The sequence below is a fragment of the Kutzneria sp. NPDC051319 genome, from assembly GCF_040682195.1.
In the GTDB taxonomy this organism is placed as follows: Bacteria; Actinomycetota; Actinomycetes; order Mycobacteriales; family Pseudonocardiaceae; genus Kutzneria.
Window position 1 is genome coordinate 169,666 of the sequence record NZ_JBFBAM010000006.1, and the last position, 57,671, is coordinate 227,336.

The following is a 57,671-nucleotide window of genomic DNA, read 5'->3' on the forward strand; positions in this document are numbered from 1 at the left end:
TCGCGGTGCACGACCTCCTCGGGCCGCCGCTGCAACGACAGCAGCGTGCCCGTGTGCATGTAGCGCTCGTAGTCGTTGCCGCCGTCGCCGTCGAGGATCTGCTCCGAGTAGTCCCGCAGGACCTGGTCGTTGTTCATCGGGCACCCACCCGCTCGACCGGTTCCGCGCTGACCCGGAAGCCTTTCGCCGTCGCCTCCAGGGCTTCGGCCACCTCGGCGCTCGACCGGCCACGGAAGCGGAACCGGCCGCCCACGTGCTCGTAGTAGGCATCGGCCTCAGGCAGGATCTCGCCGACGCCGAGCAGCGCCTCCGCGTACGGCCCGGGCTGGCCGCCGACCATCGATGTCACCTCGGTGATCCGGCACGGGCGAGCCGCGGGCGCCGGGATCAGCAGCCAGCCGCCGACCTCGACAACACGTGTTGTCGGGGGTAGCTGGGGCTCAAGGCCCAGCTGGAGGTCGAAGGCGGCGCGCATGAGGTCGTAACCGTGCAGGTCACGCCAGATGAACGGGATCTCCGAGCCGCCGGCCCGGGCCCCGACCTCCAGGAAGGTGCAGGTCTCGCCGTCGAAGAACACTTCGAGGTGCAGGGGCGTAGGCCGGTCGGTGAGGGCACGGAGGAAGTCGGTGGCGGCGGCGCGAACCGCGCCGATCACCACAGGGTCGTCCACCTCGACCGAGCCGAGGAAGGAGCCCTCGCGGAAGCCCAGGCAGGTGTTGACGTAGCGAGAAACCCGCAGGCAGGCCAGATCCGTGCCGGTGAACACGCCGTCCACGTGGTGGATCGGGTGCGGATTGAACGCCTGCACCAACATCGGCTCGTCGGTGAGCTCGAACGAGGCCAGCGCCGCCGGACCGTCCAGCACCACGACGCCGGCGCTGGAGCTGCCGATGCGGGGCTTGATCACGACCGGCCAGCCATGGATGTCGGCGAAGTCGAGCACCGACTCCGGCCCGGTCACCGTGGCGAACGCGGGGATGGGCAGCCCGGCGGCCGCGATGGCCTGGCCCATCAGGAACTTGTCGCGGAACCTCAGCAGATCGGCCGGCCGGTGTCCCGGCACGCCCCACTCCTCGCGCAGCTGGGCGCCGACGAGCAGGTCGTCCTCCTTCAATGCCACGATGCGGTGCGGCGGGCCGTACTTCGAAACGAGTTCGGCCAATGCCGCGCGGGCCTGCGGCAAATCGTCGGTGGCGTCGACGAGTGCGATGTCGGTCGCGGCCGGCGGCACCGAACTGAGGCCGATCTCGGTGCTGACGTAGGTGACCCGATGCGTCGAATGGTCGAGATAGCGGTGGTAGTCGGCGTAGTGCTCACGCCACCGGTTGATGACGACGACGTGCGGGCGCGCGTCATCGCCCCCCGTTGCTCTGGTCATGTCAGGATCCGTTCAGGAAGTTCTGGTTGTGAAGACGCAGGTCCCGCGGGTGCCGCTATTCGAATACGACACCACGGCCCCGTCGGCGGGCTTGAGCGCCCGCACGAATCCGCCGGCATAACCGGCGGGGTCGACAAAAATCCCCCAGTTCGCCACCCATTCCTCGATGGCATTGGTCTCGGCGTTCAGCACCGGCTCGGTCCTCGGCCGGACCCGGCGCTGCACCACGTGGTCGCCGGTCCGGCGCTCGGCCAGGGCCCGCTGCCACTGCTCGTCGGTGACGGAATGCCCGACCACGGTGCCGACGCCGCCGTAGCCGACGCCCGGCTTGAGTACGAGGTTGCGGCGCTCGTCCCGGCAGTGCTGGACCAGTTCGTCCTGGTCAGCGGCGGTGCCGAGCAGTCGCGTCCATGGCACGACCCGGTCGACGACGGCGTGCTCGTCGGGCGTGAAGGTGGCGCGGACGTCCGGGTCGTGCAGCATCGCCAGGCTGCCCTTGCTCGCGTGCACCCCTGCCCCCAATGACGTGAACAACACGGTCTTGGGGGCGGCGATCAGGAGGTCCAGCTTTTCCTGGCCGGCCGGGTCGTCGACGAGCTCGCCGGCGACGAAGTAGCGCAGCACGACGTCGAGCGGCCGGCCCCGCAGCGTGATGTGGCCGTTCCGCTCGCCGAGCTCGTCGATCTCACCCAGCAACAGGTCGATTCCCTGATCCCGCAACGCTTCCCGCAGCGCGGTGAACACGTGGGCGTGGGCGGCGAGACCGTTGGTGCTCTCGATCAGCGCGACCACCGGCTTGTCGACGAGGGCGGCGGCGCGCAAAGCTGTGGCGACACGGGGAATCGTGTCGACGTGGCCGAGTTCGTGCCGCCGGGCGAAGTCGGCGAACTCGGGCCGGGCCAGGAAGGCGCGGTTGAGCTGCGCGGTGTCGAGGCCGCCGAGTTCGCTGCCGATGTTGAGTTCCAGCAGCTTGAACGAGGTGCCGTCGTGGTAGGCGTCGGCCCGGGCGTACAGCGGTGGCGCGCCGGTGGCGCCGCGGCACATCAGCTCGGCCAGCCGGTCGTCCATGCCCAGCGCGGCGCAGTAGCGGCGGAGATCGCCGTCGAACAGCCGGCCGGGCAGCGAAACCAGAATGTCGAAGACGGCGGCGAGATCGGCGGCGAAATCGCCGATCTCCCGTTCGGGAACAAACAGCGGGCGATCGAGCTGGACCGTGCCGTAAGAAGCGGCATAAGCCTCGGGAAGGCGGAGCTCACGCGCGGTTTCGCGGAGCGGCTTCGACGCCGAGGATTCGGCTAGGTAATGTTTGGTGACGGCGTTCGGCACTGTTGGTGACCCCCTGCTGGTGAATGGTGAATGCGGAGGGTGAGCAATTGCTGTTTCGCTCACGGTGTGAAGTCTACGTTGACGAGGATTGGCGTTTGTCGGCCGACTTGACGGAGTCCAGCCAGCCTTCTTCGACCCGCGTCACGTCCTGTCCACACCCAAGTCCTGGGCGTGGTCGACCGCTACCACCAGCTGGGCTGGTACTGGACTGTCGCGTACCCGTATGTGCGGCTGCACCAGCCGTCGTCCTTCTACGACGTGGGATCGACGGAGCTGGGCAGCGGCCGGATCGACGACGTCGGCTGGAACAAGGGCCTGTGCGAGCTGGCCTCCGCCGGTGAGCTTTCCGGACCCGGTACGTCGACTGCACGGCCGACCGCCTGGCCGAACCCCTTGCTGCGCTCGTCGGCGGGGCCGGGCATCATCGACTGGCTGGTGCCGACCCGGCTGATGCCTCCGTTCAGCGACCCGGCCGCCGTCCAGACCCAGCTGATGCCCCGTTCAGCGACCTGGCCGCCGTCCAGACCCTGCTGGAGCGGTCCCGCCGCTGGCCCGGGTGGAGATCGGGTGGCCCGCGTCCCGCCACCAAGGCTGCCGATGGGGCGGACTCAGTGGCCGTACACGAGATCGTTGCCGATGTCCTCCAGGCTGCGGCCCTTGGTCTCCGGCATCAGTTTGGACACGAACAGGAAGGCCAGTCCGGTCATCACCGCGAAGAACAGGAAGTTCAGCCCGGCCCCGAACGTCGCCAGCAGCGACGGGAAGGCCAGCGCCACCACCAGGTTGAACAGCCAGTTGAACACCACGCACAGGCCGACCGCGCCGGCGCGGACCCTGAGCGGGAACAACTCCGGCAGCGCCACCCACTGCACCGGGCCCCATGAGATGGAGAACGACGCGATGTAGCCGACGATGCCGACCAACGTCAGCGTCAGCAGCAGCGGACCGGTGCTGAGGCCGGACAGGTTGACCACGGCCAACAGGATCATCGCCACGCACATGCCCAGGGCGCCCCACAGCAGCAGCGGCCGCCGGCCGGCCACGTCGATCAGCCGCATCGCGGGCAGCGTCATGAGCATGTTCACCGCGCCGATGCCGACATTGGCCAGAATCGCCCCGGACGCCCCGAAACCGACGTTGGTCAGCAGGGTCGGCGCGTAGTAGATGATCGTGTTGATGCCGACGAAGTTCTGGAAGAACACCAGCAGCATGCCGACGACGAAGATCGGCCGCAGCCGGCCGGTGGTCAGCATGCGCAGCCGCAGAGGTTCGGTCTGCTCGGCTTCCCTGCGCACGCTTTCCTTGATCTCACTGAGTTCCGCCGCCGCGGCCTCCTTGTCGCCCCGCAGGGACAACAGGACCTTCTCGGCGTCGTCGCTGTCCTTGTGGTGCACCGCCAGCCAGCGTGGACTCTCCGGCTGGGTGTAGATGCCGAACATCAGCAGCACGGCCGGAATCACACCGAGGCCGATCATCCAGCGCCAGTCGCCGCCGGACGAAAACGCGAAGTCGACGATGTAGGCCAACAGAATGCCCACGGTCACCAGCAGCTGCATCAGCGAGGTGAGCTTTCCCCGCACCTCCTTGGGCGCCAGCTCCGACAGATACATCGGCACCACAACGGAAGCGACACCGACGCCGACACCCATGACGAAGCGAAAGCCCACCAGGAACGTGGCGTTCCCGGACAGCGCCGCGCCCAGCGTGCCCAGCACGAACACAGCGCCGCTGCCCAGGATCATTCTGCGTCGGCCCCACGAGTCGGCCAGCCGGCCCGCCAGCCCCGCGCCCAGCATGGAGCCGGCCAGCAGGCCGGACACGACAAGGCCCTGGTCGAGCGGGCTCAGCGGGATGTCCTTGTCGATGTACAGCAAGGCGCCGGAGATCACGCCGGTGTCATAGCCCCACAGAATGCCGCCCAGCGCGCCGAAAAACCAGATTCCGTAGTTCCGCGCTGCGGTACGCCGTGGCGTCGGTGCCGTGGCAGAGGTCATCATCACACCATAGGGCCGCCGCACAAGTGAGGCATCTTCAGGAGAACGGCATTCGGGCAGGCCCATTTCCGGCAACAGAGTGAACATCGGTAGGTAAGTGCAGAGCCGTTCTCCTGTCATCGCCCCGAAACGGGCACAGGTCGGTCACGCGAGAGCGGGCATTCGGGCGCGCGACCCAAAGCGGCGCGCGCCCGAACGGTCACTGGGCCGTCAACTGGAACGACTGCGCCGGCCCACCGCTGCACGTCCACTGCTGGAGCAGGGCGCCGTCCGTTGTGGACTGATCCCGCACGTCCAGGCACTTGTTGCTGTTCCGTGCGACGAACCGGTAGCTCCCGCCGCCCTGGTCCACCGCCTGCCACTGCTGGTTGGAGCCGCCGACATAACTCCACAGCTGCACCTGAGCGCCGTCAGCGGTCGCCGAGGACCCGCCGGACACATCCCAGCTCAGGTTGGTCGCATTGCGGTTGACGACCTGGTAGTAACCGTCGCCGGTGGACCGGAACTGCCACTGCTGGTTGGTGGCCGCGGTGCAGGTCCACTGCTGCAGCGCGGTGCCGTTGGCCGTGCCGCGGTTGGCGTCGTCCAGGCACTTGCTGCTGTTCTGGTTGGTCACCGAGTACCACTTGGACGAGTCGATCGGGCCGGTGGGCGGCGGGGTGGTGCCACCGGAGCCGTTCCAGGTGAAGGTGGCCATCGAGCCGGCGGGCATGCTGTAGCCGAACGACTGGCCGCCGTAGGAGACCTGGAAGTTCTGCGTGCCGCCGGAGTTCACCGCGACCAGCGCGATCGAGCCGTCCGGGTTGCGGAAGGCCACGTTCTCGATGCCGCCCTGGTTCTGCGCGGTGGAGTTGATCCGCACCGCCCCGGGCTTGACGAACTTGGCCAGGTGGCCCAGCACGTAGTAGTCGGCGTTGTAGGTGACGGTGCCGCCGTTGACCGTGACCAGGCCCATGCAGTTGCCGCAGGAGCCGATGACCGGACCGTGGTTGTTGTCCAGCGCCATGTTCCACAGGCTGACGCTGCGGGCCCAGTTGCGGGTGGCGCCGACGGCCAGGTTGCGGCCCTGCCACAGCAGCGAGTCGGCGAAGGTGTTGCCCGACTCGGTGCCGGAGCACTCCGTGAAGAAGATGTCCTTGTTCGGGTACTGGTTGTGCACGCCGGTCTGCGCGCTGGGGTCGCCGCCGTAGCAGTGCCAGGCCGAGCCGACGGTGTTGTTGCCGGTCTGGGACAGCACCTGCGTCGCGTAGCCGGGGTTGTCCCAGTTGTGGTCCCAGGCCAGGATCTTCGTGCCCAGCCCGGCCGCGGACAGCTTGGGCGCCAGCGTGTTGATGATCCGGCTCTGCTGGGCGGCGTCCATCAGCATGCCCGGGTAGCCGCCGGGCTGGTTCTGCGGCTCGTTCTGCACGGCCAGGTACTGCACCGGAACGCCGGCCGACTGGTAGGCCTGCACCGACTTGACCAGGTAGTCGGCGAAGGTGCTCTCGTAGTTGGTGGACAGCGAGCCGCCGACCAGGTTGTTGTTGGTCTTCATCCACCCCGGCGCGCTCCACGGCACGACCATCACCGAGGTCGCCGGGTTGAGCTGCCTGGCCTGCGTGACCAGCGGCAGGATGTAGGACTGGTCATGGCTGACCGAGAACCGCGACAGGCCGGGATCGGCCGAGCCGTCGTCGTAGCTGTAGAAGTTGCGCGAGAAGTCGCTCGCGCCAAGGGGCTGGCGCAGCCAGTCCAGGCCGGCGCCGCTGGTCGGGCTGAACAGCGCGGTCATGATGCTGTTGCGGGCCGGGGAGTTGTAGATGTTCCAGGCCGCGGAGTCGGTCAGCGAGGCCCCGAAGCCGACCATGGACTGGTAGGTGGTGTTCGGGTCGACGGTGATCACTGCACCGCTGCCCGGCGTCCCGAACGGCACGGATGCCTTCTGGGTCAACAGGTTTGACCGGTCGGGCGTGGTCAGCCACACGTTGGCCGAGGTTGCCGCGAACGCCGACGGCGCCTGGGCCACCGCGTAGACGGCCCCCGAGGCCACCAGGGCCGCGGCGGCGCAGGTCGCCAGCACTCTGCGGCGGGATTCGGTGGAGGTCATGCAGGGACACCCTCCTCGTGAAACAAATGTAACATATCTGTAACAGGGTTTAGGAAGTGCAGCACTGGTTGTTGGAGATGTCAAGAAAGACTGGTGCGCAACGAAACAATGCGTCGGGCAATGGCGTAACAAATGAAACAACGAGGCATTTCGGGTCCGGGTCGCGGTCCCTCGACTCGGCCGGACGGCCCAGACGCACGGCGGTCGGGCCGGGCCGGTGCCATACTCGGTGATCATGGGTATACGCGGCAGGAACCACGTCACGGTCGGTGGTCGTAGCGAGGGTCCGGTGCTGATGTTCGCGCACGGCTTCGGCTGCGACCAGAACATGTGGCGGCTGGTGACGCCGGACTTCGCCGAGGACCACCGCATCGTTCTGTTCGACTACGTCGGCGCCGGCCGCTCGGACCTCGGCGCCTGGCGACCCGAGCGGTACGCCACCCTCGGCGGCTACGCCGACGACGTCCTGGAGATCTGCGACGAGCTCGACCTGCGCGACGTGGTGTTCGTGGGGCACTCGGTCAGCGCGATGATCGGCGTGCTGGCGGCGGCCCGCGAACCGTCCCGCTTCGCCGCGCTGGCGATGGTCGGCCCCTCGCCGCGCTATATCGACGACGACGGCTACACCGGCGGGTTCAGCGCGGCCGACATCGACGAGCTGCTCGATTCGTTGGACAGCAACTATCTGGGCTGGTCGGCGGCGATGGCGCCGGCGATCATGGGCAACCCGGACCGCCCAGCGCTCGGCGAGGAGCTCACCAACAGCTTCTGCCGCACCGACCCGGCCATCGCCCGACACTTCGCCCACGTCACGTTCACCGGCGACAACCGGTCCGACCTGGCCGGCGTGACCGTGCCGACGCTGATCATGCAGTGCCGCGAGGACCTGATCGCCCCGCTGGCCGTCGGCGAGTACGTGCACCGGGCCATTCCGGGCAGCGAGATGGTCGTGCTGGAGGCCACCGGGCACTGCCCGCACCTGAGCGCGCCGGAGCAGACGGCCAAGGCGCTACGCGCTTTTCTCGAGACGCTGCCCGCGAGCCGCGCATGATGAGCCCCACCCACGACGAATCCGTCGGTGGCCCAACAGAGGACGACAACCGCCCGTCATTCTCCGCGCTCCTGGAGGACGACGCGGCCGACCTGTACGACAACGCCCCCTGTGGCTACCTGTCCACGTTGCTGGACGGGGAGATCGCCAAGATCAATGCGACGCTGCTGGACTGGCTGGGCTACGCTCGCGAGGATCTGGTGGGCCGCAAGCGTTTCACCGACCTGCTCACCGTCGGCGGCCGGCTCTACCACGAGACCCACTTCGCGCCGCTGCTGCGCATGCAGGGGCAGGCGCGGGAGATCGCGCTGGAACTGGTGGCCGCCGACGGCCGGCGGTTGCCCGTCCTGGTCAACTCCACGGTCAAGACCGGCGCGGACGGGGCGCCGCTGCTGATCCGCAGCACGGTCTTCGACGCCCGCCAACGCCGTGCCTACGAGCGGGAGCTGCTGCGGGCCCGCGAGGCCGCCGAGCAGGAATGCGCCCGGTGGCAGCGGCTGAGCGAAACGCTCCAGCGGACCCTGCTGCCGCCGATTCTGCCGGCAGTGCCGGGGCTGGAGGTCGCGGCGCACTACCACGCCGCGTCGTACGAGCACATCGGCGGCGATTTCTACGACCTGTTTCCCTTGGCGGGCAACCGATGGGCGTTCTTCCTCGGTGACGTCTGCGGCAAGGGGCCCGAGGCCGCCGTCGTCACGTCGCTGACGCGGTACACCCTGCGGGCGGCCGCCGTCTACGACCCCGATCCCGTCGCCGTGCTGTCCAACCTCAACAGCGTTGTGCTGCAACAGGGCCACGCCGCCGATGCCCGGTACTGCACGGTCGTGTTCGGGCTGCTCGTGCCGGACGGCGACGGCTTCACGCTGACCGTCGCCAGCGGCGGCCACCCGCCGGCCCTGGTGGCGCGGGCCGACGGGCGGATCGAGATGCTGCACACGCCAGGCGGTCAGCTGATCGGCATCCTGCCCGATGCGACCATTGCCGTCGCGTCAACGCGTCTGGCCCCAGGGGAGTCCGTGCTGCTGTACACCGACGGCCTCACCGAGGCTCGTGATTTCGACGGAGCCCAGTTGGGCGATGAGCATCTTGCCCAGCTGGCCGACGGCTTCGTCGGCCGTGGCGCCGTCGAGATCGTGTCGTCCCTGGCGACGATGCTCGACGGCCTCGGCGACCGGCTCACCGACGACACCGCCCTGTTGGCGCTGACCGTCCGGGCCGAGTCGTGAGCGGATTGGCCATCACCACGCGCTCCAGCCCGCGCAGGCACATTCTCAGCCTGCACGGCGATCTGGACATGGCCACCGCGCTCGAGTTGCGCGAGGCGTGCCAGGGTCTGACCTTCACGGCGGGCCAGGAGTTGGTGCTGGACCTGTCCGACCTCGGGTTCTGCGACTCCAGCGGCGTTTCGGCATTCGTCGTGAGCAGCCGATTGGTCGAGTCCTTCGGCGCCACGTTCGCCATCGCCGCGCCGCCCATGCAGCTCACCAGGGTGTTCGCGATGATCGGTCTGAGCGATTTCTTCACCCTGTACGACTCGGTCGACGGCTTGTAGAAACACGAAAGCCGTCGGCGTGGACAGCGCGTGTCCTCGGCTGGTTGACTCGGGATTCCGTGCGGCGGAGGGGGACCCGGTGATCGGTAGGGTGTTGTGCGCGTTAGGCCTGGCGGCGATGCTCACCTCGCCGGTGTCGGCCCGTCCGATGTCCATTGTGGATAACGGTCCGGTCGGTTGGGACGTCTACCGCCACATGGATGCCCTGGGGCTGCCGCAGGACGGGGCGCGCAGCCGTCAGTTCTCCAGCTTCGACCGGACCGGCGGCAATGACGACGGGTTCAACGGCACCTACTCCTGCCTGCGCACGACGGCCGACGGCTGCGTGATCGCGGAGCGTTCCGGGGCCGGTGAGCTGTCGTCGATCTGGTTCACGCGCGACTACGGCGTGGTGGCCAAGACCGGCCGGATCAAGGTGGAGCTCGACGGGAAGACCGTGCTCAACGCCCCGCTTCAGGACGTGGTGGACGGCAAAGTGGGGGCGCCGTTCGTGTGGCCGCTGGTCGGCAACGGCGACGACACCGCGGGCGGTTCCGTGATCAAGGTGCCGATGCCGTACCGGCAGTCGATGCGCGTGACCACCGAACAGAATCCGCTCTTCTACCACGTGGACTACCGCACGTTCGCCGATCCCGCCGGTGTGAGCACGTTCGATCCCGGCGACCGGGCGCAGGACGTGATCGACAAGCTGCGGGCGTTCGGATTGCGCGATCCCAAGGGATCCGCGGCCGGCGCGAGCACCGTGACGGCGTCGGCCGATGCCCTTCCCGGCGGGACGACGACCTTGGCCCAGCTCACCGGCCCGGGCCGAATCACGCAGCTGCGCCTGCGGTTGCCGCAGTTGGCGCGCAGTCCGCGGGTCGGCGACGACGGCCGTGCCTTCGGCGCCGGCGGGCACAGTGCCTTTGCGGTGGCGATCGACCCCGCCAACTCGGGTGTGCGGTTGACCCGCCGCTACGACCCGGGGATCGGCAGTCAGCGCGCCAATCTCGTGGTCGACGGGCAGTCGGTGGGGCAGTGGTCCAACGGGGCCGCGGTGCCCGGTGGGATGTGGGCCGAGCAGGCGATCGAGCTGCCGGCGGCGTTGACGGCGGGGAAGTCGTTGCTGCACGTGGAGAACGATTTCGTGTCGTCCTCCGTGGACGTCAACGAGTTCCGGTACGACGTGCACAGCGAGGTCGGCGCCGACTGGAACCGCACGGACGTGGTCGACCTCGGTCCCGGTCATCCCGGCGAGGAACAGGCCCACGGCTACCAGATCACCGCGCCGACCTGGCAGGGCAGCCGGGTGTTCCGCTACGGCGTGCCCGCCGGTCAGGTCGACGCCACGAACTCCGTGCTGTCCAACGCCCGGCTGCGCATCGCCTTCGACGGTCGGACCACTGTGGACGCTCCGTTGGGCGAGTTCTTCGGCTCCGGGCTCGGGGAGTTCGACACCCGCACCCTGATGTCCTCGATCGACGCCACTCCCGGCGGCTGGTTGACCGCGTGGTGGCCGATGCCGTTCTCCAGCACCGCGACCGTGCAGCTCGTCAACGGCAGTGGTGCGGCGATCGCCGGCGCCACGGCGGAGGTCACCTCCGCACCGGGCGGCAGTGCCCAGGATCCCTTTCACGCCACCCACATCGCCTCGACCACGGTCGACGGGACGGACTTTCCGTTCATGGACGTGCGTGGCCACGGCGTGTTCTACGGCGTCACCCACACCATGCGAGGGCTGATCCCGACCGGCAACCAGCGGGCCTACCTCGAAGGCGACGAGCGGGCCTACGTGGACGGCTCGGCCAGTCCGGCCTGGCACGGCACGGGCACCGAGGACTTCTACGAGTCCGGCTGGTACTTCCGCGACGGTACCACCTACGCGATGCCGCTGGTCGGCAACCCCGCCTACCAGACCGCCGGCGACGGCTGCCAGTACGACTGCACGGGCACATATCGTCTGTTGCTGCCCGATTCCGTGCCCTTCGACACCGGTCTGAGGTTCGGTATCGAGCACGGGCCGGCCAACGACGCCGCGGCGGCCTACAGCTCCACCGCCTACTGGTACGGCGACGGCAATGCCACCGCGACACAGTCCGATGTGGTCGATCCGGCTGACGCCGGAAGCCGTGCCGCGCATGGATATCAGGCCGTCGGCGAAACCCGGGCATCGCTGACCTCCACCTTCGAGGGCAGCGCCCAGCCGGTGACCGGGACCGTCACGGCGGCGACCGGTCCGATCAGCTTCACCGCGCATGCCTCCGGGGCATTTCGCCTGGTGCGCACCGGTGACCAGGCATCGGGGTACCAGAGCGCCACCGTGTTCGTGAACGGCCGGCTGATCGGCGCCTGGGTGGAACCCTTGGCCAACAAGAGTTCCCGTTGGCTGACCGACTCCTTCGAGGTGCCGGGATCGTACCCGTCGACCGTGACGATCCGGCTGGAGCCGACCGCCGGTGCGTGGTCGGCGTCGAAGTACCAAGTGGTGGCTGCTCCGATCGGCTGACAGTCGATTCATCCTTCCGGACGATCGACGCTGCGGCCGAACGACCTCTATACCTGGATGGCGAGTTCCGGCCGCACCGGGAGGAGAGCCCGCCTTGTCCGGATCGACGATTCTGCTGGCGCTCAACGACATCTCGCCGGGGTCGGTGACGGCCGACCAGCTGGCGCGGATCTGCGAGCACCTGGCCGGCGACGGGCACGGCGTGATCCGTGCCGGCACCGACGAGGACGCGCTGGCCCTCGTGCAGAGCCGGGCCGACCTGACCGCCGCCCTGGTGAGCTGGGACCTCCAGGACGCCGACGGCGTCCTGGAACGGCCGGCCGAGGCGGTGCTGACCGTGCTGATGGCCCGCTTCACCCGGTTGCCGGTGTTCCTGGTGACCACGGCGGCGTCGGTGGACGACCTGCCGCTGTGGGTGTCCGAGGCGGTCTGCGGCTACGTGTGGCTGCTGGAGGACACGCCCGGCTTCATCGCCGGGCGGGTCGGCGTCGCCGCGCGGCGGTACCGGGATGACCTGCTGCCGCCGTTCTTCCGTGAGCTTCGGCGTTTCGACGACACCCACGAGTACTCCTGGCACACTCCCGCGCACGCCGGGGGAGTGGCGTTCCTGAAGTCGCCGGTGGGGCGGACGTTGTTCGACTACTACGGGGAGCGGCTGTTCCGCACCGATCTGTCGATCTCCGTGGCCGAACTGGGTTCCCTGTTCGAGCACACCGGTCCGATCGGGGACGCCGAGCGCAACGCCGCCCGGATCTTCGGCGCCGACCTGACGTATTTCGTGCTGCATGGGGATTCCACCGCCGACCGCATCGCGCTGCACGCCAGCATCGCCGCCGACGAGCTCGTGCTCGTGGACCGCAACTGCCACAAGGCGATCTACCACGGCCTGACCCTCACCGGCGGCCGTCCCGCCTACCTTGTGCCCACCCGCAACGGCTACGGGTTGATGGGCCCGATCCCGCCCGCGGCCCTGAATCGCTCCGCCGTCGCGGACCTGTTGCAGGACAATCCGCTTGCGGCCGGGGCGGCGGATCCGTCGGCCGTGTACGCCGTGATCACCAACTCCACCTACGACGGCCTGTGCTACGACGCTGTTCGGCTTTCCGCGCTGTTGGGCGAAAGTGTGCCTCGGCTGCACCTCGACGAGGCGTGGTTCGCCTACGCCCGCTTCCATCCGCTCTATGCCCGTCGATACGGCATGTCCGTGGACGCTTCCACCGTTCCCGACGCCGTCCGGCCGACCGTGTTGACCACCCAGTCCACGCACAAACTGCTCGCGGCGATGTCGCAGAGCGCCATGCTGCACGTGAAGAACTCGCCCCGGTCGCCGGTGGACCACCGGCAGTTCAACGAGACGTTCATGATGCACGCCACCACGTCGCCGATGTATCCCATGATCGCCGGGCTCGACGTCGCCGCCGCCATGATGGACGGCGCCGGCGGCCAGTGGCTGTCCGACGAGGCCGTCACCGAGGCCATCCGCTTCCGTCAGGCCGTCGCCCGCATCGGCCGCCGCATCGCCGTCGCCGGCGACCGGCCCCCGTGGTTCTTCGGCACCTGGCAGCCACCGGAAGTGAGTGATCCTCGCAGCGGTCAGTGTTACGACTTCGCCGACGCCCCGGTGGACCTGCTGCGGACCGAGCCTTCGTGCTGGACCCTCGACCCCGGCGCCTCGTGGCACGGGTTCCCGGGGCTGGAGGAGGGTTACTGCCTGCTCGATCCGATCAAGGTCAGCGTCACCTGTCCCGGCACCGACGCCAGGGGCACGGCCGGCGACACCGGCATCCCGGCCAAGATCCTCACCGCCTACCTGGAGACGCGGCGCATCGTCGTCGAGAAGACCGACGCCTACACGTGTCTGATCCTGTTCTCGATGGGCATCACCAAGGGCAAGTGGGGCACTCTGCTCGACGGTCTGCTGGACTTCAAGTCTCTGTACGACACCGGAACCGCGCTTGCCGACGTCCTTCCCGCCCTGGTCAAGGAGTTCCCGTCGCGTTATGGCCGGCTCACCCTCCGTCAGCTCTGCGACGAGATGCATGCCCAGCTCCGCTCCAGTTCGCTGATTCCGTTGCTGGACGAGGCTTTCACCCATCCTCCTCGACCCGTTCTCACGCCCGCCCAGACCTACCAGCGTCTTCTCCGTGGTGGCACGGAGCTTGTCCGCCTGGCCGAGCTCGCCGACCGCACCGTGGCCACCCAGGTCGTCACCACTCCGCCCGGCATTCCCGTCCTCATGCCCGGCGAGAACGCCGGTCACGAGGACGAGCCCACCCTGCGCTACCTGCGCGCCCTGGAGTCCTTCGACCGCCGCTTCCCCGGCTTTCCCAGCGAAACCCATGGCGTGCACCGCGGTTCCGCCGGCGACTACTGGATCACCTGCCTGCGCCAGTAGCATCGAGCGGCTGACCGACGTGGTTCATCATCTCGGCCGGGCACGTGGCGCCGGCGGCCGGCAGTGTGCCGTCGGTGAGGTAGCGGATGACGTAGCCGTTGAGACAAGTGTTGCCGTGTAGGAAATAGGCGGCGTGGCCGTCGCCGTGCCAGATGGCCCGGGCCCCGGGAAGCTGCGTGGTGACGTGGGCGGCGCCGAGGTTGGGGGCGTTGCTGTCGAGCTCGCCGATCGCGACGAGCGCCGGTGCCATTCCGGTGGCCTTGAGCGGTGCCGGTGGATAGGACGGTGCGAGGGAGAGGCCGACGCAGCGGCCCAGTTCGAGGCGGCCCTCCGCCCAGCCGATGTGCGGGGCCACCGTCTTGAGCCGCTGCTCGATCGGGAGGAACTGGTGGTAGCTGGGCACGTCGGGCATGTAGTCGTGGCACAGCGTCTCGTCGAGCAGGTAGCCCTGGGGCTCCGGCGGCAGGGGAGCGATGGTGGTCAGGAAGTCGCCCGGGTCGCCGGCTTTGGCCTTGGCCAGTGTCTGGGCGAGCTTGGGCCAGGTCGGTGGCGTGAGCAGGCTGTTGAGCATGCCGACGTCGAGTTGGCCCACCGGCAGCGGTGCCTTGGCCACCAGGTCGTCCCAGATCCGCACGGCGTCCTGACCGTGGAGGGCACAGGAGGTGCGGGCGTCGCACCAGTCGCGGAACCGGAACAGCTGCTGTTCCTGGGTCACGGCGCGATCGCGCAGCCAGTCCTCCAGCTGGGGCTGCGTGTGGTCGGGAACGCCGTCGAGGAACATGCTCTGGACGTGATCCGGGAACAGGTCGGCGTAGGCCTGACCGTAGGTGGCGCCGTAGGAGTTGCCGATATAGCGCAGCTTCGGCTCGCCCAGGGCCGTTCGCAGGGCCTCGATGTCGTGCGCGGTCTGCCATGACGTGAGACCGTCGAACAGGGGGCCGGCGGCCTGTCGGCAACTGGCGTCGTAGGCGGCGTTGGCTCGTGCGTGCGCGTCCCAGTCGGCCTGGCCCGTTGCCTTGACGAGGTCGAAGGCCGACGGCTCGGGGCGTGGGCACGGCACGAGGGTGTGGTTGTCGGTCTGTCCGACGCCGCGTGAGTCGATGACCACGACGTCGAAGTGCTGGGTGAGGTCGTCGTACACCGGTGGCAGCGGGGTCGTGTGAACGGTCGAGGTGCTGCTTCCGCTGCCCCAGTTGACGATCAGGGAGCCAAGGCGATGGGTCGGATCCTTGGCCGGGACCTCCGCCAGGTTGATCAGCGTCGCCGGCCCGCCGGGACGCCGCCAGTCGACCGGCACAGTCATGGTGGCGCAGCGAACCCCGGCGCCACAGTCCCGCCAGTCCACAGCGGACTGATCGGCGCTCGCCACGCCACAACCGGCCAGCAGGAACCCGGCGGCCACCGTGGTGGCGATTCGTAGTCGTGCTCGGTTCAGGTTCATGGGGCGATTGTGTTGTCGGTGAATGGCCCTTGTCGTCCTGCTCGGGTGGGTCATCCTCGGGAAGGACGTGCCCTCCGCGTTCTGTCGATATGGTCGGGTTGTGTCTGAGCTCAGAGTGCCGCTGGCCGGGCGGCTGCGCCGTCAGCACTGGCTGGCCCTCGATGCGGTGTTCGCCATGGCGCTGGCGGCTTTCGTCGTGCCGGCGTCGCCGCGGATCGAGCTGTTCGGCCTGCCGGAGCCGGTCGGGTTCGTGATCACACTGGCGGCGACAACGCCTGTTGCCGTGCGGCGGCTCTGGCCTGCGGCCGTGTACTGGGTGGTTCTGGCGGCCTGCGCGGCGCTGGTGCTGTTGCCGGTCATCACCGCCCCGTTCGTCGCGGTCGCGGCGGCCGGCTACACGGTTGCCACGAGGCTTTCGCGCCGTGCGGCGGTGATCGCGCTGCTGGTGGCGGTGGCGGTGCTGCTGGCCGGGGTGTTCGGTCCGCTCGGCGGACAGGCCGTGACCGCGGCGGCGATGGTGATCACGGCATGGGGGTTGGGGATCGCCATTCGGGAGCATCGGATTTACGTTGCCGCGCAACGTGAGCACGAGATCCAGGCGGCGACTGCCCGCGAACGCCTGCGTATTGCCCGGGAACTGCACGACGTGGTGGCCAACGGCATGAGCCTGATCACGCTCCAGGCCGGTGTCGCCGGATATGTGCTGGACAGCCGGCCCGAGGAGGCGCGGCGGGCGCTGGGGTCGATCGAGGAGACCAGCCGGGCCGGGCTGGCCGAGCTGCGACAGATGCTCCCGCTGCTGCGTGACGACGGCGACGCCTCCGCTCCTACCGGGGCGACCCCGGGACTCGGCGACCTCGACACCCTGGTCCGGCGGGCCCGGGAAACAGGTGTTGTCGTGACGGTCGAGACCGAGGACGCCAGGCCCTTGCCGGCGGGACTGGAGCTGTCGGCGTATCGCATCGTGCAGGAGGCGATCACCAACGTGATCAAACATGCCGGACCGGCCCGGGTGACCGTGGCCCTGCACTATGCCCCGGACGCACTGACCATCGAGGTCGGCGACGACGGCGCCGGACAGACCGACAACACCTGTGGTCACGGCCTGCTCGGCATGCGTGAACGGGTCGCGCTCTTCGGCGGCACTCTCACCGCCGGTGCCCGGCCGCAAGGCGGATTCCTGGTCCACGCCGTGTTGCCGACCGGCGGTGCCGTATGACCGCCCGGATACTCGTGGTCGACGATCAGACGCTGGTGCGGGGCAGCTTTCGGGTGCTGCTGGAAACCACTTCGGACCTGGTCGTCGTCGGCGAGGCCGGCAACGGTCGCGAGGCTGTCGACCTCGTGGCCGCGCTCGCCCCCGACGTCGTGCTCATGGACGTCCGCATGCCGGAGATGGACGGCATCGAGGCCACCCGCCGCATCACCGAGACGTCCGCGGCCAGAGTGCTCGTCCTCACCACCTATGACCTCGACGAATACGTCTACGGGGCGCTTCGTGTCGGCGCCAGCGGCTTCGTGCTCAAGGACACGCCGCCCGCCGACCTGATCGCCGCCGTCCGGGTCGTCGCCGCCGGCGAGGCCCTCCTCGCGCCGAGCGTCACCCAGCGGCTCATCCGCGCCTTCGTCAGCGTGCCCGAGACCGCCCCGGCCAGCCTGGACGGCATCACCGCCCGTGAGCGGGAGATCCTCCTGCTGGTCGCCCGGGGCCTGTCCAACGCGGAGATCTCGCAGCGGCTGCACGTCGGCGTCACCACCACAAAAACCCACGTCAGCCGCCTGTTGACCAAGCTCGGCGCCCGCGACCGCGCCCAGCTGGTGATCGCCGCCTACGAATCCGGCCTCATCCGCCCAGCCCGCTGACGTCGCGCGAGTCCCGCTCTCGGGCAAGCATGTGTTGAGTTCATGCCTGCCGGAGAGCGGGACTCGCCGGCATCGGGGACCCCGCGAGTCTCGGGTGCGCGCCGGGTCCCGTGCGGCGCTGCCGGCGGATCGGCCGTGTCAGCTCTGGTGCGGGAAGCCCAGCGCCAAGGCGCGGGCGGCCAGTTCAGGCCAGTCCTCGCCGGCGTGGGGGTGATCGTCGGACTTGAGCAGGCAGCCCAGCGTGATCGGGAGCGGCACGTGGTAGCGGGGCGCGGCGAGCTGGGGCGGGTTGGCGAAGTCGAGCACCTCGGCCAGGTTGTTGGCGGCGGCGTCGCGGACGGTCAGCGGGGGCAGCCCGAAGCGCCACTCGATCATCTTGAGGATCGAGGTGTGGTCGTAGAGGCCGTGCGCCACGGTGGACCGCGGCGAGCGGGGCGAGATGACCACGCAGGGCACGCGGAAACCGCGCAGCCCGGCGCCGAGGTCGGGGTTCGGGTCGGGGCCGACGGGCGGCGGCACGTGGTCGAAGAAGCCGCCCCACTCGTCGTACGTGATGACGAGCGCGGTGCGCGGCCAGTTCGGGCTGGACACCACCGCGTTGTAGACGCCGGCCAGGAAGTGCTGGCCCAGGCGGATGTCGGCGAGCGGGTGCTCGTCCTGGGCCAGGCCGGCGATGGCCTCGCCGAGGAAGCCGGGCTCGACGAAGGACACCGCGGGCAGCCGGCCGGCCGCGGCGTCGGCGTAGAACTCCCCGATGAGGCGGCTGATCCCGAGGTGCTTGAGGCCCCACAGCGCGGTGTAGGGCACGTCGCTGAAGTAGTAGCGGCCGCTGACGCCGGCATCGGCCAGGCGGTCCCAGATGGCCGGCATGGTGGCCAGCTTGTTCACGGATGTTGTCGTGCGGTCGGTCTGCGCCGCGTGCAGGAAGAACCGGTTCGGGAAGGTCGGGGCCATCATCGCCGCGAAGTACCGATCGCACACCGTCCAGTCCCGGGCCGCGCTGCCGTAGAAGCCCAGGTCGTCGGCCTCGAAGTAGCCGATGGAGAGCTCGTCGTTGTCGCCGGCCCGCAGCCAGCCGTCGCAGGCGCCGTTGTTGAACTCGACGCGGCCGCCGTCATACGAGTGGTCGGGGTCGCTGAACCCGCACCCGTGCGGCACGGTCAGGTGGTGCGTCTGGTGGGCGACGCCGTTGTTGTCGGTGAAGGTCAGGCCGGCCTGACGCCCGTCGGCGCCCGGCAGCCAGCCCAGATAGTGGTCGAACGAGCGGTTCTCCATCATCACCACGACGATGTGGTCGATCCCCGACTGCTCGGGCGCGGGCAGCGTGGTCGCCGCCTCCGCCGCCGTGGATCCCATCGCCGCCAGCGCTACCGCCCCCGCCGTGCCCGCCAGAAACTCCCGCCGGGTCACATCGCTCATCGCCGTCTCCCAACCGTTCGGTCGCAGGGCCGCGGCCGAGTATCCACCGGCTCGGTGAGCGGGTGGCGAACATTCGGTGGCCGGGACCGTGACCGCTGTGTGTCGCCGGCGGCGCTTGCCTTTTGAGGCGGGAAAGCGGTCAACAGGGCCGAAACCCGGTACGGTCGCGCCCGTGGCGAATTTCTCGGCGGCAACGGCGGTCGTGCCGCGGGCGACCGCGGGCGAGTTCGACGTCGACCTCGACCCGCAATGGGCGTTGGAGGACAAGCCGAACGGCGGCTATCTGCTCGCGGTCCTCGGCCGCGCGGCGGCGGCGCTGTCCGGGCATCCGCACCTGACGGCCATCAGCGGCTCGTTCGTGCAGTCGCCGAAGCCGGGGCCGGCCGTGATCACCGCCGAGCTCCTGCGCGCCGGCCGTGGCGCGACCCAATTGCGGGCGAGGCTGACGCAGGACGGCCTGCCGCGCGTCGAAGCCCTTGTCACGCAAGGTGTTCTGGAGGATGCCGAACCCTGGTGGTCCGGCACCGCTCCCGTCGACCTGCCGCCCCTGCCAGACTGCCCGCGATCGAGCACCGAGGCCCCCGGCGGCGCGTTCCGCATTCATCTCCTGGACGTCATCGAGCAGCGCCTCGACCCCGTCTCGGGCGGCTTCCGGCACGGCGAGCCCACCGGCCGCGGTGTGATCACCGGCTGGTTGCGCCTCGCTGACGGCACGGACTGGGATCCGCTGAGCCTCGTGGTCGCGGTCGACGCCATGCCCCCGATCGGCTACGACCTCGGCGCCCCCGGCTGGGCGCCCACGGTTCAGCTCAGCGCCTACGTCCGCCGCCTGCCCGCGCCCGGCCCGATCCGGATCCGGGTCGCCGCAACGGATGTCGGCGGCGGCCAGATCGACCACGCCGTGCACGCCTGGGACAGCAAGGACCGCCTCGTCGTGCAGGCCACCCAGATCTGCGCGCTCCGGCTGCCGGCGTCACACTGACCCGGCACGGGTGGCAGCGTCGCGCCGCCCGATTGCCCGGATCCGCGCGACCAGCTCGGGGAACTCGAACGGCTTGGCCGCTCGCGGTCGAGCACCGCCACGTCATAGCCGTTGACCGCCAACTGGCTCAGCGCGCTGTGTCCACCATGGACGATGTCGACGGCCATCGCCTCGCGCCGCAGTCCACTGTGCACAGCCTCGGCGAGCAGCACCTCGTTCTCGACCGCCAGCGCCTGCAACGGCGACTTATCGTCAGTGTCTCGACTACGTGAAGTAGTTGGAAGAACTACCGAAAGTTAGTCCTTCCTGGACTGACGTCCGTTACGGAACGATGATACGGAACGTTGTTAGGACGGTCACGAAACCGGCCGGAGCGGGGCGGAAGGGGTATAAAGGGCTGGTGACCGTTCTTCAGCTGCTCCGCGACCGCAGGCGTGACGGGAGTCTTCCCGGACAGCGCCGCGACGACGCGCGGCTGGTGCTGCTGATCGAAGGCGGCAGCTCCCGGGGCGCCTACTCCAGCGGGATGACGATCGCCATCGAGGAGCTGGGGCTGCTGGCGGCCTTCGACGCGGTGTACGGCAGCTCGGCCGGGTCGCTGAACGCGGCCTGGCTGCTGTGCGGGCAGGCGGCGAAGACACAACACGCCTGGTGGGACCCGCTGATCATGCGCACGACGATCAACCTGGGCAACGCCCTGCGCGGCAGGCCGGTGGTGGACACGGACTTCCTCGTCAACACCGTGTACACGAAGATCATGCCGATGGGCTTCCGGGAAATCCTCGACAACCCGGTGGGGTTCCACCCGATCGCCACGGATGCCCGCACCGGCGAGCCGGTCGACCTGCACGACCGGATCCACGACCAGGCTGGCGTGCGACTGGCGCTGAAGGCGTCCACGGCGATGCCGATCCTGGCCGGGGGACCGGTGGAGATGGGCGGACAGCTGTTCGTGGACGCCGGTATCAGCGAATCGGTGCCGGTGCGGACCGCGCTGAGCCAGCACGCCACGCACATCGTGGCGCTGCGGACGATGCGCGAGGACGAGACGTCGGGGCCGCCGCCGCTGGCCGAAAGGCTGGTGGCGTCCCGGTGGTTCGCCCGGCGGGCCCCGGGTGCCCTCGCACCGTACCTACGCGGCCACGTGCTGAGGGCGGAGGAGGAACGGCTGCTGGCTCGACACCCGGCGACGCTGCAGATCCGCCCGCCGCTGGGCAGCGCCCGCATCGGCCGCACCGACCGGCGCCTGAGCCGCCTGCGCGAGGCCGTCGACGCCGGCCGGCAGGCGGCGTTCGACGTGCTCGCGGCCTGCGTCGACGAGCCACCGAGGAGGTCCACATGTTCGACACCGTGACCCTGCCCGCCGGCAAGATCGCCTACACCGAGCAGGGCTCCGGCCCGCCCGTGGTGTTCGTGCACGGCCTGCTGGTCAACGCCAATCTCTGGCGCAAGGTCGTGCCGCTGGTCGCCGAAGCCGGATTCCGTTGCATAGCGCCGACTCTGCCGCTCGGCGCGCACCAGCTGCCGATGGCGGCCGACGCCGACCTCACGCCGCCGGGCGTGGCCAGGCTGATCGCCGACTTCATCGAGGCGCTGGACCTGAAGGATGTCACCGTTGTCGCCAATGACACCGGCGGCGCGCTGACCCAGATCCTCATGGCCAACCACCCGGAAAGGCTGAGCCGGGTCGTGTTGACGCCCTGCGACGCCTTCGAGGAGTTCTTCCCCAAGCCCTTCGACGCGCTGCCGAGGATGATCCGCAAGCCCGGCGTGTCCTGGCTGCTCAGCCGCCTGCTCCAGCTTCCTGCCGTGCAGCGCCAACCCACCACCTTCGGCTGGCTGGCCAAACGCGGCATCCCGGCCGAGATCATGGCCTCCTACACGCGGCCGACCCGCGACAGCGCGGCCGTTCGCCGTGACCTCAAACGATTCCTGGTCGGAGTCGACAACCGTCACACGCTGGCCGCGGCCGAGGTGCTCAAGGGATTCACGAAGCCGGTGCTGCTGGTCCGCGCCGCCGACGACCGGATCTTCCGCGCCTCGCTGTTCGACCGCCTCGCGGCCACGCTGCCCGACGCCGAACTGGTCGACGTCGCCGACTCGTACACCTTCGTTTCCGAGGACCAGCCGGAAGAACTGGCCCGGCTGATCATCAAGCACTACAGCTGATCGCCCGGCCCCAGCAGCTTCGGCGGCACGTAGCCGTCGCCGTCCTTGGGGTCGCCGGCGTGCGGCCCGGCGTACATCTGGTCCGGCACCACCAGCACCTCGGACGTGCGCTGGAGGCCCATCCGGCCGTCGGCCTCGTCCGGGCCGAGCCAGTCGTCGCCGAACGGCGGCTCGATCGTGCCGGGCGTGGGGAGCCCGATGTTCCCACACAGCAGCACGACCCGGTGCTCGTCCACCGCACACACCTGAACCTCGATCCGGGTCGGCTGCGCCCCGGTGAACCTGTAGTCGAAGTACACCGCCACACCCCGCTGCGGCGTCTGCGGATGCTTCTTGACCTCCCAGTGGACGATCTCGGCCGTCACGGGATAGGTCACGTCGCCGCGGACCACGGTGACCTTGCTCGCGGCGTGCCCCGGCGGCGGCGGTTGCGGTGTGCCGCAACCGGAAACCAGGCACAGCGCAAAACCGGCGGCAGTCAGCGGCGTCCAGATCATGATCCCCCCTGGACGCCACGCTACCACCGGTGGCCGGGATCCCTGGCCCCCCGCCAGGGATCCCGGCCGCGGTCAGCCGACCAGCGGCTGTGCCGACAGCTGGATCTGAGTCCATCCCTGCGTGTCGACGGGGTCGGTTCCGAACCCCTCGATATCGGAACCGTTGAGGTCATAGGGATTGTGGTCGAAGTACCGGTACAGCGCCCCGTCGCGGGTCTGCGCGTAGTACAGGCCGTAGCCGGGCGAGACGATCCGGTCGAAGGTGCTCCAGCGGTCGGCCAGGGTGACGCCGGTCCAGGAGTTGTCGGCCGCGATGTGGTACGAGCGCAGCACGCCGGCGGTGCTGATGCCGATCAGCCAGTCGTCGCCGGTGGCGGCGATGGTGCGCATGGTGAAGCCGTCGCCGATCACGACCCGCTGCCCGACCTGCGAGGCCGCCGGCTTGGGCCGGGAGACCACATAGGACATCAGGGTGCCGTTGGCGATGCCGTACAGGTGGCCGTATCCGTCGTAGGTCAGCATGTCGTGCGTCCAGCCGCCGCCGAGCGGGGTGGGCTCGGAGAAGGCCAGCGAGTTGCTGTTGGTGATGATGTCCACCCGATACAGCTGCGCGGTCGGCGAGGTGACCAGCAGGGTGTTGAAGTTCAGCGTGGCCAACGCCTTCGGCGCGAAACCGAGGCTGGCCGAGGAGACCACGGTCTTGGTGCGGTCGCCGGTCGCGGAGTTGATCGTCGAGTACGTGAGCCGGCCGTCGGACAGCGCGCCGTAGATTCCGGCGGTGACCGCGCCGGGGCCGCTCAGCTCGTCGACGATGCGCTGAGCGTCCAGGGTCTGCTTGCCGTAGCGGTCGGGGAAGGCCGAGCGCTGCACCCGCTGGCAGACGTCGCCGATGTCGGCGGTGCGCCAGCTGCCGTTGGGGTAGAAGTCCTCCATCACGTCCAGGAACTTGTTGGTGGCCCAGGACGGGGTGAGCCGCTGCGCCGCCGTGCCCCACGAGTCGAGCTGCTGGAACAGGCCGAGGCTGGAGTGGTCGACCTTCTCGCTGATGTTCTCGATGGTCGACTCGACGATGGTGGTGGTGATCGCGATGACCGCGGCCCGCTCGTCCAGCCCGCGCTTCTGCACGGCGTCGATGACGGCGCGGGCGCACGACACACGGTAGGCGGTCATATCGCCCTTGAGGCCCTGGGTGAGCACGCCGTTGAGCTTGCTGGCGGCCGCGGCGTCGGCGGACGTGGGCGCGCCGTTGCACGGATCGGTCGTGTAGGCGGCGACCTGCGCGACGCGGGCCTTCACGGCGTCGTCGGAGTCGGTGGCGGCCTGGGCGGTACCGGCGGTCATCATCGCCAGCGCGGCGACGACCGCGGAAGTTCTTGCTGCTAAACGCAAAGCGGACTCCTGGGTGGGACGGCGCCGCGGCCGCGCCGGCCGCGGCGCCGTGGAGACGGATGGGTCAGGCGCCGGGCGGCGAGACGTAGCCGGAGATCGGCTGGTCGTTGTTCGCGCCGGACCTGGCCGTGTCGGGGTCGATCACGCGCCGGGTGACCTTGTGGCTGACGTTGCCGCCGACCACGGTCAGCGTCCCGTCCGGGTGCACCGAGGTGACGACGTCGACGTGGCCGCCGACATGGCCGTCCGGCACGCCGTAGATCACCCAGTCGCCGGGCTTCGGGCTGCCGTGCGCGCTGCCCGAGCGGGGCTTGAACAGGTTGTGGTCCACGCCCCACTGGCCGAGGCCGCGGGCCACGAAGTCGTTGCGCGGCACGCCGGAGACACCGGCCGTGGCCCACGTCCAGGTGGCGAACATGGCGCACCAGTCGAGCTCGCCGGCGTTGCAGGCGGTGTTGTACTTGTCGCAGTCCTTCTCCAGGGTGCCGACCTCGCCGGTGGCCGCCGCGGCGATCTTGCCGCGCAGCGGGTTGGCCGTCGGCTTGACAACACATGTTGTCGGGTCGGCCGAGAGCAGGGTCTGGGTCCAGCCACGGGAGGCCACCGGGTCGTCCAGGTGGTACGCGATGTCGCCGCCGCGGCCGTCGGCCGGGTCGCCGTCCTCGTACCAGTACATGGCGCCGTCGGGGTTCTTGCCGTAGTACAGGCCGCCGCCGGGCGAGACCAGGTTGGTGAAGCTCTGCCAGCCGGCGTCGTCGAGCTGGGCCCGGGTGTAGCCGCCGGACGCGTTGACGCCGTAGCTGATCAGCTGGCCGTCCGAGGCGGTGGCGATGAGCCGGTCGTCGGCCGCCGCGGCCAGCGTCTTGAGGGAGAAGCCGCCGCTGCCGATCTCGACGCGCTGCCCGATCTGCAGCTCGCCCGGCTTGCCGTCCTGGGCCGACATCAGGTACTGGAGCAGCTGCCCGCCGGACGTCGTGCCGTAGATGTGGCCGTGGCCGTCGTAGGTCAGCAGGTTGTGGGTCCAGCCGCTCTGCAGCAGGGACTCCGTGTAGGTGAGGCTGGTGTTGAACGTCTTCACGTCGATCCGGTACAGCCGGCCGGCGGTGGACGTGATCAGCACGGTGTTGGAGTTCAGCGTGGCCATCGCCCTGGGCGTGAACGACAGTGGCGTGCCCGAGGTGACGACGTGCAGGATGTTGCCGTTGTCCGGGTCGATGGACGTGTAGGTCAGGCGGCCGTCGGCCAGCGTGCCGTAGACGGAGACGTTGGCCGAGCAGGTGGCGTCGGCGCTGGCGACCGGGCTGGCCGTCACGGCGACCGCCGTGACGCCGCCGAGGGCGATCGCGAACGCCAGGAGCCCCGCTCTGGCGCGGCGGAACAGGGACATGCTGAAACCTTTCGTGAAGGTCATGCGTGGGTGCCGGTGCAGGTCCAGCGGAGCGGGCCGTAGCCGGACACGCGGCCGAAGATCGTGCCGTCGTCGCCGACCAGGTAGGAACCGTCGGCGCTGGTGCCCGCGGGCAGTGGCAGGTCGGCCAGGTAGGTGGTGTCCGACCACACGGCCGCCGGGCCGTCGTAGGTGTCGCGGTTGCCGGCGATCAGGCCGTGGGCATTGATCGACTGGGCGGTGCCGCCGTGGTCGATCGGGCGGGAGGTGGCGGGGTCGGTCCACAGCAGCGACTGCGCGTCCGGCCAGGCGACGGTCTGCTCGCCGACCACCTTGCCGTCGCGGATGCCGTGGAAGATCGTGTACCTCTCGGCGGCGATCGGGGTGATCTGGCCATGCCGCCACAGGCTCGCCTGGCCGTGGCCGTTGGTGAGCAGCACGGTGCCGTCGTCGTCGAGGTCGGAGCCCTCGCCGGCCGGAGTGTCGATCACGATCGGGCCGGCGGCCAGCGTCGACCAGAGCAGCGTGACGGCGTGGTTGTCCTTCACCGCGTGGCCGTTGGCCAGCACGTCGCCGTGTTCGTTCAGGGCCGTCGCGTAGTCGGTCTCGTACCCGGCGGGCGACGGCAGGTAGGTGAGCGTGCCGTGGCCGGAGTGGCCGCCGGTGAACAGGAAGGCGCCCCGGCGGCCGGTGCCGCGCTGGGTGCCGGACACCAGCACGCTTCCGGCCGAGTTCTCGTCCACGACCTGCGGGTACGTGAAGTCGCTCAGCTCGTCGGCGATGCGCGGCCGCCCGTCGGTCCAGAGCACCGGCACGGCGGAGTCGGAGGTGGGCGAGTCCACCGTGCCGGAGTAGTTGCCGTGGCTGTCGGTGCCGGTGATCCAGGCGTCGTCGGCGTCGTAGCCGTCCGGTGCGACCACCTTCGTGACGGTCCAGTCGCAGGTTTTGGTGTCCGCGGTGGCGGGTAATGCGGTGATGGTTCCCAAGGCGATGATTGCCGCGGCAACGATGCCGATCCTTCGGTGCACTTTCGTCCCCCTTGCTGTTCCCCGGTTCCCCTCGACAGCACGGATATGTAGCGTGCGGTGGTTGTCCGACGCCGGAGAATGAGCGCCGGACATCAAGAACCGGACAATCGTCGAAGCCGGCCTGGGGGCCACATGCCGCGTGCAGAGCGACCGCTCGACCTTGACGGGTCGGCGCTCGGGGAATTCGCCTTCGACCTGCGCAGACTTCGGGAGAAAGCCGGCCGTCCGACCTATCGGGCGCTGGCTGCGCAAGCCCATTTCTCGTCCACCACGTTGTCCGACGCGGCCGGCGGAAAGCGCCTTCCCAGCCTCGCCGTGACGCTCGCGTTCGTGCGCTGCTGCGGCGGGGACGTCGAGGAATGGGAGCAGCGGTGGCACGCTGTCCGGGCCGAGGTGGAGGCCCAACCGGCTACGCCGGACGCCGCCGACACGGGTGCGCCGTACGTCGGACTGGCCAGCTACGAGATAGCCGACGCCGATCGGTACCTCGGCCGTGAGCAGCTCGTGGCCGACCTGGTGGCGCGGGTGGGCCGGCAGCGGTTCACGGCGGTGTTCGGGCCGTCCGGCTCGGGCAAGTCCTCGGCGCTGCGGGCCGGCCTGATCCCGGCCCTGGCCGGCGACACTGCCCTGCTCACGCCCGGCCCGAACCCCATGGCGGCGCTGGCCGGCGTCGACGCGGAAACAGTTGTTGTCGACCAGTTCGAGGAGCTGTTCACGCTCTGTGCCGACGAAGCCGAGCGCGAGCGGTTCATCGCGGCCCTGCTCGACGCCCCGTACCGCGTGGTGATCGGCGTCCGGGCGGACTTCTACCCGCACTGCGCGCAGCACGAGGGCCTGGTCGCGGCCATGCAGGACGCCCAGGTCACCGTGGGCCCGATGACCACGGACGAACTGCGCCGCGCGATCGTCGCGCCGGCGGCTCGGGCGCAGTGCAGCGTCGAAGGTGCCCTGCTGGCCACCCTGATGTCGGAGGCGACGGGCCGGCCCGGCATCCTGCCGCTGCTGTCGCACGCCCTGCTGGAGACGTGGCGGCGGCGGGCCGGCGCGAAGCTCACCCTCGCCGGCTACCAGAACGCCGGCGGCATCGCGCATGCCCTGGCGCGCACGGCCGACAGCGTGTTCGACGGCTTCACCGAGGCGCAGCAGAAGATCGCCCAGGACCTGTTCGTGCGGCTGTGCGTGCTGGGCGAGGGCACCGAGGACACCCGGCGGCGGGTGCCCCGGTCGGAGCTGGATCTCGGCGCCAACGACGTGATCACCCGGCTGGTCGACGCGCGCCTGCTCGTCGCCGACCGGGAGTCGGTGGAGATCACCCACGAGGCGCTGATCCGCAGCTGGCCGCGGTTACGGCGCTGGCTGTCCGAGGACCGCGACGGCCTGCGGATCCACCGGACGTTGACCGAGGCCACGGCGGCGTGGGAGGCGATGGACCGCGATCCGTCGGCGCTGTATCGCGGGGTTCGGCTGAAGCAGGCGCTGGTGTGGCGGGCCACGGCCTCGCCGTCCCTGCGTGAACGGCAGTTCCTGGACGCCAGCGAGCGCGGCCGGCACGCCGAGCTCACCGTGGCGCGGCGGCGGAGCCGGCGGCTACGGCTGCTCATGGCCACGGCCGTGGTGTGCGCGGTGGTCGCCGCCGCCGCTGCGGTGGTGGCCCGCAACGAGCGCACCACGGCCCTGAAGCAGCGTGATGACGCGCTGTTCCAACAGGTTCTGGCCGAGTCGGACTGGCTGCGGGACCGGGATCCGGCGATGTCGGCGCAGCTGGCGTTGGTGGCGGGGCAGATGCGTCCCGGCGACGACGCGGTGCGGACGCGCCTGCTCAGCACCCAGACCGCCACCCTGGCGGCGACCCTCGGCACGCACACCGGCAACGTCTACCTCACGTCGTTCAGCCACGACGGCGCTGTGCTGGCTTCCGCGGCCGACGACGACACCGTGCGGCTGTGGGATCCGCGGTCCAAGACCGCGCTGGGATCGTTGCCCGGTGATCAGCACGGTTGGCTCAGCGCCGCCGTGTTCAGTCCCACCGGGAATGTGCTTGCTGCCGCCGGCAAGGCGGGGACCGTGCAGCTGTGGAGCACGGCGGACCCTCGGCGGCCCGTGCGGTTCGGGCCGCCGATTTCCGTTGGCAGCAGCGTGTATCTGCTGGCCTTCAGCCCCGACGGCCGGCTGCTGGCGACCGCGAACAACGACCGGACCATCGGCTTGTGGAGCGTCGCGGACCCCGCGCATCCCCGGCCGGTCGGCGTGCTCCGCGGCCACACCGGCGCCGTGCGGTCGGTCGCGTTCAGCGGCGACGGGCGGCTGCTCGCCTCCGGCGGCGACGACAAGACCGTGCGCCTGTGGGACATCTCGGAGCTGGAGCATCCGGTTGCCCTGCGCGAGCCGCTGACCGGCCACAATCTGCTCGTGCACTCCGTGACGTTCAGTCCGGACAACAGGTTCGTCGTGTCCGGCAGCCAGGACGGCACCGTGCGGATCTGGGACGTCGCCACCGGGGCGCTCGTCGGCGCGCCCCTGACCGGGCACACCTCGGGCGTGTGGTCGGTGGCGTTCAGCCATGACGGCAGCATGCTCGCCACCGGCAGCGCCGACGGCACCGCCGGGCTGTGGAACATGTCCGAACCCGCCCATCCCGCGCTGCTGGCCCGGGCCACCGCCGGCGGCGACGTCTACACCGTCGCCTTCGCCCCCGACGACAGCCGGCTCGTCACCGGCAGTTCCGACGGCATAGTCCGGCTCTGGTCCCTGCCCGGCAAGGTGTTGCTGGGGCACCGAACCACCGTCGACGCGGTCGCTTTCCGGGCCGACGGCGGGCTTCTGGCCACCGGCGGTCTCGACGGTTACGTGCGGCTGTGGACGGGCACCACGCTCGCCGCCGAGATCCCGCCGCCCGCCGGACAGGTCGCCTCATGCAGCGCCAGCTGCACCGACATCGAGATCAGCCACGACGGGAAGGTGCTGGCGGTGTTGAGCCAGGCCAAGGTCCTCCGGCTGTGGGACATCTCCACGCCGTCACATCCCGTGCAACTGGGCGACGGGCTCACCGTCAAGACGCCCTACCGCGCCGCCTTCGCCTTCAGTCCCGACGGGCGGGTGCTGGCCGTGCCCGAGGACGAGCACGTCGTGCAGCTGTGGGATGTGACCGATCCTCGATTTCCCGTCGCCGTCGGCCGGGTCACCGGTGACATCGGCGGCAACGCCATCGCCTTCAGCCCCGACGGGCGGATGCTCGCCACCGTCGACGCCGACCACAGCATCCGGCTCTGGGACGTCACCAACCGCTCCGCCCCACGGCCGGCCGGGCGGCTGGTCGGGCACTCCAGCAACGTCGTCACCATCGCCTTCAACCCCGCCGGCCGCATGCTCGCCTCGGCCGGGGCCGACCAGGCCGTACGCCTGTGGGACGTCTCCCATCCCGGCGTTTCCGTTGCCATGCAGGGACATACCCAGTCCGTCTCCACCGTCGCCTTCAGTCCCGACGGGCGGGTGCTGGCCAGCGGCAGCATCGACAAGACCATCCGGCTGTGGAACGTCACCGATCCCACCCACCCCACCGCCCTCGGCGCCCCCATGCCCGCCCTCACCAGCCGCGGCGCCGGCCTCACCTACAGCCCCGACGGCTCCCTGCTGGCCATCACCGACGACGCCAACGCCGTGCAGCTGCTGGACCTGGACGACGGGCACGCCGTCACCCGCATCTGCGCCACCACCGACACCCCGACCCCCGACCAGTGGCGCCGCTACCTGCCGACCCTGCCCTACGACCCGCCCTGCGCCGAGTGAACCGCTACCGGACGACCTTGTCGAAGACCTCGTTGAGGGCCTCGGTGGAGCTGGGGTGGGTGTAGATCGAGTCGCGGAGCTCGGTGGCGGTGATGTCGTGCCGCATGGCGAGGGCGACGGTGTTGACGATCTCCTGGGCGTCGATGCTGAGCAGGGCGGCGCCGAGGACGAGGTCGGTGTTGGCGTCGACGACGAACTTCATGACGCCGCGGGTTTCCTCGACGGTGTAGGCGCGGGGCATGGCGATGATGTCGGCGACCATTTCCCGGGAGACGGTGATGTCGAGGTTGCGGGCGCGGGCCTCGTGCTCGGTCAGGCCGACGGTGGCCAGCGGCGGCGTGGTGAAAAGGGTGTGGGGCACGGCGACGCGGTCGGTGGTGGCGCGCTTGCCTTCGCCGAGGAGTTGGTCGAGCACGATGCGGGCGTCGTCGAGGGAGATGTAGGTGAACTGAGGGCCGTCGTTGACGTCGCCGAGGGCGAAGATGTGGGGCTGGCTGGTGCGCAGGTGCTCGTCGACCACGATGGAGCCGTTGGGCGCGGTACGGACGCCGGCGGCGTCGAGCCCGAGGCCGGCGGTGACGGCGCGGCGGCCGGTGGCCGGGAGAACGGCGGCGGCCTCGATGGTGTGGGTCGTTTGGTCTTTTGTGTACACAACCTTGTTGTCGGCGATCTCGACGACCTGAGCGCCGGTGACGACCTGGATGCCGTCACCGGCCAGGATTTCCGTGACCACGGAGGCGATGTCGGCGTCCTCGCGGGGCAGTAGCTGGTCGGCCGCCTCGATCACCGTGACGTCGGCGCCGAAGTGCCGGTAGATGGAGGCGAACTCCAGGCCGAGGTAGCCGCCGCCGATGATCACCAGGCTCCGGGGGAGGTCGGTGGCGCGGGTGAGTTCGGTGCTGCTGACCAGGAGCGGGCTGTCGGCCAGGCCCGGGATCGCCGGCAGGACGGGCTCGGAGCCGGTGTTGATCAGGATTGTCGGCGCGGTCACGGTGATCCGGTCGTCGCCCTCGCCGACAGCGATGGTGTGCGGGTCGAGGAAGGTCGCGGCGCCGGTGATCACGGTCGCGGTGTCCTTGCCGTCCAGCGACTCGAAGTTGCCGGCGCGGAAGGCGGTGGTCAGCTTGCGGACGCCGGCGACGGAGTTGGCGAAGAACTCCTGCGCGTCGTCCTCCAACCGCCGCGAGTTCGAGTAGTGCACCAGCATTTTCGTCGGCACGCAGCCGACGTTGGGGCAGGTGCCGCCGTACATGTTCTCGGACCGTTCGACCAGGATCACGCGGCGGCCGGCGTCGGTGAGCGCGTGGGCGGCGGCCTTGCCGCCCTTGCCGAAGCCGACGACCAGCACGTCCGCGGTGAGGGGAGTAGCCATGCCGCCGAAGCTAGGCCGTCCGGTGTGATACAAACAGACCTGTCCGAACCGAATTTCTGCCCGAGAGTCTCATTATGGACCCGATCAGCCGCCTGCTCCGCATGGCGCGGGTCAGGGCCGCCATCGACAAGCGTTGCCTGTTGAGCGGCGCCACCCGCATGGACGTCGCCCCCTACCGCGAGCTGGAGACGCCGTTCCACGTCCTGCTGGACGGCGAGTGTGAACTCCATCTCGGCCCTGAGATCCTGCATCTGCGTGCCGGCGACGTCGTGCTGATCCCCAGCGGCTCGCCGCACCGGGTGATCACTCCCGGTTGCGGCCGACAGCGAGGCACGACCGAGACCGCCGGCGACGCTTTCGTGACGACGCACAGCAAACGCGGCGGTGCGGCGGTCATCGACCTGTTCTGCGGGCACTACACGTTCGATCCGGGCGCCGGGGCCGTCCTGTCGCGCAGCCTGCCCGAGCCGCTGAAAGTCTCTTTTGGACAGTCCGCCGCCGAGCTTTCGATGTTGAGCGCGTTGATGCGCGGAGAGGCGCAGCACGAGGGAACCGGCACCGCCGCCGTCCTGTCGGCCCTGTCCACCGCCTTGCTGGCCATGGTTTTGCGCTCGACCGCCACGCCCGCGTTGTGGACCGCCGTCGCCGATCCGCGCGTTGCCGCCGCCATCTCGGCGATCTTGGACGACCCGGCCGCCGACTGGTCCATCGCCCGCCTCAGCCAGGCCGCCACCATGTCCCGGGCCACGTTCCTCCGCCATTTCGGGCAGGAGACCGGCATGACTGTCGGTGTTTTCCTGGCGCGGGCCCGGATCATGGCCGCCGCCGAGCTGCTCGACACCACCGACGCCACCGTCGCGTCGGTCGCCCTCCAGGTCGGCTACCAGTCCGAATCCGCCTTCTCGCGGGCATTCCGGGCCGAGGTCGGCGCCACCCCGGCCCGGTACCGCCGCGACCGTCAGCAGGGCGGTTGGTAGGACACTCCCGGCAGGTACTTCGCCCACTCCTCACGGGTGATCGTCGGCTGCGCGATCTGGCAGGCCCGGACCTGGGCCCGCGCTGGGTCGGTCTCCCACAGCTGGGCCGTGTGGTCGTCGCTGGCCGTGACGAGGGTGTGCCCGTCGGGGGAGAAGACCGCGGCCTCGACCGCGCCGGTGTGGCCGGTGAGAAGGGCGGATTCGACGGTATGACCGGGATTGCTGACGTCCCAGAGCCGGACCGTGTGGTCGTAGCTGCCGGTGGCCAGCAGCCGCCCGTTCGGGCTGAACCCGACCGATGAGACGACGTCGGTGTGTCCACTGAGGACAAGGGGCTTCTTACCCGGGGCGGAAAGATCCCACAGCCGGGCGGTCTGGTCGTCGCTGCCGGACGCCAACAAGCGGCCGTCGGGGGAGAAGGCAACGGCGTCGACGAGGTCGGTGTGATCCCGGAGTACGGTGGCCGGCCCGGCATCGCCGACGTCAGACAGGCGGATGGTCATGTCGTCGCTGCCGGTGGCCAGGAGGCGGCCGTCCGGGCTGAAGGCGACGGGCTTGACGTTGTCGGTGTGGCCGGTGACGGTGCGCAGCTCGGACCGGGCGGCGACGTCCCACAGCTTGGCCGTGTTGTCGTAGCTGCCGGAGGCCAGCAGCTTTCCGTCGGGGGAGAAGGCCAGGGAGAAGACGTTGTCGGTGTGGCCGGTGAGCTCGGCCAGCTTCATCGGACCGGTGACGTTGGACAGGTCCCACAGGCGGACCACGCGGTCCCGGCCGCCGGTGGCCAGCAGCCGGCCGTCGGGGCTGACGGCGATGGCGTCGATGGTGTCCTTGCTGGCCTCGATGCTGGCCAGCTGTTTGGGATGGTCCACATCGGACAGATCCCACAGCAGCGCATGGCGGTCGAAGCCGGCCGTGGCCAGAAGCTTGCCGCCCGGGCCGAAAGCGATGGCGGCGACGTCCTGCTGGTGGCCGCGCAGCGGAATGGCGACGGCGCTGATCAGCGCGTCCCGGTTGTGGCGGGTGGGGCTCATCCGGTACGCCACGAGGGCGAGCTGGGCGGCCAGCGCCGCATGATCGGTGCGCAAAGTGACGGCCTCGTCGGCAACCTGTTGCGCCAGCACGACATCCCGTTGCGCGGCGATCTCCTGGTTGGCGTTCATCGCCGTCACGGTGGAGATGGTGGTGATCACCAGCAGCACGGCCAGCACGACCAGCAACACGCGCTGGAGCCTGATTCTTCGGCGCACGGCGACCTGCTGCGCCGACTCGGCGGCCAGGCTGGCCGCCAGGAAGTCCCGTTCCCTTGTGGTCAAAGCGGAATCGGCGAGCTCGCGCGCCTGGGCCAGGCGGATGCCGCGGTAGAGGGCGTCCGGGTCGCGCCGCAGCGACTCCCACACCGCGGCGTCGTCGGCGACCTGCCGGTGGGCCCGCAGCGAGTCGCGGTCGGCGGCCAGCCAGGATCGCAGCCGCGGCCAGTGCTTGATCAGGGCCTCGTGGGTGATCTCGATGGTGCCCTGGTCCATCGTCACCAGCCGGGCCCGCACCAGCTCGTCCAGCACGGCGCGGACGGCCGGCTCGTCGTCGAGCTCGTCCAGCGTGATCCGGCGCTTGGTGTCCTCCGTGGTCTCGCCCAACGCCGTGAGACGCAACAGGATCTGCTTGACGACGTCGCGCTGCTTCGGATCGAAGCCGTCGTAGACGGTCTCGGCGGTGCGGGCGATGGCGTGGTGGATTCCGCCGGTGGCGGTGTAGGCGGACAGGGTGACGGCAATTCCCCGGCGCCGCCGCCAGGTTTCCCGCAGGGCGTGCGAAACGAGCGGCAGGGCGCCGGGCTGATTGCTGGCGTCGGCCACCAACCGGACCACCAGGGCGGTTTCCACCGAGCAGCCGGCCGTGGCGGCCGGTTTCATGATGGCTTCACGCAATTCGTCCGCGCTCATCGGACCGACCAGCACCTGCCCGCCGCGCAACGCCTCCCGTAGCTCGGGATGATCGCCGCAGGGGCCGAGGAAGTCGGCCCGGACGCCGAGGACGACCCGCACACGGCTCGGCTCGGCGGTGGCGGCGGCCACCAGCGCCCGGATGAACGCGGTGCGCTCCACCGGATCGGTGCACAGGGTGAAGACCTCCTCGAACTGGTCGACAACCAGGAGCAGGTCGACGGGCCCGGCGAACGCCTGCCGGATCCGCATGTGCAGATGGGCGGGATCGTCGACGAACTCGGCCTTGAGGACCACCGCCGACTCGCCGGTCAGCTTGGCCATCCGAACGGCGCACTCCTCAAGGGGATGCGGGCCGGGGGACAGCAGCAGGATCGGTTGCGGGCCGTCGCCGGCGACGCCCTCGTCGCGTGCGACGGCGGCCAGACCGGCGTGCAGCAGGGAGGACTTGCCGGAGCCCGAGGCCCCGAACACGCCGACGAACCGCCGTGCGGCAACCTGTTCACGCAGCTCGGCCAGCAGGGCGTCGCGGCCGTGGAAACGATCGGCGTCGCCGATGCGGAACGGCGACAACCCCAGGTACGGCGCGTCCGACTCGGTCGCCGGCTCGTCCGGCGCCTCCTTGTCGGCGGCCACCTCGCGCCAGCGCTGCTTCCACACCTCGGTGTCGCCGTCGCACGCGGCCACATAGGCCAGCGTCACGGCCAGTGTCGGCAGCTTGCGCCCGCCGGCCGCCTCCGACAATGCCGGCGCCGAGTAGTGCGAGCGCCGGCTCAGCTCCCGATAGACCGGATTTCCCGCCGCCTCACGCAGTTTTCGCAGGTCGGCGGCAAATCTCAGCAGCGGCGTGTCGCCGACGTCCAAAGGACGCTCTCCGCGTGGCACTACGCACCCCCCGGTTCGTTATCCCCATCCCCGGGATCCATTGTTCAGCATTGATTATTCATCGTCCAACTATCGATCGCTATCAACTGCCCACGCACTAGACAGGGTGTCCGGCTGGGTGCGGGTGCGGTGCTCCGTCTGGCGTCGTCCGGTCATCCGCTGACTGGTCGACGCCGGGTTCGAGACCCGAAGGCGTCCACTCGTTTGAACGGCCGGCACCGATCGGCAACGTGGAATAAAGGGGGGACAATGTCGAACATGGGTAGAGTGCTCGGCGTTTCATCGCTTTCCGCTCTCACCCTGGTCGGGTTCATCGTCGCCGCCGGTTATACCGCCTCGGCCGCGCCGCATTACTCCTGCGTGATCGCCGACGGCGTGCAATACCGCACCGGCCCCGGTCTTCGTTATCCGGCCGCCGGCCTCGCCGATCGGGGGCAGCGTTTCACCGGCGGCGAGCGCGTCACGGAGGGCAAGGAGCGGATCGCCTGGACCGGCGGCGCCCTGCCAGGCCGCGGCCCCGAGGTGTGGATCGACTCTGCCTATCTCGGCGCCTGCTGACCGGGCCACCCGAGGGAAACCAACCGCCGATCGTCGGTTGTCGGGGCCGACCGTGGTCGGGAAGCATCCGAGGAACCCCTGCAACCACGGGAGCCTCGATGCGTGCTCTGTTCCCGGTCGTCGCCGCGCTGATCACGCTCGGCCTGGCGGTGCCCCAACCGGCGGCGGCCTCGACACCCGCCGGGTGCGTCAGCCCGCAGTTCGCGGACGGCGTGGCCCAGAACGTGTTCCCCGCCGACCAGACGACATGGGTGCGGGGCGAGGCGTGGGTGCAGACGCCGGACGACAGCGACCACGACGGCGTGCCGGACCGGGTGCACGTCGACATCACGCGGCCGGCCCAGACCGCCGATCCGAGCTGCCACTACCGGGCGCCGGTGGTGTTCGAGGACAGCCCGTACTACGCGGGCATCGGCCCGGCGGAGAACTGGCAGGTGGATCACCCGCTCGGCACGCAGCCGCCGCCGCGGCCGGTGACGCCGAGCTGGCCGGCCCGGAGCACGAGCCCGATCATCAGCACGATCTACGAGTCCACGTGGCTGCCACGGGGATTCGCGGTGGTGCACGCGGAATCGCCCGGCACCGGCCTGTCCACGGGCTGCCCGACTTCCGGCGGCCCGAACGAGACCCGCGGCGGCAAGGCGGTCGTCGACTGGCTCAACGGTCGCGTGCCGGCGTTCACCAGCGCCACGTCGACCGACAAGGTCAAGGCCGACTGGACCACCGGCAAGGTGGCCATGATGGGCACCTCCTACAACGGCACGCTGCCGGAGGCGGTGGCCAGCACCGGGGTCGACGGCCTGGCGGCGATCGTGCCGATCTCGGCCATCTCCGACTGGTACGACTACTACCGGGCCAACGGCATGGTCCGGGCCCCGTTCACCTTCCAGGGCGAGGATCTGGACGTGCTGGCCGACGCCGTCTACTCGCGCTCGGACCGGGCGGTGTGCCAGCCGGTGATCAGCGGGTTGGCCTCGAAGGAAGATCGCGTCACCGGCGACTTCAGCCCGTTCTGGAACGACCGCGACACAATGCGGGACGTGCGGAACGTGCACGCGGCGGTGCTGATGGCCCACGGCGACAACGACTTCAACGTGATGACCAAGAACATGGCCCAGTTCTACGACGCGGTCAAGGCGCGGGGCGTGCCGCACATGCTGTACTTCCACCAGGGCGGGCACGGCGGTCCGCCGCCGGACGTGATGGTCAACCGATGGTTCACGCGTTACCTGTTCGGCGTGCACAACGGCGTTGAGCAGCAGCCCAAGGCGTGGGTCGTGCGGGAGGCCAACGCCTGCCCGGTGCGGCAGACCACCTCCGTGGGCGACCAGTCCGACACCGTCACGCTCGCGGTCGCCGACTCAAGCCGACTGACCCTCGGGTTTGCTGTGTCGATCCCGGTCACCGCGGCCGACGGCACCGTGAAGAACACGTCCGCGATCATCGCCAAGATCCCCGACCGGACGCACATCGCCCTGGCCGTGGCCGTCGCGACCAAGCCGGGCGAGCACGTCGCGGCCGATTCCGTGATCGGCTTGCCGTGCAGCAGCGCGAACCCCACGCCGTATGCCGAGTGGCCCGATCCGACAACGGGTGTTGTCACGGCGAACCTCACCGCCGGCGCGCCCGGCGTCGGCGGCCTGACCCTGCGCCCGGGCAGCTCCGACATCGAGACCCTGACCGACGACGCGACCGTGCCGGCCGTGACCTCGGCCAACGCCGCCACCTCCGGGACCCGGCTCCTCTACCAGACGCCCGCGCTGACCACGAACGTCCGGATCTCGGGCACGCCCTGGGCTTCGCTGTGGGCGTCGTCGTCGGCGTCCAGGGCCAACCTGACCGTCGCGCTGGTCGACTACCCGCCGACCGGCAACGGCACCATCCTCACCCGGGGCTGGACGGACCCGCAGAACCGGATCTCGGCCGCCACGACCGAGCCCGTCACGCCCGGCCAGTTCTACCGGCTTCGCCTTGACCTGCAACCGAAGGACGCCGTCGTGGTGGCCGGCCACCGGCTCGGCCTGATGGTGCTGTCCAGCGACCAGGAGGCCACGATCCGCACCACGCCGGGCACCAAGCTGTCCGTGGACCTCGGCCGCAGCACCGTGTCGCTGCCGATCGTCGGCGGCACGTCCGCCTTCGCCACGGCCGCGGGTGGCACCGACGTCTCCGCGCTTCGCGCCGCCGTCACCGGGCTCGGCCTGCCGGCCGGCCAGGCCCATGACCTGCTGAAGACGCTCGACAACACCCGTTGTCAATCGCTGGACGATTTCCTGCGCACCGTGTTCGACCAAGTCGGCTCCGGTCGCCTGACCGCCGCCCAGGCGTCGGTGCTCCAAGCCGCCAACCAGGTCGAGCTGCAACAGGGTTGCTTCAACGCTGGCACCCTGGGCTCCTGGGTGACGCCCGAACGGGTCGGGCAGGCGTGGACGCGCGCTCCGCGCCAGGCCGCCGAACAGGACCTCCTCGACCTCGCTGCCGCCACACCCGCCGCCCTGCACACCGTCGCTTCCGCCGGCCAGTCCGTCGTCAGCGGCCGTTCGGACACGTGTTTCAAGCTCCGTGGCGTGCACGGCGACGCCGGCACCCGCCTCACCGACGAGCTCGGCTGTTCCGGTCGGTGACTCCGGAGGTCAGGAGGACTTGGCGATCACCGACTCCGTGAGCTGGCTGCCGTTGGCCGAAGACACGACGCAGTAGGCGTCACGGGCCCCGCCGTCGGGCTCGTCCTCGGTCTTCACGTGGTCCCACGCCTGGTTGTCGGGCACCAGCGCGCGGAAGCGCAGCGTGGAGTCCTTGTCCGTCGGGGCGATCTTCCCGCTGGCGAACAGCAGCGCGCAGTAGCCCTCCGCGCTGCGGGCCAACGCGTCCTGGCCCGGATAGGCGCCCTTGTAGTTGGTGTCCAACGCATCCGAGATGCCGAACACCTGGATGTCGTGCGGCTCGTCGCAGGACATCGACGCGGTGTAGGCACGGCCGACCTCCATCGCGCCGCCGGCACAGTAGCCGGTGTACAGCGTGAACTTCGGGATCTGGCCGCCCGGGCCGTAGGTCCACGTCGGCAGGATGGCCGGGGACGTGACGGCGGTGTCGGGCACGCCCAGCCTGCCGGTCAGCCAACCGCCGCCGAAGCACGCCGCCGCCAGCACGGCGGCCGCGCCGACCAGGGCGGCGATTCGCTTGCCACGCCGGGGCTTCGTCATCACGGCGGGGGAGGTGATCTGGGTGGTGACGCCGGTCGGCCCAAGGCTCCCGGCCAGGTCCAGCAGGTGCATCGCCTGCTGGTGGGACAGGCGGGCCTCCGGCGAGGCGATGAGCAGACCCATCACCGCCGAGGCCAGCGGCCCCTGGCAGCGGCTGAGGTACGGCACCTCGTTGGTGACGGCGTACAGGGTGGCCGCGGTGTTCGCGCGCTCGAAGGCGGCGTAGCCCTCCACGGCGTAGAACAGCGTCGCGCCAAGGGCCCACAGGTCGGTGGCCGGCGTGGCCACGGCGTGCTGGATGCGTTCGGGCGCAAGGTAGCCGGGCGAGCCGATCACGGCGCCGGTTGTCGTCAGCCGGGGGTCGTCGTCGATGCGGGCGATGCCGAAGTCGGCCAGCTTCGCGCGGCCCGACGGCAGCACCATGATGTTGCTCGGCTTGACGTCCCGGTGCACGATGCCCACCGAGTGGGCGTTCTCCAGCGCCGACAACACCTGTTTCCCAAGGGACGCCGCCGCGGCCGGCGGCATCGGGCCGTTGGCCGCCACCCACTGGGTCAGCGTCGGCCCCTCGACCAGCTCCATCACCAGGTACAGCCGGCCGCCGTCGCCGACCACGTCGAACACCGTGACCGCCGTCGGGTCGTTGAGCCGGCCCGCGCTGCGCGCCTCGCGCAGGACCCGCTCCTCCAGGATCTCCCGCTGCTCGCCGAGCAGGCCCTCGGGCAGCCGCAGCTCCTTCACCGCCACCGGCCGCCCGATGACGCGGTCCTCGGCCCGCCACACCACTCCCATGCCGCCCCGGCCCAACTCGGCCAGCAGGGCGTATCTGCCGGCTACCAGGCGCTGCGTCTCTGGTGTGGCCACGTGCGACATCCTCCAGGTCCCGATTGTGTGGAGTGGACAGTACATAACGGCCAGAACCGGGGATCACTTTCGTCGGTATTGACGACACATCGGAGCTTTCCTAGCGTGGGGACTGCCGCCGCACGAGTGGTGAAGGGACGTGCTCGATGGCCGGACCTCTGCGTTCGGCGGCGCTGGTTGCCGCCTTGACCCTCTTGCCTTCCGGTCAGGCCGATGCTTCGACGCCCTGGGTGGCGGCATGGGCGACCGGCCAGCAGTCCACCGCAACGCTGCCAGCACCTCCGACCTTTGTCGACCAGACCGTGCGGATGATCGTCCACCCGCGGGCCGACGGCCGGCTGGTGCGGATCCGGCTGTCCAACACCTTCGGCGATCGGCCCGTGACTTTCGGCCGCTCGACCGTGGGACTGAGCGCGGGCGGCGGCGCGGTGGTCACCGGCACGCTGCGGGCGGTCACGTTCGGTGGCGCCGCATCCACCACGGTGCCGGCCGGGCGTGAGGCGCTCAGCGATCCGCTGCGGCTCAACGTCAAGGCGGGCGGCGACCTCGCCGTCAGCGTCTACCTGCCGACCGACACCGGCCCCGCGACCTATCACCGGGCGGCGTACCAGACCAATTACGTCTCGGTGGCCGGCGACCACACCGGCGACACTGCCGCCACCGGCTTCACCACCACTGCCGGCCACTACTTCTTCCTCGACTCGGTCAGCGTCGGCGGCACCTCCTCGGCCGGGACCGTCGTCGCCCTGGGCGACTCCATCACCGACGGCTCCGGCTCCGCCGGCAGCTACCACCGCTGGCCCGACGTCCTCGCCGGCCGCATCTTCCGCCAATCCGTTGTGGACGAAGGGATCGCCGGCAACAAGGTGCTGTCCGACGACGCCGTGAGCGGGCAGAGCGTGCTGCACCGGCTCGACCGTGACGTGCTCTCCCAGCCCGGCCTGCGCACCGTGATCATGTTGGAGGGCATCAACGACCTCCGCAGCACCACGCCGCCGGCCACCGCCGCGCAGATCATCGCCGGCTACCGCCAGATCATCGCGCGGGTGCACGCCCGCGGCGCACGAATTCTCGGCGCCACCATCACTCCCGTCGAGGGCAGCGCCCGCTACGACGCGAACATGGAGCAGCAGCGGCAGGCCGTCAACACGTGGATCCGCACCAGCCATGCCTTCGACGGGGTGGTCGATTTCGCCGCCACGCTGGCCGATCCGGCCGATCAGCTCCGGTTGCTGCCGGCGTACGACAGCGGCGACCACCTGCACCCCGACAACGCCGGTTACCAGGCGATGGGCAACGCCGTGGACCTCAAGCTGCTGCGGTGAATCACGGTGTCTCCCGGTCGGCGGCCGGCTCGGTCATGCGGGCGGCGTCCAGGATCTGGAGGAGTTCCAGCCAGCCGGCGAACGCGTGCTCGGCCCCGGCATTCCGTGCCCACCCCTGAATGGGCACGGCGTTCGGGACGAGCGCCAACTCGACCCGTACCGTCGGGGTTCCTGCCTCGCTCATGCCGGCCACGATTCCCGGCGGCGGGGCCGTGGGCATTGTGGTCGGCACCGCAATGTTTGCCCGTGGGTCAGGCGGGCGGCTCGGCGATGGCCGCGCTGAGCTGAGCCCGGCCACGGATGGCGAGCTTGCGGTAGCTGGCGGTGAGATGGGCCTCGACCGTCCTGGTGGTGAGGAACAGGGCCTGCGCGATGTCACGGTTGGTGCGGCCGTCGGCGGCCAGGCGGGCCACGCGCAGCTCGCTGGAGGTCAGCGCGTCCCGGCCGGAGACGACGTCGCGTCGCGGGCGGGCGCCGGCGGCGTGCAGCTCTTCTCGCGCCTGCTCGGCCAAGGGAGTGGCGCCGCAACGGGCGGCCAGGTCCAGGCCCTGACGGAGCGGGTCCAACGCCGCATTCCGTTGCCCGGCACGGCGAAGCGCCGAGCCGTAGGCGATGAGGCAGTAAGCGTGCTCCAGCTCGGATCGCTCGTTGGCCAGCAGCTCGACGGCCTGTCGGAGAAGGTCCAGCCCGGGCTCGGTCGTGGCCAGCGTGCGCAGGGCCCGGGCGATGGATCGGGGAGCGCCGAAGGCCCGCGCCAGCTCCAGGTTCTCCTCGGCCAGCTTCTTCGCGGCCGCCACGTCGCCGAGCGCCAGATGGGCCTGCACGGCGTCGGTGCGCCACTCGGCGAAGCCGGGGTTGAAGTAGCCGCCGTCGGTCAGGAAGCGGCCGACCTCCGACAGTTCGGCCAGCGCCTCGGCCGGTTCGTTGCGGCGCAGGCGAAGCCGGGCTCGGGCGATGGGAATGAAGTGCATGATGATCGTGTGCGCGGGGAGCGGCTCGCTGATCCCGTAATCCTCGAGCACCTGCTGCGCCTCGGCCAGTTTTCCCCGTTCCACCAGGGCATCCACCAACATCGCCGCGGCCAGGGGAGCGTTGAGCCGGCTCGCCTCCCCGGACACCTCCTCCAGCGCCGCCCGAGCATCGCCCTCGGCCTCGACCAGCCGGCCCGCGTACCAGCAGCTGTGCGACCGGAGCATGGACAGGTACCGGTAGTTCCACACGTCGCCCAGCCGGCTGGTCCACGCCAGCCCGCGGTCCAGCAGCGCTATGGACTCGTCGTGACGGTCGCAGATGCCCAGCGCGGCGCTGGCGTAGTTGACCAGGATCCAGCCCCCGCGCACGGGAATCGAGCCCGTGGCGGCCCGGGTGGCCAGCTCGACCACCTCGGCGACCGTGCTCTTGCCGGTCGCCACCGAGCCGAACGCCATGGTGGCCAACAACATCCGGACCTCTTCGGTGCTGCCGGTCAGCCGGGAGGCGGCACCGGCCAGACCCTCCAACACGGCTCCCGGCGGCTGCATGGCGATCATGTCGAGGCCGGCGAACCCGGCGTACATCAGCGGCGGCAGGTCGCCGCCGTACTCGGCGATCATGGTGCGGGCCCGGGCCGCGGTCTCGGCGGCCTGGGCCGAACGCCCGGACTGCACATGGAGGAAACCCTGCTCCAGCACCAGTTGGATGCGTTCGATCGGCGACTCGGCGCGGGAAATGGCCTCGTCCAACATGTCGGTGGCCTCGGCGGTGCGGGCGGCCATGGCCAACACCCGGCCCAGCATCGCCGCCAGCGGACCTTTTTCCTGCTGTGCCGGCGGTTCGGTGCGGGCCCGGGTCAGGTAGGTGACGGCGGACTCGGGCGCGCCACGGCCCAGGGCGGACATCGCGGCGGCACGGAGCGTTTCCACCACCCACGGGTCGGATTCCGGCGTGGCGGCCAGCAGATGCGGGGCGAGCTGCTCGACCCCGGCGTCGTCGGCGGCCAGCATGCGCGCCGCCCGCTTGTGTTCGGTGGCTCGCAGCAGGCTGCTGGAATCGGCGTAGACAGCGTTGCGTACCAGGGGATGCACGAACATCACGGGGTGTCCCGCGGTGACGATGGACTCCCGCGTGAGTCCGTCCGCGGCGGCGGCCGCGGCCTCCAGCGACAGCCCGGCCAGGGCGGCGATGTGGCGCGGCTCGGCGGCCGTCTCCAACACCGCCAGCGCCCGCGCGAACCGGACGGCATCCACGCCGCCTCGGGCGATCCTGGCCAGCACGGCCCGGGAAATGGCGTCGGCCCGCAGTTGCGAGACCCGGTGCGCCTCGGTGGCGATCGGCCGGGTTCCGTTCTCCCGCAGGTTGGTGACGGCCTCGGCCAGCAGGAACGGATTGCCGCCGGTGGCGACGGCGCAGGCGCGGCAGAACTCGTCCTCGGCCTCGGCCGACAGGTCGCGGCGGACGAGCACGCCGACCGCCTCGTCGCTCAGCTGCCGCAGGCGGATCACGTGCGGGGCGGCGCCGCCCAGCGCCGTGTCGACCAGGCTGTCGAGGACCGTGCCGGGCCGGGCGGCCAGCAGCAGGAGGACCGGCAGGTCGGCGATGCGCCGGGACAGGTGGGACAGGAACCGCAGCGACGGGCCGTCGGCCCAGTGCAGGTCGTCCACCACCAGCAGGAGCGGGGCAGACTCGGACAGGTTGGCGCACAACCAGTACAGGCCGTACACCACATCGCCCTGGCCCGCGTCGTGCCCGCCGAACACCGGCGCGGCCAGCCCCGCCGCGCCGGCCAACAGCTCCGCCCGGTCCTCCGTCCTGAGTGGTGGTTCGAACAGTTGCCGCACGATGGTGAACGGCAGGTCCTGTTCCAGCTCGCCGCCGATCGAGGTGAGCACCCGCAGACCCCGGCCGCGAGCGTGCTCGCCGGCCGCGGCCAGCACCGCCGTCTTGCCGATCCCGGGCGGGCCCTCGACCAGCGCCGTCCGGCCGTGGCCGGCGGCTGCCGCGCCGATCATGGCACGGATCGCGGCCAGCTCGGGTTCCCGTTCGACCAGCGCCATGGGAGTCCATTCACGTCGTGTCGGCGACCGCCCACTCTAGCCGGTTTGGCGCGTATGTCGGATCAGTTTGTCTCCCATTCGGCGAGGACGCGCTGCTCCTTTCGGGTGTCCAGGCCGGGCGGCATGGTCGGGGCCGTGTCGAGCGTCCGCAGCCACGCCCAGGTGTCCTCGACGGACTCCGCGAACGGCCGGGTGCGCAGGCCGCGGGCCGTGGCGCCAACGGCCGAGACCGACCAGAAGCCGGCCGTCGCCGGGCCGTCCGGGATCCACAGCGGCAACTCCGCCCAGGGCTGAACGCCTTGGGAGAACAGGAAACCCTCATCCATCCACACGGGAGTGGCGTCGGCGCCGGTCGCCCTGACGCAGTCGTCGACGAGTTGGCCCATGGTGGTGTTGGGCTCGTCCGGGACGACGTTGTGCACGCCGCCGGCCCGCGCCTCGACCTGGTCCAGCACGAACGCCGCCAGGTCGCGGGCGTCGATCAGCTGGAGGCCCCGGTCGGGATTGCCGGGCGCGAGCACTCGGCCGCCCCGCGCTATGCGGGTCAGCCACCAGGGCAGCTGGCCGACGTTGTCGTACGGGCCGACGATCATGCCGGCTCGGGCGATCACGCTGTCGGGGCCGTAGGTCTGCTCGACCGCCAGCTCGCAGCCCCGCTTGCGGACGCCGAGCCGGGTCAGGTCGGCCGGGTCTCCGTCCTCGTCCGCCACTCCGGGCCAGGTCGCGGCCGACTCGTCGACGTGCGGCGTGTCCCAGGACTGGTAAACGGCCGTTGTCGAGACGAACGCGTAGAACGGCGCCGCGTCGACCAGCGCCCGCGCGGTTCGCAGCACGTGAGCCGGGACCATGCCGCCCGGGTCGACCACCGCGTCGAAGGTGAGGCCCTCCAGTTCCCGTAAGCCGCCGTCGGTGGAGCGGTCGCCGCGGAGCGCCTTGACACCGTCGACGTCCGCGCCGGTCCGGCCGCGATTGACGGTCGTGACCTCGTATCCTCTGGTCAGAGCGTCTTCGACGACCGTGCGGCCGACAAATGCGGTCCCGCCGATGACAAGCAGTCTCATCCGGATCATCCCCCTTGTTGACAACAAGTGTTGTCGAGCCGGACCATAGTTGGGTCCGTAAACACTTGTTGTCAAGGAGTGGCCCGTGCTGTCCGACCAGGAACGCGCCGAGCTGGATGCTGCCGTCGAAAAGCTGGCCTGGACCTCGGCGCGGGCCTCCCTCGGCCTGCATCCCGAGCCCGGCTTCCGCTACGACGGCGACCCTCGGGAGCAGTGGCTGGCCACGCTGAACGCGCTGCTGGCCATCCGGGACAGCGCCGAGCAGTTGGCCGCCTCCGCCGCGCTGTCGGCCGCCCAGCAGGGCGCCGACTATCCAGAGATCGGCGCCGCGGCCGGCATGACCCGGCAGGGCGCCCGTCGCAAGTGGCCCGGCCTGGCCGGCATGGCCGACGCCCGTGAGGTCAAGGCGGCCTGGTGGACCGCCCGGGGCGAGCAGTTCCTCGAATGCGTCCGGGCCGTGGTGCTCATCCCCGAGGCCCAGTCCCTGCCGTGGCTGAACGGCCTCCGCGGCCACCTGCTTTCGCTCGACGACGTGGCGCCGGGCGAGGCCCTCGACGCGATGTTCATCGACGCCTACACCGTCGCCCTGAACACCCCCACCCCGGAGGACCCCGCCGATGCGCGGCACCTCGGGCTGCTCGCCGCCCTCATGGCCGACGCCCGCGCCGCCACCAACGGCCTTTCGCCGCTGGTCCCCCGTAAGCGCAAGCCGTGCTCGACTCCGTACTGTCCGGCCGAGCCGGTGGTGGAGTTGCTCCGTGAGGACGGCGCTTTCCCAGCTGTGCCGGCTTGCCAGCCGCACGCCGTCGACGTGCTGCGGCATCCGTCCGCTCGCATCGTGAACGCCTTCCAGCCGGACGTTGCCCTGTCGTTGTTCGCCGAGGTGCGCGGCTGACGGCTCGGGCGCCGGGCCCGATGCCCGGCGCCCTCTGGCGTCAGTTCGCCGCCGCCGACGACTTTCCGTGCAGCACAACGTTTGCGCCGCTGTCCTTCTTGATCGCCGACTCGATCTGGCTCATGCTCGACGACGAGCTCAGGCCGGGCACCGTGGCCGACTTCAGGGCGTAGAGGGTGAACGTGTACGGGTGCTCGCGGCCGCCCGGGCAGGGGCCGAAGAACTGCTGGGCCGTCGTGCCGCTGCCCATCGCCTTCTGCTTGGCGCCATTCTGGTTCGGCACCGTGTAGCCCGAGCCGAGGCCCTCCGGCAGCGACAGCGTGGCCGCCGGGATGTTCCAGATCGCCCAGTGCACCTTGTCCCCGCCGTTGGCCACGTCCCGCAGCACGATCGCGTACGCCTTGGCGTTGCTGTCGCCCGCCGTCCACGCCAGCGGCGGCGACACGTCCCGGCCCGCCTTGTGGTCGAAGGCGCAGCTGTAGTGGTCGGGAATCGCCGCGTTGTCCGCGAACGCCGTGCTGCTCAGGGTGGGACCGGCCTTGGCGCCGGCCACCGCGGCGTTGGCCGCTGCCGGGCTGGCTGCTGCCGGGCTGCCTATCGCTGGACCGGCCGCCGTTGCACCGGCCACCGCTGGGCTGGCCGCTGTCGGACCGGCCGCTGCCGCGCTGGCTTCCTCCGGACCCGCTGCCACTGTCACGGCCATTGCCGCACCCACAACGCCGGCGAGCACTGCCCGCGACGGCAAGAGGTTGACCACTGCGTCCTCCCAGTTGTCCTTCGAACGGTTGGCGCGGCGGCAGGGTGTAACCGTTCTCACTTCTACAATCCTCCGGACACGCCTGTCAAGAAAGCGCTTTCCGGACAAAGGGTTCGTGGCCTCGGGTGTTCGGCCCGGTCGATGAGGAGTCCGCGTTTTCACCGCTTTTCGTAGTGCATACCCGTGGGGTATGGACCGATGGTGAATCGCTCATGGCTCTGCCGCCGGTCGCTGCTGGACGGTGGACATGAGTGAAATCGACAGTCACCGACTTGTGGCCGAGGTGCTGGGCCGCTACCTCCGTGCGGCCGATCACCGCGATCCGACGAGCATGGCCGCCGTGTTCTGGCCGGAGGGCGTGGTCACCGTCTACTACTCGGGCGCGGGCCGGGACGAGCTGCTGGGCGAGATGGCGGGGGCGGAGAACATTGGCGCGGCGGTGAAGGCAGGCATGGTGCGGCATCCGGAGCTGGGCTGGAGTCCCACACCACACTCAACCCGATCATCACAGTCGACGGCCACACGGCCGCGTACGACGCCCAGTTCCTCGTGTACTCGGTGCGCGGCCTGCCTCGCCCGGCAGGTGGCCGGCCGGCGGGAACTGTTGGGGCACAAGGCGCGATCACGCCCATCGAGTCCGGCTACCTGCGTTCCTCCTTGCGACGCAAGGACGGGGAGTGGCGCATCGAGCGGCACGTGATCAAGCACGACCTGCTCTACGTCTTACCGGAGGCGCCACATGTTGGGGATTTGCCTGGTCGGTATCGACGGCCCGGCGCGCGTGGGGGAGGGCCCCGAGGCGGTCGCCCCGGACGGTTGGATGTGGGTGGCCTGGGCCGTGCCGGGGAAAACCGTTCTGGTGCAAGGGGTTGGCGGCGGCGTCGACACGGTCCTGATCCAACTCGGCAGGGCTGCCGGCCTACGCGTGTGGGCCACCGCCCGTGATCCGAAACGGGGTGAGCGGCTGATCTCACCCCCGCAGCGGGCCGCTCGGTGAGCGTAGAGTCGTGACAACAATTGTTGTCCACCGTGCGTGACAGTGTGGTGACAACAGGTGTGCACGGATCGCCGAGTTCGCCTGGCGTTGGTGGGACCACCAGACGGCCTGCGGCATACTCGCCATGATCGTCGGACTAGCCAGGAGGACAACAGATGCCGGTCTCGAAGGCCCACGCCAGCTGGAACGGGGACATCCCCACCGGGTCCGGGCAGTTCAACGCGGGTAACAACATCTCGGGAGGCGTCACCTTCAAGTCGCGCTTCGAGGACGGCCCCGGCTCCAACCCGGAGCAGCTCATCGCCGCGGCCCACGCCTCGTGCTACTCGATGGCGCTGGCCAGCGCGCTGTCCAAGGCCGGCTTCACCGCCACCTCGATCGAGACGGACGCCTCGGTCACGCTGCGCCCGGTCGACGGCGTGCCGACGATCATCAAGATCGAGCTCGTGACCAAGGGCGACGTGCCCGGCGTCGACGCCGACCAGTTCCGCGAGTTCGCCGAGGGCGCCAAGGCGGGCTGCCCGGTCAGCCGCGCGCTGGCGGGCGTGCCCGAGATCACGCTTGAGGCCAACCTCGCGTAGTGGTGATCACGGCCCGCCGGGAGTCTCCCGGCGGGCCACCACGATTTCCGTCGTCTGGCGCAGGGCGAAGCCCAGGTGCTCGTACAGCCGCACGGCACCGGTGTTGGACGCCAGCACGTGCAGGAACGGCGTTTCGCCGCGCTCGCGGATGCCGGCGGCGATGGCCAGCAGCAGCCGCGTGCCCAGCCCCTGCCCACGGGCCGTGGGGTCGGTGCAGACGCCGCTGATCTCGGTGAACCCGGGCGGGTGCATGCGTTCCCCGGCCATCACGATCAGCCGGCCGCCCCGACGGATGCCCAGGTAAGTGCCCATTTCGATGGTGCGGGGCAGGAACGGGCCGGGCTTGGTGGCCGCCGTCAGGGCCAGCATCTCGGGCACGTCGGCCGGGCCGAGCCGCACGGCCTCCTCGTCCGGCGCGGCGGTGATGCCGTCGTCGACGAACTGCAGTAGCGGCAGGCGATTCACCACTTCCCAGCCGGCCGGGGGCTCGCCCTGCGGGCCGCTGAGGACAACCTCCTCGCCGGCGAGCGCCGCGATGTCCGCCCAGTCGGCCGCGGTGGCCCGGTCGGGCAGCGCCATGAACGGCGACACGTCGGCCGGATAGCGCACCGCGTTGCCGCGTCGCTGCGCGAGATGGGCGTGCGGCCCGGTCAGCGAGGCGTGCACCGGATTGTCCAAAGTGGTCACGAGTGCTCCATGATCAGGCAGGTGCTGCTGGCGTGCCCGACCACGCGGCCGGCCTCGTCGGTGATCGTGGCCTCGGAGGTGGCGACGCGACGGCCGAAGGTCACCACCGTGCCGACGCAGCGCAGCCGTCCGGAGGCGACGGTCACGGCCCGGGTAAAATTGATCTTCAGTTCCAGGCTGGTGTAAGCGAATCCGACGCCGAGCTTGGTGTGCACGGCGCAGCCCAGCGCGCTGTCGGCCAGCGTGGACAGCACGCCGCCGTGCACGCAGCCGATCGGGTTGTACTGCCACTCGGCCGGCGTCAGCTCGAACACCGCCCGGCCGTCGGCGAACTCCACCGGCCGGATTCCGTTGGTCACCAGGGCGGGCGGGTGCGGCAGCCGTCCCTCGGTGTACGCGGTGAGGAACTCCAGGCCGGTCATCCGGCCGGCCGCCGCGGCCAGCAGCAGCGGGTCCTCCCAGTCGTACGACCGGGCGCGGTCGGTCCCGACGAGCTCATGGATGGTCATCGCGGTGGTCCTTCCGGTCGGCGCCCGACTGCCCGTGTCCGTGCCGGGTAGCGCCCCTTGCCCATTCTACCCGTTCTGGTTCGGTCACCGAACTGATCCGTGCTACCTTCGGTTCGTTCACCGAATCACATGGCCTGTGAGCTGGGTAAACGGCAGAATTGGAGAGCGGTGTGACGGTTCTTGTCACGGGCGCGACCGGGCGTCACGGCGGCACCGGCGCCTATGTGGTCAGCCGGCTGCGTGAGCGCGGCATCCCGGTGCGGGCCCTCGTCCGGCGCCTGGACGAGCGGTCCGAGCGGGTGGCCGCACGCGGCGCCGAGCTCGTCGTCGGCGACCTGGCCGACCATCGAAGCCTGGCCTCGGCCGTGGACAGTGTGTCCTCGGTCTACTTCACCTTCCCGGTCGACGCCGGCATTGTGCCGGCCGCCGCCAACTATGCCCAGGCGGTAAGGGAAAGCGGCGGCTCGCCGCGGACCGTGGTGATGTCGATGGGGCCGGCGACGCCGACGCATCCCAGCCACCTCGGCCGGCACCAGTGGCTGTCCGAGCAGATCCTCGAGTGTCGGTTTCGAGCCGGTCAGCCGCGATGCCTGGCTGGCCGAGCTCCTCGGCCTCGCGGCCTCGCCGCACGCCGGTCTGCTCAAGCCTGACATGGCCCGGCACATCACGGCCTGTGGCCACGCCGTCGCCAACTCGGTGGAACGCGGTAACGCGGACCGAACCACGAGGGTGATCAGCTGACAACGGCTGTTGTCGCGCGGCGGCCCCGCACCATGCCGGCCACGCCCGCGACGGCGGCGAGGACGAGGCCGGCGGCCATGGTCACGTTGCCGGCGACCGTGCCCGGGTTGGGGGAGAACAGGTTGGGCGTCAACTGGTTGGCCAGGCCGCCGACCCCGACGATCCAGAACGCGATGAGCACCGCGAAGACCGGATGCCACCGCCAGCGGGCGGTCAGCACCGTCAGCAGCCCGGCCCCGGCGATGAACAGGATGCCCGGCGGGAAGGCGATGCCGAACGGCTGCTCGCCCGCGCTGAACTTGGCCGGGTCGGCCGCCCACTGGATGAGCAGGCCGACGATGCCGACGAGCAGCCCGGCCAGGCAGCCGAGGGTGCCGCGGTTGAAGCGACGGAACATGGTGCACTCCTTATGGATTGGCGCGGACGACCGCGGCGACGGCACACACGCCGGCCGCGACGAAGCTGAGCATCTGCACCCACCCGGCCGTGAAGTCGAGCACCGCGGCCGGGTCGGTGAGTTTGGCGGTGAACTGGGGCGACACGAGACCGCCGAACAGGAAGAAGGCGCTCATCACGGCGGCCAGCAACGGGATGTACCGCCACCGGGCCAGCGCCACGACCACCGCGAACGCCGGGTAGATGAACGGGCCGGGCCCGTCGTATCCGGTGGCCTCATCGGCCACCGCGGCGACCACCAGGGCCGCGCACGTGGCGACCAGCAGCGTTCGGCGCCGGCCGGTGGCCCGGCCGATCGCGGTCCACGCCTGGCGCGTCTCTGCCATCGACGGATCTCCTTTGGCTTGGTGGACAAGGGCAATCCTCGGTCCGGCCGGCGAAGTGTCGCATCGGACGCAGGGCGGCCTTCGCGGCGCGGATGTACGTCAGCTGACGTAGTGAGGTGTCGGCGTGAGGCTGACGCGGTGACGCCCGGCGATCGGCATGCTGACGGGCATGGTCGGACTCGGGCGTCCGGTGTGGACAGACATGGTGCTGGCGGCCGGACTGGCGGCGGTGGTGGTCGCGGGAACGCTGGCCGTCGGTGTGGGGCAGACGGACCGATCGCGGCCACTCGACCTGCTGGGGCTGGCGCTGCTGGTGGGGGCGTCGGCCGTGACCGCGGCATTGCGGCGGACGGCCCCGTTGGCGGCGCTGGCGGGCGCGACCGCGCTGGTGAACGCCTATCTGCTGGCCGGCTATCCCTACGGGCCGGTGCTGCTGTGCCTGGTGATCGCCGTATTCGAGCTCGCTCGACAACAAGTGTTGTCGGTGTCGGCCGTGGCCGCCGGGGTGGCGTCGGTGGTGTCCGCGGCCACGATCCTGCTCCGGCTGATCGGGGACAGCCACGTCCCGGCGCTGCTGGCGCTGGCCTGGACGGGATGGATCGTGCTGCCCTGGTCCCTCGGCGCGCTGATCCACGTGATGGGCACCGCCCGGCGGAACCTGATCGCGAGAACCGCCGTGGAGGAGAGGATGCGGCTGGCGGCCGAGGTGCACGACATCGCCGGCCACGGTTTTGCCCTGGTCACGATGCAGGCCGGGGTGGCGCTGCTGGTGTTCGACGAAGAGCCGGAGCAGGCCCGGATCTCCCTGGAGGCGATCCGGGAGAGCAGCGCCGCCGCGCTGGCGGACCTGCGCGGGATGCTGGATGCGTTCCACCCCGCGCCGACGCTCACCGACCTGGTCCAGCAGGTCCGCGCCGGCGGCCTCAAGGTGGACATGCACGTCGACGGGGCCGATGACCTGCCCGAACCACACAGCACCGCGGTGTACCGGGTGGTGCAGGAGGCGCTGACCAACGTGCTCCGCCACGCCGGCCCCACCCGGGCCGAGGTCGCCGTCGACCGCCGCGACCGGCATGTCGAGGTCAGGGTGAGCGACCGTGGCGTGGGGACGTCCGCCCAAGCCGGCCGCGGGCTGGCCGGCATGCGACGCCGGGTCGAAGAGCTGCACGGCCGCCTGGAAGCGGGGCCCCGCGAGGGCGGCGGATTCCAGGTCGTGGCCTGGCTGCCGGCGCCGGAGGCGACGAGGTGATCCGCGTGCTGCTGGTCGACGATCACCAGCTGGTCCGAATGGGACTGCGCGTGCTGGTGGACCGTGAGGACGACATGCGGGTCGTCGGCGAGGCGGACAACGGGCAGCAGGCCCTCGCTCAGCTCAGCCGCAGCCCGGCCGATGTGCTGCTGCTGGACATTCGCATGCCCGGCATGGACGGGCTGGAGGTGCTGCGCCGCCTCGCCGGCGATCCGGTGCGGGTCATCGTCGTCACCACGTTCGAGATCGACCGGTATGTGTTCGAGGCGCTCGGCGCCGGGGCCAGCGGCTTCGTCCTCAAGGACAGCGCCCCCACGGATCTGGTGCGCGCCATCAGGGTTGTCGCTGCCGGCGAAGCGCTGCTGTCCCCGTCGGTGACGCGGCTGATGGTGTCCACGTTCGCCCGGCGGTGGTCGGCGCCCACCGCCGTCGACGGCCTCGACACGCTGACCGAGCGGGAGCGGGAGATCGCGGCATGGGTGGCCACCGGCCGGTCCAACGGCGAGATCGCCGACGCGTTGGTCCTGTCGCCGGCGACCGTCCGCACCCACGTGGCGCGGGCGATGGGCAAGCTCAACGCCCGCTCCCGCGCCCAACTCGTCGTGCTGGCCGTCCGCGCCGGGCTGACTGTTCAGTGATCGGCGCAGCAGGGCGTGGGGTTGGGCACCTCGAACGGCGCGTACCGACCCGGGCCGGCCGGCGTCACGGCCAGCACCAGTTCTCCGGCCTGCCACTCCGGTCGCACGTGGTCCCGCGTGTCGAGAACGTCCTCGGCCACCGGCCGGTCCGGCCCGCCCACGACGTGCAGGCGGGCGATCGCCGAACCGGCCAGCAGGTCGCCGACCCGAACCCCGCCGGTGAGACCGGTCGAGCCGGGGAAGACCACGGCTCGACCGGAGATCCCGGCGCTGGCAACGGCTTCGGCCGCCGAAGTCGACAGCTCGGCCCGGCCGAAACGGTCGGCGTCGCCGGCGACACCGGCGTTTTCCGCGGACGCGAAGCGATTCAGCCCCAGCCACAGTCCGTCCACATCGGACGGAACCGTGAGCGACACCGCGATGTGCGGGCGCTCGCCGCGGATCAGGTGCGTGCAGGCGATCACCTGCCCCGGGAGGCGGAGCCTGTCCACCAGCGAGTGGATCAGGTGGTCCGCCTCCCGCAGCGAGCGGCTGTCGGTGTCGACGCCGATGACCGTCACGACGGCAGGACCCACAGGGGGTTGCTGTAGAACCACAGGTCCTTCCACGGGTCGGCCGAGCCGAGGACGTCCATCGCCGGCCCGACCGGGTCGACCGCCGCGCCGCGCAGGCCCACGGCGGTGCGGTTGCCGTCGGTGCCGCGAACCCGCACGTACTGCGCCGCGCCGACCTTGCCCAGCGGGTAGGTGAAGTGCACGGTGCCAATGGACTTGTTGACCTCGAAGGACTTCGCGACCTTCGCGGTCGGCGCGACGAAGCCGTCGCGGTCGGTGGCGGGCCCGGTCACGTTGCCGGTGATCACGTCGATCCGCGCCAGCTGCGGCACGAACTGGGCCCAGTTGGGGCCGTTGGCCAGGTCGATCGAGATGACCAGGTCGACCTCGGCGCCCCGGCGCACGTGCAGCATGCCGCCCAGCGTCACCTCGTCACGGCCGTTGCGGGCACGCAGCCGCACGTCGAGGCCGCTGATCAGGCCGCCGTGGTCGACCCACACCCGGCCGGCACGGATGCCGTCCATCACCGACGCGTACGAGAAGTCCCGCGAGCCGACGTGGGTGCGGGAGTAGTAGCCCGGCCAGAAGTCGGTGTCGGTCAGGTTGAGGTCGCCGCCGTAGACCGGGTCGTTGTACTTGCCGTTCTTGGTGAAGTCCGAGCCCGGGCCACGCACCGCGTTGTCCGCGTACACGTTGTGGGAGTCGGAGTTGGCGGTGATCCACCACGGCTTGCCCTCGGCCAGGAGGCTGTCCCACAGCCCGCCGACGGTCGCGGTCATCCAGTCGAAACCGCCCCAGGTGCGGTAGCTCTCCAGCGGGTAGCCGGGGAACGAGTCCGCGCTCGGGCTGTTGTCGTAGCCGCCGCGGCCGCTGCCGGGGCCGTGCGGCGCGGGGATGCCGGCGCCCTGGTGGCCGGGCGCGCCCTCCATGCCGACGGCGATGGACGGGGCCGCGTCCCGCCACGCGCGGACCTCGTGCGGCGAGTCGATTCCCTTGCGGGCCGGGTGGTTGGCCAGGAACAGCGCGTCCTGCACGCGGCGGCGGCGCACCGCGTCGGCCAGGAAGTTCACGCCGGCGATGGCCAGCGCCTCGTTGGCCGGCGTGCCGGCGGTCGCGCCCTTGACCGAGCCGTCGAAGGTGTTCTCGAACTCCTTGAGCAGCGGCAGCTCGTTGCGGCCCGGGTGCACGAAGACGGTGCCGTGCTCGGCGGCCGGGATGTTCCACTCCAGGCCCTGGAACACCAGCGTGTCCCTGACCTTGTCGCGGGCGGCCACGATGTCGGGGTTGACCTTGTCGACGCCGATCTTGGCGTGCTCGTTGCTGCCGTGGTCGGTGATGACCATCCAGTCCAGGCCGTACGCGTTTGCGTGGCGGACGTGGTCGAGCACCCGGTACTTGCCGTCCGAGCTGTACTGGGTGTGGATGTGGTGGTCACCGGCCAGCCACAGGAAACCGTTGCGGGGCGGGCGGTTGCGGTCCGGGCCCGCCGCCGCGGCGCCGGCGCCGCCGGCCAGCACTCCGGCCGAGGCGAGGCCCGCGCCCAGCAGCCCGGCGCGGCGGAACATCGATCTGCGTGACAGCTCGTCCGGGCTCAGCTCCTGATCCGGGACGGCGAGGTCGGCCGCCGCCGGCAGCTCCTCGTGCGTGTGGTCGTGGCTGTGGTGATGGTGATGCTGTCCCACCGGGAAACCTCTTTCGCCGCTCGCCGACACGGGCGTTTCGGGCGAAGCCTCACTTGTCCGGACAAACCGCACCCAAACGCCGTGTGACGCGGAGGTGTCCATGCCGCAGCCACGGCGAAGGTGTGTGCGCCATCGACACGCTTCTGCACAGCCGGTCCCGGGCCGGGCGCGGTTCGTGATCGAGTCGCGCGTCACTTGATAACCGGAGAGCTCTCCGCTAACGTGGAGGCGTGCGGAGAACTCTCCGGTTCTAGTGAGAGGCAGTCATGGAGTACGTGAAGCTCGGGGCCACCGGCCTGGACGTGTCGCCGATCGCCATCGGCGCGATGACCTACGGCGAGCCGGACCGGGGCCATCCCGTGTGGTCGCTGGCGGAGGAGCAGGCCAGGCCGCTCATTCAGCACGCCCTGGAGCGGGGCGTCAACTTCTTCGACACGGCCAACATGTATTCGCTGGGCTCCAGCGAGGAGATCCTCGGGCGGGCCCTGCGGGACTTCGCCGTCCGGGACGACGTGGTGATCGCCACCAAGCTGCGGCACCCCATGCGGTCCGGCCCCAACGGCAAGGGCCTGTCGCGCAAGGCGATCATGACGGAGATCGACCACAGCCTGCGCCGGCTCGGGACCGACTACGTGGACCTGTACCAGATCCACCGCAACGACCCCAGCACCCCGCTGGAGGAGACCCTGGAGGCGCTGCACGATCTCGTGAAGGCCGGCAAGGTCCGCTACCTCGGCGCGTCGTCCATGCACGCCTGGGAGTTCAGCAAGGCCCTGCACATGCAGAAGGCCCACGGCTGGGCTCGTTTCGTGTCCATGCAGGACCATTACAACCTGTTGGCGCGTGAGGAAGAGCGCGAGATGCTCCCGCTGTGCGCGGATGAAGGCGTCGGCACCATCGTGTGGAGTCCGCTGGCGCGCGGCCGTCTCGCGCGGGCCTGGGACGACGCCGGCACTGCCCGGTCCGAGACCGACGGCGGCTACGCCGACACGCTCTACTCCACCCCGAACAGCGACCGCCGGATCGTCGATGCCGTGGGTTCCGTCGCCGCCGCTCGGGGAGTCAGCCGGGCCCAGGTCGCCCTTGCCTGGCTCCGCGCCAACCCCGTCGTCGTCGCGCCGTTGGTGGGGGCCAACTCCACCCGTCACATCGACGAGGCCGTGGCGTCGCTGGATGTCGTGCTCAGCGCCGAGGAGATCGCCCACCTGGAGCGGCCGTACACGCCTCGCTACGACTTCCAGGGCATCTCCAGCGACGCCGAGCTCCAGCGCATCGCCGCCCGCATCCCGCAGATGACGACGTCCTGAGTCAGCCGGTGACGGCCGGGGAAGCGGCGTCGCCGGTCAGCTTGCGGGGCGAGCCGGAACCGTCGGCCGGGACGGACCAGACGGCGTTGTCGAGTCCGTAGATGACGGTGTGGTCGTCCGACCAGAGGGCCTGGTCGTCGACGCTGCGGGTCTCGGCCAGCGGGATCTCCTTCAGCGTGGCCAGATCTAGCACGGACAGCCGCCAGACGCCGTCGCTGACCTTCTTCTTGAACGCCACGCGGGTGCCGTCGGGGGACAACGACGGGCATTCCACGTTCTCGCGCAGGGCCTTCCCGTGATAGTCGGCGTAGTCGCCCTCGACCAGGTACGTCTTGCCCAAGCTGGCGAGGGTGACGTAGAAGCGGTTGCCGTCGGGGGCGAAGGTGATGCCCCAGAAGTTGACGTCGGAGGCGAAGTACCGGCGGCCGTCGACCTGCACGGCCAGCTCCTCGATCGTCTTGACCAGGCGGCCGGTGTCCACTTCGTACAGTCCGGCCCGGGTGGAGAAGCCGGTGGCGGCGTAGGAGTCGCCGGTGACGAACAGCGTCCAGTAGACCAGTTTGCCGTCGGGGGAGACTCGGGCCCGGCTGGCGGTTCCGGGCAGGGACTCCTTGTGCTTGATGGCGAGGTGGTCGTCGAGGACCAGGACGTCGGTCACGGCCGGGAGCGTGCCGGGCTGGACGGCCAGGCACACGGCGGTGTGCTTGGCGACCGCGAACCGGTCGCAGCGCAGGCCGCTGACCTGAGGCGTGGCCGCCGGGTTGGACATCGGCACGGAGGCGATGCGGCCGGTGGAGACGGTGCGGTACAACAGCTGGCCGGGGGCGAGGGTGAGCTGGGCCGCCGG

The 57,671-nt window shown here is 70.4% G+C and carries 45 protein-coding genes and 5 pseudogenes (2 of these 50 only partly in view); 24 read left to right on the forward strand and 26 right to left on the reverse strand.

Going from position 1 to position 57,671, the window contains the following annotated elements:
• The 5 genes from AB0M73_RS08115 to AB0M73_RS08135 all read right to left on the reverse strand — a co-directional run.
• Positions 1–137, reverse strand: the start of a protein-coding gene (locus tag AB0M73_RS08115; RefSeq protein WP_363888406.1) for a tryptophan 2,3-dioxygenase family protein. It extends 601 nt beyond the left edge of the window; only the first 137 of its 738 coding nucleotides appear in the window; its start codon is at positions 135–137; its stop codon lies off the left edge, out of view.
• Positions 134–1,378, reverse strand: coding sequence for a hypothetical protein (locus AB0M73_RS08120; RefSeq protein ID WP_363888409.1), 1,245 nt, complete (start codon positions 1,376–1,378; stop codon positions 134–136). Before AB0M73_RS08120 ends, AB0M73_RS08115 begins: the two co-directional genes overlap by 4 nt.
• Before the next feature lie 12 nt (positions 1,379–1,390).
• Positions 1,391–2,704 (reverse strand): hypothetical protein, encoded by a 1,314-nt coding sequence (locus AB0M73_RS08125; RefSeq protein WP_363888411.1) that lies wholly within the window; start codon positions 2,702–2,704, stop codon positions 1,391–1,393.
• 608 nt (positions 2,705–3,312) lie between these two features.
• Positions 3,313–4,698 carry a sugar porter family MFS transporter gene (locus AB0M73_RS08130; RefSeq protein WP_363888414.1) on the reverse strand — a complete coding sequence of 462 codons (1,386 nt, stop codon included), beginning with the start codon at positions 4,696–4,698 and terminating at the stop codon, positions 3,313–3,315.
• Positions 4,699–4,897: 199 nt separating this feature from the next.
• The gene (locus AB0M73_RS08135) at positions 4,898–6,784 is read right to left on the reverse strand and encodes an RICIN domain-containing protein (protein ID WP_363888417.1); all 1,887 of its coding nucleotides are present in this window, start codon (positions 6,782–6,784) and stop codon (positions 4,898–4,900) included.
• A gap of 235 nt (positions 6,785–7,019) precedes the next feature.
• On the opposite strand from AB0M73_RS08135, the gene AB0M73_RS08140 reads away from it, so the two are divergent.
• From AB0M73_RS08140 to AB0M73_RS08160, 5 genes are all read left to right on the forward strand, one after another.
• Positions 7,020–7,835 (forward strand): alpha/beta hydrolase, encoded by an 816-nt coding sequence (locus AB0M73_RS08140; protein ID WP_363888419.1) that lies wholly within the window; start codon positions 7,020–7,022, stop codon positions 7,833–7,835.
• Entirely contained in the window at positions 7,832–9,061 is a 1,230-nt protein-coding gene (locus AB0M73_RS08145; protein WP_363888421.1) for a SpoIIE family protein phosphatase, read from the forward strand. Before AB0M73_RS08140 ends, AB0M73_RS08145 begins: the two co-directional genes overlap by 4 nt.
• Complete coding sequence (locus tag AB0M73_RS08150) at positions 9,058–9,387, forward strand: STAS domain-containing protein (protein WP_363888424.1); 330 nt, start codon at positions 9,058–9,060, stop codon at positions 9,385–9,387. The genes AB0M73_RS08145 and AB0M73_RS08150 overlap by 4 nt, the downstream gene beginning before the upstream one ends.
• Before the next feature lie 79 nt (positions 9,388–9,466).
• A complete protein-coding gene (locus AB0M73_RS08155; RefSeq protein ID WP_363888427.1) occupies positions 9,467–11,872 on the forward strand; it encodes a glycoside hydrolase family 172 protein in 2,406 nt (801 codons plus the stop codon).
• A gap of 94 nt (positions 11,873–11,966) precedes the next feature.
• The gene (locus AB0M73_RS08160; RefSeq protein ID WP_363888430.1) at positions 11,967–14,267 is read left to right on the forward strand and encodes an Orn/Lys/Arg decarboxylase N-terminal domain-containing protein; all 2,301 of its coding nucleotides are present in this window, start codon (positions 11,967–11,969) and stop codon (positions 14,265–14,267) included.
• Here AB0M73_RS08160 and AB0M73_RS08165 read toward each other — a convergent pair.
• Positions 14,248–15,708: an alpha/beta fold hydrolase gene (locus AB0M73_RS08165; protein ID WP_363888432.1), complete on the reverse strand. Its 1,461-nt coding sequence runs from the start codon at positions 15,706–15,708 to the stop codon at positions 14,248–14,250. The two genes, AB0M73_RS08160 and AB0M73_RS08165, sit on opposite strands and share 20 nt — an antisense overlap.
• A 100-nt stretch (positions 15,709–15,808) precedes the next feature.
• Here AB0M73_RS08165 and AB0M73_RS08170 point away from each other — a divergent pair, with 100 nt between their 5' ends.
• Positions 15,809–16,927 carry a sensor histidine kinase gene (locus AB0M73_RS08170; protein WP_363888435.1) on the forward strand — a complete coding sequence of 373 codons (1,119 nt, stop codon included), beginning with the start codon at positions 15,809–15,811 and terminating at the stop codon, positions 16,925–16,927.
• Positions 16,924–17,571 (forward strand): response regulator transcription factor, encoded by a 648-nt coding sequence (locus AB0M73_RS08175; protein WP_363888438.1) that lies wholly within the window; start codon positions 16,924–16,926, stop codon positions 17,569–17,571. The genes AB0M73_RS08170 and AB0M73_RS08175 overlap by 4 nt, the downstream gene beginning before the upstream one ends.
• 138 nt (positions 17,572–17,709) lie before the next feature.
• Here the strand turns inward: AB0M73_RS08175 and AB0M73_RS08180 are convergent, their stop codons facing one another.
• A complete protein-coding gene (locus AB0M73_RS08180) occupies positions 17,710–18,990 on the reverse strand; it encodes an alkaline phosphatase family protein (RefSeq protein ID WP_363888441.1) in 1,281 nt (426 codons plus the stop codon).
• Positions 18,991–19,162: 172 nt separating this feature from the next.
• On the opposite strand from AB0M73_RS08180, the gene AB0M73_RS08185 reads away from it, so the two are divergent.
• The gene (locus AB0M73_RS08185) at positions 19,163–19,972 is read left to right on the forward strand and encodes a thioesterase family protein (RefSeq protein ID WP_363888444.1); all 810 of its coding nucleotides are present in this window, start codon (positions 19,163–19,165) and stop codon (positions 19,970–19,972) included.
• A 15-nt stretch (positions 19,973–19,987) separates the two neighbouring features.
• Here the strand turns inward: AB0M73_RS08185 and AB0M73_RS08190 are convergent.
• Positions 19,988–20,211, reverse strand: a pseudogene (locus AB0M73_RS08190) (response regulator transcription factor); the annotation flags it as partial.
• A 161-nt stretch (positions 20,212–20,372) separates the two neighbouring features.
• Here AB0M73_RS08190 and AB0M73_RS08195 point away from each other — a divergent pair.
• Positions 20,373–21,326, forward strand: coding sequence for a patatin-like phospholipase family protein (locus AB0M73_RS08195; protein WP_363888447.1), 954 nt, complete (start codon positions 20,373–20,375; stop codon positions 21,324–21,326).
• Entirely contained in the window at positions 21,311–22,141 is an 831-nt protein-coding gene (locus AB0M73_RS08200) for an alpha/beta fold hydrolase (RefSeq protein WP_363888451.1), read from the forward strand. The genes AB0M73_RS08195 and AB0M73_RS08200 overlap by 16 nt, the downstream gene beginning before the upstream one ends.
• Here the strand turns inward: AB0M73_RS08200 and AB0M73_RS08205 are convergent.
• The 4 genes from AB0M73_RS08205 to AB0M73_RS08220 form a co-directional block, all read right to left on the reverse strand.
• Positions 22,132–22,638 carry a hypothetical protein gene (locus tag AB0M73_RS08205; RefSeq protein ID WP_363888454.1) on the reverse strand — a complete coding sequence of 169 codons (507 nt, stop codon included), beginning with the start codon at positions 22,636–22,638 and terminating at the stop codon, positions 22,132–22,134. The genes AB0M73_RS08200 and AB0M73_RS08205 overlap by 10 nt on opposite strands.
• Before the next feature lie 72 nt (positions 22,639–22,710).
• Complete coding sequence (locus AB0M73_RS08210) at positions 22,711–24,027, reverse strand: hypothetical protein (RefSeq protein ID WP_363888457.1); 1,317 nt, start codon at positions 24,025–24,027, stop codon at positions 22,711–22,713.
• 64 nt (positions 24,028–24,091) lie between these two features.
• Complete coding sequence (locus AB0M73_RS08215) at positions 24,092–25,414, reverse strand: CHAP domain-containing protein (protein WP_363888460.1); 1,323 nt, start codon at positions 25,412–25,414, stop codon at positions 24,092–24,094.
• A 20-nt stretch (positions 25,415–25,434) separates the two neighbouring features.
• Positions 25,435–26,442: a hypothetical protein gene (locus AB0M73_RS08220; protein ID WP_363888463.1), complete on the reverse strand. Its 1,008-nt coding sequence runs from the start codon at positions 26,440–26,442 to the stop codon at positions 25,435–25,437.
• Between the two features lie 132 nt (positions 26,443–26,574).
• On the opposite strand from AB0M73_RS08220, the gene AB0M73_RS08225 reads away from it, so the two are divergent.
• Entirely contained in the window at positions 26,575–30,228 is a 3,654-nt protein-coding gene (locus AB0M73_RS08225) for a hypothetical protein (RefSeq protein ID WP_363888465.1), read from the forward strand.
• 4 nt (positions 30,229–30,232) lie between these two features.
• Here the strand turns inward: AB0M73_RS08225 and AB0M73_RS08230 are convergent, their stop codons facing one another.
• Positions 30,233–31,600 carry an FAD-dependent oxidoreductase gene (locus tag AB0M73_RS08230; RefSeq protein ID WP_363888467.1) on the reverse strand — a complete coding sequence of 456 codons (1,368 nt, stop codon included), beginning with the start codon at positions 31,598–31,600 and terminating at the stop codon, positions 30,233–30,235.
• Positions 31,601–31,674: 74 nt separating this feature from the next.
• On the opposite strand from AB0M73_RS08230, the gene AB0M73_RS08235 reads away from it, so the two are divergent.
• On the forward strand, positions 31,675–32,577 hold the full coding sequence (locus AB0M73_RS08235) for an AraC family transcriptional regulator (protein WP_363888470.1): 903 nt from the start codon (positions 31,675–31,677) through the stop codon (positions 32,575–32,577).
• Here AB0M73_RS08235 and AB0M73_RS08240 read toward each other — a convergent pair.
• Complete coding sequence (locus tag AB0M73_RS08240) at positions 32,559–35,402, reverse strand: hypothetical protein (protein ID WP_363888473.1); 2,844 nt, start codon at positions 35,400–35,402, stop codon at positions 32,559–32,561. The two genes, AB0M73_RS08235 and AB0M73_RS08240, sit on opposite strands and share 19 nt — an antisense overlap.
• A gap of 258 nt (positions 35,403–35,660) precedes the next feature.
• Here AB0M73_RS08240 and AB0M73_RS08245 point away from each other — a divergent pair, with 258 nt between their 5' ends.
• Both AB0M73_RS08245 and AB0M73_RS08250 read left to right on the forward strand, forming a co-directional pair.
• A complete protein-coding gene (locus tag AB0M73_RS08245) occupies positions 35,661–35,960 on the forward strand; it encodes a hypothetical protein (RefSeq protein ID WP_363888475.1) in 300 nt (99 codons plus the stop codon).
• Positions 35,961–36,058: 98 nt separating this feature from the next.
• Positions 36,059–38,584, forward strand: coding sequence for a Xaa-Pro dipeptidyl-peptidase (locus tag AB0M73_RS08250; RefSeq protein WP_363888477.1), 2,526 nt, complete (start codon positions 36,059–36,061; stop codon positions 38,582–38,584).
• A 9-nt stretch (positions 38,585–38,593) separates the two neighbouring features.
• Here AB0M73_RS08250 and AB0M73_RS08255 read toward each other — a convergent pair whose 3' ends face one another.
• On the reverse strand, positions 38,594–40,027 hold the full coding sequence (locus AB0M73_RS08255) for a serine/threonine-protein kinase (RefSeq protein ID WP_363888479.1): 1,434 nt from the start codon (positions 40,025–40,027) through the stop codon (positions 38,594–38,596).
• A 146-nt stretch (positions 40,028–40,173) separates the two neighbouring features.
• Here AB0M73_RS08255 and AB0M73_RS08260 point away from each other — a divergent pair, with 146 nt between their 5' ends.
• Positions 40,174–41,352: an SGNH/GDSL hydrolase family protein gene (locus AB0M73_RS08260; protein ID WP_363888480.1), complete on the forward strand. Its 1,179-nt coding sequence runs from the start codon at positions 40,174–40,176 to the stop codon at positions 41,350–41,352.
• Position 41,353: 1 nt separating this feature from the next.
• Here the strand turns inward: AB0M73_RS08260 and AB0M73_RS08265 are convergent, their stop codons facing one another.
• The 3 genes from AB0M73_RS08265 to AB0M73_RS08275 form a co-directional block, all read right to left on the reverse strand.
• Positions 41,354–41,536, reverse strand: a complete 183-nt coding sequence (locus tag AB0M73_RS08265) for a hypothetical protein (protein WP_363888482.1) — start codon at positions 41,534–41,536, stop codon at positions 41,354–41,356.
• Between the two features lie 67 nt (positions 41,537–41,603).
• Positions 41,604–44,384, reverse strand: a complete 2,781-nt coding sequence (locus tag AB0M73_RS08270) for an AAA family ATPase (protein WP_363888485.1) — start codon at positions 44,382–44,384, stop codon at positions 41,604–41,606.
• A gap of 62 nt (positions 44,385–44,446) precedes the next feature.
• Positions 44,447–45,445, reverse strand: coding sequence for an NAD-dependent epimerase/dehydratase family protein (locus tag AB0M73_RS08275; protein WP_363888488.1), 999 nt, complete (start codon positions 45,443–45,445; stop codon positions 44,447–44,449).
• A gap of 85 nt (positions 45,446–45,530) precedes the next feature.
• Between AB0M73_RS08275 and AB0M73_RS08280 the strand changes: the two genes are divergently transcribed.
• Positions 45,531–46,340 carry a hypothetical protein gene (locus tag AB0M73_RS08280; protein WP_363888491.1) on the forward strand — a complete coding sequence of 270 codons (810 nt, stop codon included), beginning with the start codon at positions 45,531–45,533 and terminating at the stop codon, positions 46,338–46,340.
• Positions 46,341–46,380: 40 nt separating this feature from the next.
• Here AB0M73_RS08280 and AB0M73_RS08285 read toward each other — a convergent pair.
• Positions 46,381–46,866: pseudogene (locus AB0M73_RS08285) on the reverse strand (YbhB/YbcL family Raf kinase inhibitor-like protein); the annotation flags it as partial.
• A 478-nt stretch (positions 46,867–47,344) separates the two neighbouring features.
• On the opposite strand from AB0M73_RS08285, the pseudogene AB0M73_RS08290 reads away from it, so the two are divergent.
• The 4 genes and pseudogenes from AB0M73_RS08290 to AB0M73_RS08305 form a co-directional block, all read left to right on the forward strand.
• Positions 47,345–47,533, forward strand: a pseudogene (locus tag AB0M73_RS08290) (nuclear transport factor 2 family protein); the annotation flags it as partial.
• Positions 47,443–47,778: pseudogene (locus AB0M73_RS08295) on the forward strand (hypothetical protein); the annotation flags it as partial. The pseudogenes AB0M73_RS08290 and AB0M73_RS08295, both read left to right, overlap by 91 nt.
• A gap of 160 nt (positions 47,779–47,938) precedes the next feature.
• Positions 47,939–48,052: pseudogene (locus tag AB0M73_RS08300) on the forward strand (Zn-dependent oxidoreductase); the annotation flags it as partial.
• Between the two features lie 197 nt (positions 48,053–48,249).
• Positions 48,250–48,675, forward strand: a complete 426-nt coding sequence (locus AB0M73_RS08305) for an OsmC family peroxiredoxin (RefSeq protein ID WP_363888494.1) — start codon at positions 48,250–48,252, stop codon at positions 48,673–48,675.
• Between the two features lie 6 nt (positions 48,676–48,681).
• Here AB0M73_RS08305 and AB0M73_RS08310 read toward each other — a convergent pair whose 3' ends face one another.
• On the reverse strand, positions 48,682–49,362 hold the full coding sequence (locus AB0M73_RS08310) for a GNAT family N-acetyltransferase (protein WP_363888497.1): 681 nt from the start codon (positions 49,360–49,362) through the stop codon (positions 48,682–48,684).
• Positions 49,359–49,871: a PaaI family thioesterase gene (locus tag AB0M73_RS08315; RefSeq protein WP_363888499.1), complete on the reverse strand. Its 513-nt coding sequence runs from the start codon at positions 49,869–49,871 to the stop codon at positions 49,359–49,361. Before AB0M73_RS08315 ends, AB0M73_RS08310 begins: the two co-directional genes overlap by 4 nt.
• Before the next feature lie 170 nt (positions 49,872–50,041).
• Between AB0M73_RS08315 and AB0M73_RS08320 the strand changes: the two genes are divergently transcribed.
• Complete coding sequence (locus AB0M73_RS08320; protein WP_363888502.1) at positions 50,042–50,521, forward strand: NmrA family NAD(P)-binding protein; 480 nt, start codon at positions 50,042–50,044, stop codon at positions 50,519–50,521.
• An 83-nt stretch (positions 50,522–50,604) separates the two neighbouring features.
• Here AB0M73_RS08320 and AB0M73_RS08325 read toward each other — a convergent pair whose 3' ends face one another.
• Both AB0M73_RS08325 and AB0M73_RS08330 read right to left on the reverse strand, forming a co-directional pair.
• The gene (locus tag AB0M73_RS08325; protein WP_363888505.1) at positions 50,605–51,009 is read right to left on the reverse strand and encodes a hypothetical protein; all 405 of its coding nucleotides are present in this window, start codon (positions 51,007–51,009) and stop codon (positions 50,605–50,607) included.
• A gap of 10 nt (positions 51,010–51,019) precedes the next feature.
• A complete protein-coding gene (locus AB0M73_RS08330; RefSeq protein ID WP_363888507.1) occupies positions 51,020–51,394 on the reverse strand; it encodes a hypothetical protein in 375 nt (124 codons plus the stop codon).
• 169 nt (positions 51,395–51,563) lie between these two features.
• Between AB0M73_RS08330 and AB0M73_RS08335 the strand changes: the two genes are divergently transcribed.
• A complete protein-coding gene (locus AB0M73_RS08335) occupies positions 51,564–52,643 on the forward strand; it encodes a histidine kinase (protein ID WP_363888509.1) in 1,080 nt (359 codons plus the stop codon).
• Complete coding sequence (locus AB0M73_RS08340) at positions 52,640–53,281, forward strand: response regulator transcription factor (RefSeq protein ID WP_363888511.1); 642 nt, start codon at positions 52,640–52,642, stop codon at positions 53,279–53,281. The genes AB0M73_RS08335 and AB0M73_RS08340 overlap by 4 nt, the downstream gene beginning before the upstream one ends.
• On the opposite strand, the gene AB0M73_RS08345 is transcribed toward AB0M73_RS08340, so the two are convergent.
• The gene (locus tag AB0M73_RS08345) at positions 53,275–53,856 is read right to left on the reverse strand and encodes a hypothetical protein (RefSeq protein WP_363888512.1); all 582 of its coding nucleotides are present in this window, start codon (positions 53,854–53,856) and stop codon (positions 53,275–53,277) included. The genes AB0M73_RS08340 and AB0M73_RS08345 overlap by 7 nt on opposite strands.
• Positions 53,838–55,517, reverse strand: coding sequence for a PHP domain-containing protein (locus AB0M73_RS08350; RefSeq protein ID WP_363888513.1), 1,680 nt, complete (start codon positions 55,515–55,517; stop codon positions 53,838–53,840). The genes AB0M73_RS08345 and AB0M73_RS08350 overlap by 19 nt, the downstream gene beginning before the upstream one ends.
• Before the next feature lie 266 nt (positions 55,518–55,783).
• Between AB0M73_RS08350 and AB0M73_RS08355 the strand changes: the two genes are divergently transcribed.
• Positions 55,784–56,824, forward strand: coding sequence for an aldo/keto reductase (locus AB0M73_RS08355; RefSeq protein WP_363888515.1), 1,041 nt, complete (start codon positions 55,784–55,786; stop codon positions 56,822–56,824).
• Position 56,825: 1 nt separating this feature from the next.
• Here AB0M73_RS08355 and AB0M73_RS08360 read toward each other — a convergent pair whose 3' ends face one another.
• Positions 56,826–57,671, reverse strand: partial view of a hypothetical protein gene (locus tag AB0M73_RS08360; RefSeq protein ID WP_363888516.1) — the 3' portion only. 99 nt of this gene lie beyond the right edge of the window; the window shows 846 of its 945 coding nt (coding positions 100–945); its start codon lies off the right edge, out of view; its stop codon occupies positions 56,826–56,828.

Coding starts and splice junctions, on each gene's coding strand:
- AB0M73_RS08165 (WP_363888432.1), bottom strand. CDS start 15,708: ATGAACCTGAACCGAGCACGACTACGAATCGCCACCACGGTGGCCGCC.
- AB0M73_RS08245 (WP_363888475.1), top strand. CDS start 35,661: ATGGGTAGAGTGCTCGGCGTTTCATCGCTTTCCGCTCTCACCCTGGTC.
- AB0M73_RS08315 (WP_363888499.1), bottom strand. CDS start 49,871: ATGACCATCCATGAGCTCGTCGGGACCGACCGCGCCCGGTCGTACGAC.
- AB0M73_RS08260 (WP_363888480.1), top strand. CDS start 40,174: ATGGCCGGACCTCTGCGTTCGGCGGCGCTGGTTGCCGCCTTGACCCTC.
- AB0M73_RS08175 (WP_363888438.1), top strand. CDS start 16,924: ATGACCGCCCGGATACTCGTGGTCGACGATCAGACGCTGGTGCGGGGC.
- AB0M73_RS08325 (WP_363888505.1), bottom strand. CDS start 51,009: ATGTTCCGTCGCTTCAACCGCGGCACCCTCGGCTGCCTGGCCGGGCTG.
- AB0M73_RS08225 (WP_363888465.1), top strand. CDS start 26,575: ATGCCGCGTGCAGAGCGACCGCTCGACCTTGACGGGTCGGCGCTCGGG.
- AB0M73_RS08135 (WP_363888417.1), bottom strand. CDS start 6,784: ATGACCTCCACCGAATCCCGCCGCAGAGTGCTGGCGACCTGCGCCGCC.
- AB0M73_RS08230 (WP_363888467.1), bottom strand. CDS start 31,600: ATGGCTACTCCCCTCACCGCGGACGTGCTGGTCGTCGGCTTCGGCAAG.
- AB0M73_RS08270 (WP_363888485.1), bottom strand. CDS start 44,384: ATGGCGCTGGTCGAACGGGAACCCGAGCTGGCCGCGATCCGTGCCATG.
- AB0M73_RS08205 (WP_363888454.1), bottom strand. CDS start 22,638: ATGATCTGGACGCCGCTGACTGCCGCCGGTTTTGCGCTGTGCCTGGTT.
- AB0M73_RS08180 (WP_363888441.1), bottom strand. CDS start 18,990: ATGAGCGATGTGACCCGGCGGGAGTTTCTGGCGGGCACGGCGGGGGCG.
- AB0M73_RS08305 (WP_363888494.1), top strand. CDS start 48,250: ATGCCGGTCTCGAAGGCCCACGCCAGCTGGAACGGGGACATCCCCACC.
- AB0M73_RS08250 (WP_363888477.1), top strand. CDS start 36,059: ATGCGTGCTCTGTTCCCGGTCGTCGCCGCGCTGATCACGCTCGGCCTG.
- AB0M73_RS08200 (WP_363888451.1), top strand. CDS start 21,311: ATGTTCGACACCGTGACCCTGCCCGCCGGCAAGATCGCCTACACCGAG.
- AB0M73_RS08330 (WP_363888507.1), bottom strand. CDS start 51,394: ATGGCAGAGACGCGCCAGGCGTGGACCGCGATCGGCCGGGCCACCGGC.
- AB0M73_RS08145 (WP_363888421.1), top strand. CDS start 7,832: ATGATGAGCCCCACCCACGACGAATCCGTCGGTGGCCCAACAGAGGAC.
- AB0M73_RS08120 (WP_363888409.1), bottom strand. CDS start 1,378: ATGACCAGAGCAACGGGGGGCGATGACGCGCGCCCGCACGTCGTCGTC.
- AB0M73_RS08265 (WP_363888482.1), bottom strand. CDS start 41,536: ATGAGCGAGGCAGGAACCCCGACGGTACGGGTCGAGTTGGCGCTCGTC.
- AB0M73_RS08215 (WP_363888460.1), bottom strand. CDS start 25,414: ATGTCCCTGTTCCGCCGCGCCAGAGCGGGGCTCCTGGCGTTCGCGATC.
- AB0M73_RS08130 (WP_363888414.1), bottom strand. CDS start 4,698: ATGACCTCTGCCACGGCACCGACGCCACGGCGTACCGCAGCGCGGAAC.
- AB0M73_RS08235 (WP_363888470.1), top strand. CDS start 31,675: ATGGACCCGATCAGCCGCCTGCTCCGCATGGCGCGGGTCAGGGCCGCC.
- AB0M73_RS08275 (WP_363888488.1), bottom strand. CDS start 45,445: ATGAGACTGCTTGTCATCGGCGGGACCGCATTTGTCGGCCGCACGGTC.
- AB0M73_RS08355 (WP_363888515.1), top strand. CDS start 55,784: ATGGAGTACGTGAAGCTCGGGGCCACCGGCCTGGACGTGTCGCCGATC.
- AB0M73_RS08140 (WP_363888419.1), top strand. CDS start 7,020: ATGGGTATACGCGGCAGGAACCACGTCACGGTCGGTGGTCGTAGCGAG.
- AB0M73_RS08335 (WP_363888509.1), top strand. CDS start 51,564: ATGGTCGGACTCGGGCGTCCGGTGTGGACAGACATGGTGCTGGCGGCC.